The 54597-nt window shown below is 61.1% G+C and carries 57 protein-coding genes and 2 pseudogenes (1 of these 59 running past the window's edge); 30 read left to right on the top strand and 29 right to left on the bottom strand.

Features of this window, described 5'->3' with window-relative positions:
• Positions 1-17, top strand: partial view of a porphobilinogen synthase gene (gene hemB, locus WHX55_RS21645; protein ID WP_150759599.1) — the final stretch only. 958 nt of this gene lie to the left of the window's left edge; 17 of the gene's 975 nt are visible here — the last part of the coding sequence; the start codon falls outside the window, past its left edge; the stop codon is at positions 15-17.
• Positions 18-51: 34 nt separating this feature from the next.
• On the opposite strand, the gene WHX55_RS21640 is transcribed toward hemB, so the two are convergent.
• Positions 52-1587, bottom strand: a complete 1536-nt coding sequence (locus tag WHX55_RS21640) for an FAD-dependent oxidoreductase (RefSeq protein WP_353741277.1) — start codon at positions 1585-1587, stop codon at positions 52-54.
• 136 nt (positions 1588-1723) lie between these two features.
• Between WHX55_RS21640 and WHX55_RS21635 the strand changes: the two genes are divergently transcribed.
• Positions 1724-2815, top strand: coding sequence for a DUF1615 domain-containing protein (locus WHX55_RS21635; protein WP_353741276.1), 1092 nt, complete (start codon positions 1724-1726; stop codon positions 2813-2815).
• A 76-nt stretch (positions 2816-2891) separates the two neighbouring features.
• Here the strand turns inward: WHX55_RS21635 and WHX55_RS21630 are convergent, their stop codons facing one another.
• Positions 2892-3293, bottom strand: coding sequence for a hypothetical protein (locus tag WHX55_RS21630; protein WP_353741275.1), 402 nt, complete (start codon positions 3291-3293; stop codon positions 2892-2894).
• A 261-nt stretch (positions 3294-3554) separates the two neighbouring features.
• Between WHX55_RS21630 and WHX55_RS21625 the strand changes: the two genes are divergently transcribed.
• Entirely contained in the window at positions 3555-4178 is a 624-nt protein-coding gene (locus WHX55_RS21625) for a glutathione S-transferase (RefSeq protein WP_151215104.1), read from the top strand.
• Positions 4179-4250: 72 nt separating this feature from the next.
• Here WHX55_RS21625 and WHX55_RS21620 read toward each other — a convergent pair whose 3' ends face one another.
• The 4 genes and pseudogenes from WHX55_RS21620 to WHX55_RS21605 all read right to left on the bottom strand — a co-directional run.
• Positions 4251-5087 (bottom strand): IS3 family transposase, encoded by an 837-nt coding sequence (locus WHX55_RS21620; protein ID WP_353741274.1) that lies wholly within the window; start codon positions 5085-5087, stop codon positions 4251-4253.
• Positions 5084-5389, bottom strand: a complete 306-nt coding sequence (locus tag WHX55_RS21615) for a transposase (protein ID WP_150753137.1) — start codon at positions 5387-5389, stop codon at positions 5084-5086. Before WHX55_RS21615 ends, WHX55_RS21620 begins: the two co-directional genes overlap by 4 nt.
• Before the next feature lie 102 nt (positions 5390-5491).
• On the bottom strand, positions 5492-5932 hold the full coding sequence (locus WHX55_RS21610; RefSeq protein WP_007987990.1) for a CBS domain-containing protein: 441 nt from the start codon (positions 5930-5932) through the stop codon (positions 5492-5494).
• A gap of 142 nt (positions 5933-6074) precedes the next feature.
• Positions 6075-6200, bottom strand: a pseudogene (locus tag WHX55_RS21605) (DUF4381 domain-containing protein); the annotation flags it as partial.
• 63 nt (positions 6201-6263) lie between these two features.
• On the opposite strand from WHX55_RS21605, the gene WHX55_RS21600 reads away from it, so the two are divergent.
• Positions 6264-8624: a DNA polymerase II gene (locus WHX55_RS21600; protein ID WP_353741273.1), complete on the top strand. Its 2361-nt coding sequence runs from the start codon at positions 6264-6266 to the stop codon at positions 8622-8624.
• Here the strand turns inward: WHX55_RS21600 and WHX55_RS21595 are convergent.
• Both WHX55_RS21595 and WHX55_RS21590 read right to left on the bottom strand, forming a co-directional pair.
• The gene (locus WHX55_RS21595) at positions 8589-9059 is read right to left on the bottom strand and encodes a DUF1810 domain-containing protein (RefSeq protein ID WP_353741272.1); all 471 of its coding nucleotides are present in this window, start codon (positions 9057-9059) and stop codon (positions 8589-8591) included. The genes WHX55_RS21600 and WHX55_RS21595 overlap by 36 nt on opposite strands.
• 25 nt (positions 9060-9084) lie before the next feature.
• Positions 9085-9906, bottom strand: a complete 822-nt coding sequence (locus WHX55_RS21590; protein ID WP_151215161.1) for an aldo/keto reductase — start codon at positions 9904-9906, stop codon at positions 9085-9087.
• 281 nt (positions 9907-10187) lie between these two features.
• Between WHX55_RS21590 and WHX55_RS21585 the strand changes: the two genes are divergently transcribed.
• Entirely contained in the window at positions 10188-10937 is a 750-nt protein-coding gene (locus WHX55_RS21585; RefSeq protein WP_150725813.1) for a hypothetical protein, read from the top strand.
• 152 nt (positions 10938-11089) lie between these two features.
• The gene (locus WHX55_RS21580) at positions 11090-11875 is read left to right on the top strand and encodes a sulfite exporter TauE/SafE family protein (protein ID WP_150725814.1); all 786 of its coding nucleotides are present in this window, start codon (positions 11090-11092) and stop codon (positions 11873-11875) included.
• 20 nt (positions 11876-11895) lie between these two features.
• Here the strand turns inward: WHX55_RS21580 and WHX55_RS21575 are convergent, their stop codons facing one another.
• Positions 11896-12264, bottom strand: a complete 369-nt coding sequence (locus WHX55_RS21575; protein WP_353741271.1) for a VOC family protein — start codon at positions 12262-12264, stop codon at positions 11896-11898.
• 171 nt (positions 12265-12435) lie between these two features.
• Between WHX55_RS21575 and WHX55_RS21570 the strand changes: the two genes are divergently transcribed.
• Positions 12436-12987, top strand: coding sequence for a DUF4174 domain-containing protein (locus WHX55_RS21570; RefSeq protein WP_150725816.1), 552 nt, complete (start codon positions 12436-12438; stop codon positions 12985-12987).
• An 86-nt stretch (positions 12988-13073) separates the two neighbouring features.
• Here the strand turns inward: WHX55_RS21570 and WHX55_RS21565 are convergent, their stop codons facing one another.
• The 3 genes from WHX55_RS21565 to ampC all read right to left on the bottom strand — a co-directional run bounded on the left by WHX55_RS21565 (position 13074) and on the right by ampC (position 15584).
• Positions 13074-13910: an IS3 family transposase gene (locus WHX55_RS21565; RefSeq protein WP_224789174.1), complete on the bottom strand. Its 837-nt coding sequence runs from the start codon at positions 13908-13910 to the stop codon at positions 13074-13076.
• Positions 13907-14212 carry a transposase gene (locus WHX55_RS21560; protein ID WP_150753137.1) on the bottom strand — a complete coding sequence of 102 codons (306 nt, stop codon included), beginning with the start codon at positions 14210-14212 and terminating at the stop codon, positions 13907-13909. Before WHX55_RS21560 ends, WHX55_RS21565 begins: the two co-directional genes overlap by 4 nt.
• A 214-nt stretch (positions 14213-14426) precedes the next feature.
• Positions 14427-15584, bottom strand: a complete 1158-nt coding sequence (gene ampC / locus WHX55_RS21555; protein WP_353741270.1) for a class C beta-lactamase — start codon at positions 15582-15584, stop codon at positions 14427-14429.
• Between the two features lie 155 nt (positions 15585-15739).
• Between ampC and WHX55_RS21550 the strand changes: the two genes are divergently transcribed.
• Positions 15740-16633, top strand: a complete 894-nt coding sequence (locus tag WHX55_RS21550; protein ID WP_150725817.1) for a LysR family transcriptional regulator — start codon at positions 15740-15742, stop codon at positions 16631-16633.
• A gap of 2 nt (positions 16634-16635) precedes the next feature.
• On the opposite strand, the gene gudD is transcribed toward WHX55_RS21550, so the two are convergent.
• The gene (gene gudD / locus WHX55_RS21545) at positions 16636-17979 is read right to left on the bottom strand and encodes a glucarate dehydratase (RefSeq protein WP_353741269.1); all 1344 of its coding nucleotides are present in this window, start codon (positions 17977-17979) and stop codon (positions 16636-16638) included.
• Positions 17980-18003: 24 nt separating this feature from the next.
• On the bottom strand, positions 18004-19350 hold the full coding sequence (locus tag WHX55_RS21540) for an MFS transporter (protein WP_150725819.1): 1347 nt from the start codon (positions 19348-19350) through the stop codon (positions 18004-18006).
• Between the two features lie 279 nt (positions 19351-19629).
• Here WHX55_RS21540 and WHX55_RS21535 point away from each other — a divergent pair, with 279 nt between their 5' ends.
• Positions 19630-20340 carry a FadR/GntR family transcriptional regulator gene (locus tag WHX55_RS21535; protein WP_150725820.1) on the top strand — a complete coding sequence of 237 codons (711 nt, stop codon included), beginning with the start codon at positions 19630-19632 and terminating at the stop codon, positions 20338-20340.
• 141 nt (positions 20341-20481) lie between these two features.
• On the opposite strand, the gene WHX55_RS21530 is transcribed toward WHX55_RS21535, so the two are convergent.
• On the bottom strand, positions 20482-21393 hold the full coding sequence (locus WHX55_RS21530) for an EamA family transporter (RefSeq protein WP_353741268.1): 912 nt from the start codon (positions 21391-21393) through the stop codon (positions 20482-20484).
• 96 nt (positions 21394-21489) lie between these two features.
• Between WHX55_RS21530 and WHX55_RS21525 the strand changes: the two genes are divergently transcribed.
• Positions 21490-22353, top strand: coding sequence for a LysR substrate-binding domain-containing protein (locus tag WHX55_RS21525; protein ID WP_008053002.1), 864 nt, complete (start codon positions 21490-21492; stop codon positions 22351-22353).
• A gap of 133 nt (positions 22354-22486) precedes the next feature.
• Here the strand turns inward: WHX55_RS21525 and yegQ are convergent, their stop codons facing one another.
• Positions 22487-23812 carry a tRNA 5-hydroxyuridine modification protein YegQ gene (gene yegQ / locus WHX55_RS21520; RefSeq protein WP_150753087.1) on the bottom strand — a complete coding sequence of 442 codons (1326 nt, stop codon included), beginning with the start codon at positions 23810-23812 and terminating at the stop codon, positions 22487-22489.
• Positions 23813-23976: 164 nt separating this feature from the next.
• On the opposite strand from yegQ, the gene WHX55_RS21515 reads away from it, so the two are divergent.
• On the top strand, positions 23977-25038 hold the full coding sequence (locus WHX55_RS21515; RefSeq protein WP_150753086.1) for an AI-2E family transporter: 1062 nt from the start codon (positions 23977-23979) through the stop codon (positions 25036-25038).
• On the opposite strand, the gene WHX55_RS21510 is transcribed toward WHX55_RS21515, so the two are convergent.
• The 3 genes from WHX55_RS21510 to WHX55_RS21500 form a co-directional block, all read right to left on the bottom strand.
• Complete coding sequence (locus WHX55_RS21510) at positions 25035-25220, bottom strand: hypothetical protein (RefSeq protein WP_353741267.1); 186 nt, start codon at positions 25218-25220, stop codon at positions 25035-25037. The two genes, WHX55_RS21515 and WHX55_RS21510, sit on opposite strands and share 4 nt — an antisense overlap.
• Positions 25221-25335: 115 nt before the next feature.
• Positions 25336-25530: a hypothetical protein gene (locus WHX55_RS21505; protein ID WP_008052996.1), complete on the bottom strand. Its 195-nt coding sequence runs from the start codon at positions 25528-25530 to the stop codon at positions 25336-25338.
• A 235-nt stretch (positions 25531-25765) separates the two neighbouring features.
• On the bottom strand, positions 25766-26140 hold the full coding sequence (locus WHX55_RS21500; protein WP_150725825.1) for a hypothetical protein: 375 nt from the start codon (positions 26138-26140) through the stop codon (positions 25766-25768).
• A gap of 246 nt (positions 26141-26386) precedes the next feature.
• Here WHX55_RS21500 and WHX55_RS21495 point away from each other — a divergent pair, with 246 nt between their 5' ends.
• Together WHX55_RS21495 and WHX55_RS21490 are read left to right on the top strand one after the other, a co-directional pair.
• On the top strand, positions 26387-27205 hold the full coding sequence (locus WHX55_RS21495; RefSeq protein ID WP_150753084.1) for a shikimate 5-dehydrogenase: 819 nt from the start codon (positions 26387-26389) through the stop codon (positions 27203-27205).
• A gap of 9 nt (positions 27206-27214) precedes the next feature.
• A pseudogene (locus WHX55_RS21490) lies at positions 27215-27343 on the top strand (cupin); the annotation flags it as partial.
• Between the two features lie 391 nt (positions 27344-27734).
• On the opposite strand, the gene WHX55_RS21485 reads toward WHX55_RS21490, so the two are convergent.
• Entirely contained in the window at positions 27735-28379 is a 645-nt protein-coding gene (locus tag WHX55_RS21485; protein ID WP_353741266.1) for a DUF480 domain-containing protein, read from the bottom strand.
• 172 nt (positions 28380-28551) lie between these two features.
• Between WHX55_RS21485 and WHX55_RS21480 the strand changes: the two genes are divergently transcribed.
• The 7 genes from WHX55_RS21480 to WHX55_RS21450 are packed head-to-tail and all read left to right on the top strand — an operon-like array spanning position 28552 to position 34224.
• The gene (locus WHX55_RS21480) at positions 28552-29724 is read left to right on the top strand and encodes an acyl-CoA dehydrogenase family protein (protein WP_353741265.1); all 1173 of its coding nucleotides are present in this window, start codon (positions 28552-28554) and stop codon (positions 29722-29724) included.
• The gene (locus WHX55_RS21475) at positions 29721-30914 is read left to right on the top strand and encodes an acyl-CoA dehydrogenase family protein (protein WP_353741264.1); all 1194 of its coding nucleotides are present in this window, start codon (positions 29721-29723) and stop codon (positions 30912-30914) included. The genes WHX55_RS21480 and WHX55_RS21475 overlap by 4 nt, the downstream gene beginning before the upstream one ends.
• Before the next feature lie 13 nt (positions 30915-30927).
• A complete protein-coding gene (locus tag WHX55_RS21470; RefSeq protein ID WP_150715876.1) occupies positions 30928-31710 on the top strand; it encodes an SDR family oxidoreductase in 783 nt (260 codons plus the stop codon).
• A 2-nt stretch (positions 31711-31712) separates the two neighbouring features.
• Positions 31713-32171 (top strand): MaoC family dehydratase, encoded by a 459-nt coding sequence (locus WHX55_RS21465; RefSeq protein WP_353741263.1) that lies wholly within the window; start codon positions 31713-31715, stop codon positions 32169-32171.
• Between the two features lie 29 nt (positions 32172-32200).
• Positions 32201-33403: an acetyl-CoA C-acyltransferase gene (locus WHX55_RS21460; RefSeq protein WP_150753080.1), complete on the top strand. Its 1203-nt coding sequence runs from the start codon at positions 32201-32203 to the stop codon at positions 33401-33403.
• A complete protein-coding gene (locus WHX55_RS21455) occupies positions 33404-33793 on the top strand; it encodes a steroid Delta-isomerase (RefSeq protein ID WP_150759528.1) in 390 nt (129 codons plus the stop codon). It abuts the gene before it with no gap.
• On the top strand, positions 33790-34224 hold the full coding sequence (locus WHX55_RS21450; protein WP_150753078.1) for a nuclear transport factor 2 family protein: 435 nt from the start codon (positions 33790-33792) through the stop codon (positions 34222-34224). The genes WHX55_RS21455 and WHX55_RS21450 overlap by 4 nt, the downstream gene beginning before the upstream one ends.
• A 491-nt stretch (positions 34225-34715) precedes the next feature.
• Here WHX55_RS21450 and WHX55_RS21445 read toward each other — a convergent pair whose 3' ends face one another.
• Complete coding sequence (locus WHX55_RS21445) at positions 34716-35210, bottom strand: SRPBCC family protein (protein WP_353741262.1); 495 nt, start codon at positions 35208-35210, stop codon at positions 34716-34718.
• A 13-nt stretch (positions 35211-35223) separates the two neighbouring features.
• Positions 35224-36000 (bottom strand): SDR family oxidoreductase, encoded by a 777-nt coding sequence (locus tag WHX55_RS21440; RefSeq protein ID WP_353741261.1) that lies wholly within the window; start codon positions 35998-36000, stop codon positions 35224-35226.
• A 157-nt stretch (positions 36001-36157) separates the two neighbouring features.
• Here WHX55_RS21440 and WHX55_RS21435 point away from each other — a divergent pair, with 157 nt between their 5' ends.
• The 4 genes from WHX55_RS21435 to dmpG are packed head-to-tail and all read left to right on the top strand — an operon-like array spanning position 36158 to position 39748.
• On the top strand, positions 36158-36985 hold the full coding sequence (locus tag WHX55_RS21435) for an alpha/beta fold hydrolase (protein WP_150753075.1): 828 nt from the start codon (positions 36158-36160) through the stop codon (positions 36983-36985).
• A complete protein-coding gene (locus WHX55_RS21430; RefSeq protein ID WP_353741260.1) occupies positions 36982-37773 on the top strand; it encodes a fumarylacetoacetate hydrolase family protein in 792 nt (263 codons plus the stop codon). The genes WHX55_RS21435 and WHX55_RS21430 overlap by 4 nt, the downstream gene beginning before the upstream one ends.
• Before the next feature lie 18 nt (positions 37774-37791).
• A complete protein-coding gene (locus WHX55_RS21425) occupies positions 37792-38700 on the top strand; it encodes an acetaldehyde dehydrogenase (acetylating) (RefSeq protein ID WP_353741259.1) in 909 nt (302 codons plus the stop codon).
• A 13-nt stretch (positions 38701-38713) separates the two neighbouring features.
• Positions 38714-39748, top strand: coding sequence for a 4-hydroxy-2-oxovalerate aldolase (gene dmpG / locus WHX55_RS21420; protein WP_353741258.1), 1035 nt, complete (start codon positions 38714-38716; stop codon positions 39746-39748).
• Positions 39749-39813: 65 nt separating this feature from the next.
• Here dmpG and WHX55_RS21415 read toward each other — a convergent pair whose 3' ends face one another.
• The 4 genes from WHX55_RS21415 to WHX55_RS21400 form a co-directional block, all read right to left on the bottom strand.
• Positions 39814-39981: a hypothetical protein gene (locus WHX55_RS21415; protein WP_185754840.1), complete on the bottom strand. Its 168-nt coding sequence runs from the start codon at positions 39979-39981 to the stop codon at positions 39814-39816.
• 233 nt (positions 39982-40214) lie between these two features.
• Entirely contained in the window at positions 40215-40763 is a 549-nt protein-coding gene (gene nudE / locus WHX55_RS21410; protein WP_150759523.1) for an ADP compounds hydrolase NudE, read from the bottom strand.
• A gap of 87 nt (positions 40764-40850) precedes the next feature.
• Positions 40851-41981 (bottom strand): helix-turn-helix transcriptional regulator, encoded by a 1131-nt coding sequence (locus WHX55_RS21405; protein WP_353741257.1) that lies wholly within the window; start codon positions 41979-41981, stop codon positions 40851-40853.
• A 136-nt stretch (positions 41982-42117) separates the two neighbouring features.
• Positions 42118-43161, bottom strand: a complete 1044-nt coding sequence (locus tag WHX55_RS21400) for a Rieske 2Fe-2S domain-containing protein (RefSeq protein WP_150725842.1) — start codon at positions 43159-43161, stop codon at positions 42118-42120.
• 146 nt (positions 43162-43307) lie between these two features.
• Here WHX55_RS21400 and WHX55_RS21395 point away from each other — a divergent pair, with 146 nt between their 5' ends.
• From WHX55_RS21395 to WHX55_RS21380, 4 genes are all read left to right on the top strand, one after another.
• Positions 43308-44147: an SDR family NAD(P)-dependent oxidoreductase gene (locus WHX55_RS21395; protein ID WP_150725843.1), complete on the top strand. Its 840-nt coding sequence runs from the start codon at positions 43308-43310 to the stop codon at positions 44145-44147.
• Positions 44134-45060, top strand: a complete 927-nt coding sequence (locus WHX55_RS21390) for an alpha/beta hydrolase (RefSeq protein WP_150753071.1) — start codon at positions 44134-44136, stop codon at positions 45058-45060. The genes WHX55_RS21395 and WHX55_RS21390 overlap by 14 nt, the downstream gene beginning before the upstream one ends.
• Complete coding sequence (locus tag WHX55_RS21385) at positions 45057-46172, top strand: 3,4-dihydroxy-2-butanone-4-phosphate synthase (RefSeq protein ID WP_353741256.1); 1116 nt, start codon at positions 45057-45059, stop codon at positions 46170-46172. Before WHX55_RS21390 ends, WHX55_RS21385 begins: the two co-directional genes overlap by 4 nt.
• 271 nt (positions 46173-46443) lie before the next feature.
• Complete coding sequence (locus tag WHX55_RS21380; RefSeq protein WP_150753069.1) at positions 46444-46902, top strand: transposase; 459 nt, start codon at positions 46444-46446, stop codon at positions 46900-46902.
• Positions 46903-47266: 364 nt separating this feature from the next.
• Here the strand turns inward: WHX55_RS21380 and WHX55_RS21375 are convergent, their stop codons facing one another.
• The 3 genes from WHX55_RS21375 to WHX55_RS21365 form a co-directional block, all read right to left on the bottom strand.
• Positions 47267-48244 (bottom strand): 5'/3'-nucleotidase SurE, encoded by a 978-nt coding sequence (locus WHX55_RS21375; RefSeq protein ID WP_353741255.1) that lies wholly within the window; start codon positions 48242-48244, stop codon positions 47267-47269.
• A 79-nt stretch (positions 48245-48323) separates the two neighbouring features.
• Positions 48324-49703, bottom strand: coding sequence for a DUF1329 domain-containing protein (locus WHX55_RS21370; RefSeq protein ID WP_150753067.1), 1380 nt, complete (start codon positions 49701-49703; stop codon positions 48324-48326).
• A gap of 23 nt (positions 49704-49726) precedes the next feature.
• Positions 49727-51208, bottom strand: a complete 1482-nt coding sequence (locus WHX55_RS21365) for a DUF1302 family protein (protein ID WP_353741254.1) — start codon at positions 51206-51208, stop codon at positions 49727-49729.
• A gap of 361 nt (positions 51209-51569) precedes the next feature.
• Here WHX55_RS21365 and WHX55_RS21360 point away from each other — a divergent pair, with 361 nt between their 5' ends.
• Positions 51570-53312, top strand: a complete 1743-nt coding sequence (locus WHX55_RS21360; protein WP_353741253.1) for an FAD-binding protein — start codon at positions 51570-51572, stop codon at positions 53310-53312.
• Entirely contained in the window at positions 53309-54187 is an 879-nt protein-coding gene (locus tag WHX55_RS21355; RefSeq protein WP_353741252.1) for an SDR family NAD(P)-dependent oxidoreductase, read from the top strand. The genes WHX55_RS21360 and WHX55_RS21355 overlap by 4 nt, the downstream gene beginning before the upstream one ends.
• The last annotated feature ends 410 nt before the right edge of the window (positions 54188-54597 follow it).

Raw genomic sequence — 54597 nt, 5'->3', positions numbered from 1 at the left:
CCTTGGCCGGGATCTGAAAACCACCGCATATCCCTGTGGGATGTGGTGTTTTCAGGTCGCGCCAAAAAACGGCCGGATCCCGTGATCGCGGAAATACCGTTCGATCACTTTCGGGTCCGAGCAGGTTTCGGCAATCGCCACATAGGTATCGGGCCGCAACAGATAAAAGCCATTGCGCCCCAGGCCCGCCGCTTCGAACGCCGGTCGCCAGTCGAACACATGCAGTGGCAGGTGGTGCTCGTGGCACCAGGCGATCATCTCGTCGCTGGTGTCGCCATAGACATGCACCTGCCAGGTCAGGCACTTGAGCGACTCGAAATTATCCCCCTCACCGTCATGGGCCCAGGGCAGGCGATCACCGCCATGCACATGCCCGGCAACGCCCGTGCTCAGCGGCATTCCACGATAATTCAGGGTGATCTGCGACACCGTGCGAAACAGGAACTGGCGGGAGGTTTCGAACGAGGTCATTTTCGGTAACAAGAACGGGGCCAGGCGCGTACGCAGCAAATCGGCAATCGGTCCGTCGGCGGTGACGAAAGTGAAGACCCGGTCGGTGGTGGCCACCAGTTTGCGCGCAAACGCGATGCGCTCGGTTTCATAGGTGTCGAGCAGCCTGGCCTTGGCACCGCCGCTCAACACGGCCGCCAGTTTCCAGGCCAGGTTGATGGCATCGCCAATCCCGGTGTTCATGCCCTGACCGCCCGCCGGGCTGTGCACATGTGCGGCATCACCCAGCAAAAACGCCCGGTCCTTGCGGAAGTGATCCGCCACCCGATGATGCACGCGGTAGGTCGAGAACCAGTTCAGTTGCTCGATCTGCACCTTCATATGTTCGATGGCCCGACTGCTGACGTCCTCGAAGCGCAGGGTCTCGGCATGTTCGGCGCGCTCGTCGCGCACCGTGCCGATCAAGCGCGCGCGACCACTGGCGGCCAACGGGAATACGGCGAGGAAGTCCGCCTCGTCGAGATCCACATGCAGTTCGCCATTGAATGTCGGGCCGCTGGCCTGCACGTCGGCGACGTAGAAAATCTGCTGGTAGGTCCCGCCGGGAAATCCGGTATCCAGGATCTTGCGTACAATCGACCGGGCACCGTCGCATCCGGCCAGGTAACAGGCCTGGCAGATTTCCTGCTGGCCGTCGGGCAGGTGCAGCGTGGCCGTGATGCCGTCTGCGGTTTGCTCGAAGCCTGCCAGTTCAGTGTTGCGTTCCACCGTGATACCGAAGGCTTCCAGGCGCTCGATCAGCAGCTGTTCGTGTTCGTCCTGCGGGAAGATCTCGAGAAACGAGTAGGGCGTCAGGCCCTCACCGATCTGGGACAGGGGCAGGTGCGCCACGGGCTCACCCTTGACCCAGAAGTTGCCGGCCTTTACTTGATGGCCGTGTTGCACCACGGCGTCGTCCAGCCCGAGCTGGCGATACAACTCCAGCGTTCGTGCCTGGACGGCCAGTGCCCGGGATGTGGTGCCAGGGGCGGAGGTTTTGTCGACGATCCGCACGCGCACACCCAGTTTGCTCAGCCACAACGCCAGGACCAGCCCGGTCGGGCCGGCGCCGATGATCAACACGTCGCTGCGGTGCATGACCTGTCCTCCTCGCTGTGTGAATCAAGTATGGTCCAGTCGGGGAGGGCGGCAACCGTCGGACTGCCACGGTCGTAGCCGCTGACCTGCCATTGGTCGTATGGTTGGCCCGGACAAACGGATTAGATGGAACGACATGCAAATCAGATTGATCACAAGCGTCGCCGTGTTGCTGGTATTGGCCGGTTGCGGCAGCCAACGGACCCAGGAACCGGCGGCGCGCAGCCCGGCCGAAGTGAAGGCCGAGATTGTGCGTTTGCTGCCGGCCAAGGCTGCTGACCCCCAGGGTTGGGCCACGGATATCCAGGTGGCGTTTACCGCGCAAGACATCTCGCCGACCACGAAAAATCTGTGCTCGGTGTTGGCGGTGACTGAACAGGAGTCGACCTTTCAGGTCAATCCGGGCGTACCGGGCCTGGGCAAGATCGCCCGCGACGAGATCGACCGTCGCGCCGCCAAGGCACACATTCCCGGCCTGCTGGTGAGCAGTGCGTTAAAGCTCGATTCGCCCAACGGCAAAAGCTACAGCAACCGCCTGAATGCCGCGCGCAGTGAAAAGGAACTGAGCGCCATTTTCGACGACTTCATCGACATGGTACCGATGGGAAAAAAACTGTTCGGCGGCTTCAATCCGGTGCATACCGGCGGGCCGATGCAGGTCGGCATCGATTTTGCCGAACAGCAGGCCAAGGGTTATCCGTACCCGGTGAAGGGCTCGATTCGTCATGAAGTGTTCACCCGGCGCGGCGGCATGTATTTCGGCATCGCGCATCTGCTCGGGTATCCGGTGAGTTACCCACAGCCGTTGTACCGCTTTGCGGACTTCAACGCGGGTTGGTACGCCAGCCGTAACGCCGCGTTCCAGAACGCGGTGAGCCGGGCTTCCGGTATCCCGTTGGCGCTGGATGGCGACCTGGTGCGCTACGGTTCGATCATGCCCGGCACCACGGAACTGGCCGTGCGTACCCTCGGCAAGCAACTGGACATGCGCAATCCGACGATCCGCGAGCAACTGGAAGAGGGGAAAACCCTGGCGTTCGAAGACAGCAAACTCTATCGACGGGTTTTCGAACTGGCCGAACGGGCCGAGGGTCGGCCGTTGCCCCGTGAAGTGTTGCCGGGGATCGTGCTGCAAAGCCCGAAAATCACCCGCAAACTCACCACCGCGTGGTTCGCCAAACGGGTCGATGAACGTTACCAGCGCTGCATGGCGCGGGCAGTAAATTAATCGCGGCGAAAAAACGCATAAAAAACCCGGCGGGTGAGGCCGGGTTTTCCTTGAGTCCTGCGGTAAAGCACTGCATTCAGACAGCGCGGCTTTCGATCAGACGGTCCGAGCCACCTTCAGCGACGCGGTTTTGCAGGAGCTTGTCGGAGCCGCCTTCGGCAACGCGGTTTTGCAGGAGTTTGTCGGAACCGCCTTCGGCGACGCGGTTTTGCAGCAGTTTGTCGGAACCGCCTTCGGCGACGCGGTTTTGCAGCAGCTTGTCGGAACCGCCTTCGGCAACACGTTTTTCCAGCAGGCGATCCGAACCACCTTCGGCCACACGATTCTCGATCAGGCGATCGGAACCACCCTCGGCCACACGGCTTTCAATCAGACGATCCGAGCCGCCTTCAGCGACCATAGGCTGAGCAGAGTTTGCGGCGAAAGCGTTAACTGCGAAAACCGAGAAAGCGATGCTGAGGAGGGTTTGGCGTTTCATGATGGTGTGCTCCGGGGTGCTTATGGGTTGGTATGGAGCAGATGTTACGCCGGGGATTTTTTAAGAGAACTTCATTGACGTGATGGTGAACATCGACGGCAATGATAGGACCGACGACACACCCCTTGTGAGCGTGATGGGGCGATCGTCGGATGACCGTGGTGTGGCGGGTGGCGGCTTCTACACTGGATAGCTGGCGCGTTCCTCTGCCGGGACGATTGATGAGGCACTGCAGAGATCGCGGTGTGCAAGGAGACGTTTATGTACCAGCTCTACGGTTATCAGAACTCTGGGGCGGCGGCCATCGAAGCCGCCCTTGAACTCTGTGATATTCCTTATCGCTTCATCGATGTCGAGGCATCCGCGGAGGCGGCCCAGGCGCTGGAGAAACTCAATCCGCTCAAACAGATACCAACCTTGCAGCTACCCGATGGCGGCGTCCTGACCGAGAGCGCGGCGATCCTGATTCACCTCGGGCTGACCTTTCCCGCATCGGGGTTGTTGCCGCCAGACCCGGCCGAGCGGGCCCAGGCCATTCGCGGCATGGCGTACATCGTCAGCAATTGCTATGCGGCCATCGGCATCATCGATTACCCCGAGCGCTGGCTGGCCGAGGCGGATGAGTCGTCCAGGCAGAACCTCATGGAGGGCGCCCGTCGGCGCCTGCACTGGAGTTGGGAGGTGTTTGCCGATCAGTTCTCGGGCGAGTTGTACCTGGGCAGCGAGAAGCCAGGGGCCCTGGATGTGCTGGCGGCGGTGATCTCGCGATGGGCGGGCAGTCGGGAACATTTGCGCATTGCCCGGCCGGGGTTTTTCGCCTGGCTGGAACGCATCGACCGCCACCCGGCACTGGCACCGGTATTCGCCCGGCATTGGCCAGTCTGAAAACCCTGAAAACCAAATGTGGGAGCGAGCAGGCTGAACTGGTCAAGTAATCCCGGACACCGGTTACGGTGTTTATGCCGCTTTTTGCTCCATGGCTATTGGCGACAGGTAGTTGTTGTAGCTGTGGAGCCTGGTGCGGTTGTAGTACAGGAAGAAACGCACCATATCGGTTTTTGCTTCCTCGATCTTGCTGTAGCCACTACGAGGCACCCATTCTGATTTCAGCGTGCCGAAAAAACGCTCCGTTGGAGCATTGTCCCAGCACTGCCCGCGATGACTCATGCTTTGCAAAATGCCATGACGCTTCAGTTCTTCTTGAAACTTGCGACTGGTGTACTGACAGCCCTGATCTGAATGGAACATCAGTCCAGGAGGACACGCTCGCACCTCTGTCGCCATGCGTAGCACCTTGCTGACCAAGTTGGCGTCATTGACCAGCGAAAACGCCCAGCCAATGACGCGGCGAGCAAACAAATCGATCACGATGGCCAGATGAACCCAGCGCTCGCCCACCATCAAGCTGGTAACGTCGCCACACCAGACCTGATCAACTGCAGTCGGCTTAAAATTGCGCTTGAGTCGATTGGGCGCGACAAATGCTTCAACGCCTTTGGATCTGAATGGGTGAGGCTGGCGTTGTTTACTGACAATGTTGGCCTCCCTCATTAGCGCCCTGACAAGGCCTCTTCCGATCGCGATGTTTTGGGACTTCAGGTTCTTGCTGATCATTCTGGAACCCATGGCTTCCCGGCTTTCGCTGTGCAGTTCAACCACTTTCAACTTGAGGTCTTCGCGTCTGATCCGCGGTTTGGCTCGCCGCTGAAGCCACTCATAAAAGCTGCTGCGCTTCACATCGAAAACACGACACACAATGGCAGTCGGGAATGACTCTCTTAGTTCCGCAATCATCGAAAACGATCGGGATCCGACATCAAGAGAGCGGTAGCCTTTTTTAAGATCTCGGCTTCCATTTCCATGCGTTTGATCTTGGCCTTTAGTTCCTGGATCTGGCGCTGATCTTCGGTAATCGCCTTGGTGCCTTTGACTGGCTGTCCCTCGCGTTCCTTGCGAACCTGATCGACCCAACGCCGTAAAGCGGTAGGGCCGATATCCAGCGATGCACACACTTCTGGAACCGGGCAGTTATCATCAAGCACCATGCTGGCAGCATGCAGCTTGAACTCGCGGGTATAGACCTTTCTTTCGTTCATGGAACCTCCAAGTTGGCGAAATCATATCGCCCTTAAGAGGTGTCCGGAATTATTAGGCCAGTTCAGGCTCGCTCCCACAGGAGGAAAGCAAGGTGTCCGGATTTATTCCCCGCGAATGTACTGTTCCAGCTGCTTGATCAGTTCCGCCTGTTCGGCAATCGCTTCCTTGACCAGGTCGCCGATCGACAGCAGGCCGATCAATTTGCCGCCTTCGACCACCGGCAAGTGACGCAGGCGTCTATCGGACATGATGCCCAGGCAGGTCTCCACGGTTTGATGGGTGTCGACGGTAATCACCGGCGATACCATGATGTCGCGCACCGGCGTGCCCACCGAAGAGCGGCCGTGCAGCACCAGTTTGCGCGCATAGTCCCGTTCGCTGATGATGCCCAGCACTTCATCATTCTCCACCACCAGCAAGGCGCCGACGTTTTTCTCGGCCATCTTCATCAGTGCTTCGAGCACCATGTGATCGGGTTTGATCTGGTGCACTTCCTGGTTTTTCTGATCTTTGAGCTTGAGCAGTTGGGCGACGGTTTTCATGGTGGTTACTCGGGTGTTGTCGTTGTTCTTGAAGAATCGTAGACGCGAGCGTTCAGGGCAAGGGCGAATGCGGCAGATAACACGCAAAAAACGTCATTTGGCGGTTTTTCTTCGGCAAACCCCTCATTTCGGGCCAGCACCTTACCTGTGGGAGCGAGCCTGCTCGCGAAAGCGGTTCAACATTCAACGATGATGTTGGCTGTAAGTCTGCCTTCGCGAGCAGGCTCGCTCCCACAGGGGCGGTGTCTGCCTGATAGGCCTGCGGCAAGCGCGCTATCGCGACTGATGACGGGTAGAATCACCCTCTGAATCAGTTTCGAGGTTTGCAGTGGTGGATCTACAGCAGGGCTTCGTCCTGACCCGGCATTGGCGCGACACCCCGGCCGGTACGGAAGTCGAATTCTGGCTGGCGACCGACAGCGGTCCCCGGCGTATCCGCTTGCCTCATCAACCGTCGGTGGCGTTCATCCCTGCTGCGCAGCGTCAGCCCGCCGAACGTGTTTTGCATGACGAGAAGAACGTCGAGCTCAGGCCCCTGGCCCTGCAGGATTTCGAACATCGCCCGGTCCTCGGTCTTTACTGCCAGCAACATGGCCAGTTGATGCGTCTGGAAACCGCGCTGCGCCGGGCCAGTGTCGAGGTGTTCGAAGCCGACGTGCGCCCGCCGGAACGCTACATGATGGAACGCTTCATCACCGCACCGGTGCGTTTCAGTGGCACGCCGAATGCCGAGGGCCTGCTGCTCGACGCGCAGATGAAACCCGATCCGGACTACCGGCCGAGCTTGAAACTGGTGTCCCTGGACATCGAGACCACGGCCCAGGGCGAGTTGTATTCCATCGCCCTGGAAGGCTGCGGCGAGCGTCAGGTGTACATGCTCGGACCGCCCAATGGCGACGCCAGCCAGGTGGACTTCCAGCTCGAATACTGCGATTCGCGGACCCTGCTGCTGAAAAAACTCAACGACTGGTTTGCCCGGTTCGACCCCGACGCGATCATCGGCTGGAACGTCGTGCAGTTCGACTTGCGGGTGCTGCACGAACACGCCCGGCGCCTGGCGGTACCGTTGAAACTGGGGCGTGGCGGCGAGGAAATGCAGTGGCGTGAACACGGCAGCGGCAACCATTACTTCGCTTCAGCCGCTGGCCGTTTGATCATCGACGGTATCGAGGCCCTGCGTTCGGCAACCTGGAGTTTCCCCTCGTTCAGCCTGGAAAACGTCGCGCAAACCTTGCTCGGCGAGGGCAAGTCCATCGACAACCCGTACCAGCGCATGGACGAAATCAATCGTATGTTCGCCGAGGACAAACCGGCGCTGGCCAAATACAACCTCAAGGACTGCGAACTGGTCACGCGGATTTTCGCCAGGACCGAGCTGCTCACCTTCCTGCTGGAGCGAGCCAGCGTCACCGGTTTGCCAGCCGATCGCATGGGCGGTTCGGTGGCGGCGTTCACGCACCTGTACATGCCGCTGATGCACCGTCAGGGTTTCGTAGCGCCGAACCTCGGTGGCAAGCCACCCGAAGCCAGCCCTGGCGGTTTTGTCATGGATTCGCAACCGGGACTGTACGAATCGGTGCTGGTGCTCGACTACAAAAGCCTCTATCCGTCGATCATCCGCACCTTCCTGATCGATCCGGTGGGGCTGATTGAAGGACTCAAGCACCCGGACGACAGCGAGTCGGTGCCGGGGTTTCGTGGCGCGCGTTTTTCTCGCACCCGGCATTGCCTGCCATCCATCGTCGCCCGGGTGGCCGAAGGCCGGGAAACCGCCAAGCGCGAACACAACGCGCCGCTGTCCCAGGCGCTGAAAATCATCATGAACGCCTTCTACGGCGTACTCGGCTCCAGCGGTTGTCGCTTCTTCGACACGCGCCTGGCGTCATCCATCACCTTGCGCGGGCACGAGATCATGCTGCGCACCCGCCAATTGATCGAGGCCCAGGGGCATGCGGTGATTTACGGCGACACCGACTCGACCTTCGTCTGGCTGCGTCGCGCCCATGGCCAGCAGGAGGCGGCGCAGATCGGCCACGCGCTGGTGGCGCACGTCAATCAGTGGTGGCGCGAGCACGTGCAGCAGGAGTACGGCTTGCAGAGCGTTCTCGAATTGCAGTTCGAAACCCACTACAAGCGCTTTTTGATGCCAACCATTCGCGGCGCCGAAGAAGGCAGTAAAAAGCGCTATGCCGGGCTGGTCACCCGTGACGACGGCAGCGACGAAATGGTCTACAAAGGCCTGGAAACCGTACGCACCGACTGGTCGCTGCTGGCCCGGCAATTCCAGCAGGAGCTGTATTCGCGGATTTTCCTGCGCAAGCCCTACCAGGATTATGTGCGTGACTACGTGCGTAAGACCCTGGCCGGTGAATTCGATGACCGGCTGATCTACCGCAAACGCCTGCGCCGCACCCTCGATGACTATCAGCGCAACGTACCGCCCCATGTGCGCGCGGCGCGCCTGGCCGACGAGTACAACGACCGGCAGGGGCGCCCGCGCCAGTACCAGAACGGCGGCTGGATCAGCTACGTGATCACCGTTGCCGGCCCTGAACCGCTGGAAGTGCGCAGCGCGCCCATCGACTACGACCACTACATTACCCGGCAGCTGCAACCGGTGGCGGACGCGATACTGCCGTTTGTCGACGACGACTTCTCAACCCTGATTGGGGGGCAGCTGGGCCTGTTTTGAGTCCATCAGCGACAAGGTCCAGTCATCCAGGATGCCGTGGAAGTATTGGTTCAGGGCTTGCTGGAAAAGGCTGTCGGCGTCGGTGACCTGGGCAAACAGGGTCATCGAGGAATGAAACTTCAGGTCGTCGGGATGGCCGAAAATCCCGGCCACCGAGCGCTCCCGGATATTCAGCACTTCCTGGGTGCAGGTGCGTAGCCGGGCGCCCAGCAACGGGTGCTCAAGGTAGGCCAGGGCCTCCTCCCGCGAGCGGATGGCAAAGCGGCGCGACATCTCGCTGTCGCCGAGCCCGGCAAACTGCGGAAAAATGAACCACATCCAGTGACTGCGCTTGTGTCCGTTGCTCAGCTCGTTTTGAACCCGGTCGAACACCGGGTCCTGAGCCTCGAGAAAACGTTGCAGATTGAACGGGTCCAGGTGGTCGGTGCTTCTCATGGTGAAGCTCTCTGACTGCGGTGGTTCAGACCATGGCCAGCCGCTGTTTGCGTTGTGGCGCGCGAAACACTTGGTCCAGCGCCTCCAGATCCCCCGCTTCAAGCTGCAATCGGGCAGCTTGGGCATTGAGCCGCACATGCTCGGAGCGGACCGCTTTGGGGATGGCGATCACGTCGTCCTGACGCAGAATCCATGCCAGCGCGACTTGTGCCGGCGTCACGTCGTGTCGGACAGCCACCTGTTTGAGGGTGGTGTTGGCGAGCATTTTTCCACCCTGACCGATCGGGCAGTAAGCCATGACCGGCAGCCGTTGCTGTTGGCTCCAGGGTAACAAGTCAAATTCTATGCCGCGCTGTTCCAGATTGTAGAGTACCTGATTGGTGGCGCAGGCCGGGGCGTCCAGTTCCAGCAAGTCGTCGAGGTCGAAATTGGACACGCCCCAACGACCGATCTTGCCGTCTTCGCGCAGGCGTTCGAAGGCTTCGACGGTTTCGGCCAGTGGATACTGGCCGCGCCAATGCAGCAGATACAGATCGATGTAATCGGTGCCAAGCCTGCGCAGGCTTCGCTCGCACGCCTGGGGAATGCCCTGGCGGCTGGCATTGTGCGGGTACACCTTGCTGACCAGAAAGACGCTGTCACGCTGGCCGGCGATAGCATCGCGGACCACTTCCTCGGCGCCGCCTTCGGCGTACATTTCCGCGGTGTCGATCAGGCTCATGCCCAGTTCGATGCCCAGGCGCAGTGCCGCGACTTCTTCCGTATGCCGTGAACGGTCTTCGCCCATCTGCCAGGTCCCCTGGCCGATGACCGGAACCCTGGCGCCAGCCAGTTCAAGCGTGCGCATGCAAAACCTCCTGTGTGTATTCGGTGAATAGTGTAGGAGCTGCCGCAGGCTGCGATCTTTTGACTTTGATTGTTCAAGATCGAAAGATCGCAGCCTGCGGCAGCTCCTACAGGGAGTGTGTACCGACCTAATGATTTTCTGATCCGTTTTTTCTTTGAGCATTCCCCTGCCAGTGATCGATTGGTGCCGCTCGATACTGCACTTTTTCGAAATGTCCGGCTCTATCCATGGGCAGCCTGCGGCGATCCCCACCGCCGGCCCATGCCCAAGTCCAAGAACCCATGGCTCGAGTTTCACCCGCGATCACCACAAAAATCCGTCGTCATTGCCTGCTGCTGGCAGGTCTGTCGATGTTCTTCGTCACCGGTTGCAGCCAGCAGCAGGGTGGCGACATCATCAACCAGATGCGCGAAGGCAAACCCCAGGAGTTCCTGCAGACCAGCGTCGACCGCATGGCTACCCTGACCATGCGCGACAACCTCGACAGCCTTTACCTGCTGATGAGCAAGCTCTACCTGCGTAACCCCGATGAGCTGAAAAAATCCGGTTTCCTCGATGCCCGTACCGCCGGCAAGCAAGTGCGCATGGCCATTGAGATGCAGGAGCCATTACCGACCTTGGGCGGCAAAAAGGACCTCGCGGCCCTGCGTTTTGCCATGAGCCCGGAGTTTCTCGGCGACCGGGTCGGGGCGTTCATCTATGCCATCGGCAGCATGCTGGTGACCGCCCATGGCAATCGTCTCGAGTTCTACATGACCGATACGATCAATCCGGTTTTCGTCAGCAATGCCGCGCGCAACATCGAGATCGCCACCTGGATCCTCAGCCAGCGACAGAACAAAGAAGGCCAGCCCTTGCTGTTCTCCAACGAAATCTCGGAGGAGGGCAGCAACCTGAGCTTTGCTGTCGAGTTCGGCAAGATCGTCGCCCGGCTGGACCTGCTGACCCAGATGCTCGACGAACGCTACCGGCGCATTGGCCTGAACTATGCGCAGAGCCTGGTGTTCCTGAACTTCCTGCCGGTGCAGTGAATCCAGCACGAAACCCTGTGGGAGCAAGCCCGCTCCCACAGGGTGGCATGACACTTCAGGGCATAAAGATAGATCGCATCGATATAACTGGTTATAAGAAATATCGCTATGCTGCGGGCCAGATTTCCCTTGCGATCTTTGTGGACGTATTCATGGATTTAGTGAACATCGGGTTGGTCGTTGCCGGGCTGGTCGTCGGCTTCATCGTCGGCATGACTGGCGTGGGTGGCGGGTCGCTCATGACGCCGATCCTGCTAGGGTTCGGCATCAACCCGGCGACGGCGGTCGGTACCGATCTGCTGTACGCCGCCATCACCAAATCCAGCGGCGTACTGGTTCACCGCAAGAACAACAACATCGACTGGGCGATTACCGGCTGGCTGACCTTGGGCAGCGTGCCTGCGGTGGTGTTGACGCTGTGGTTCCTCAGCACCCTGCACAGCGCCCCCGAGGCGATGAACGCGATCATCAAGCAGGCCCTGGGTTTTGTGTTGTTTGCCACGGCACTGGCGATCCTGTTCAAGAAGCGCCTGCTCGACTTCGCCCACAAACGTGCGGGCGGCAACTACAACCCCAGCGGATTGCGCCTGAATGTGATGACGGTCATCACCGGGCTGGTCCTTGGCACCATGGTCGCGCTGACGTCCATCGGCGCCGGCGCACTGGGCACCGTGGCACTGTTCATTCTCTATCCGATGCTGCCGACCCGCCGCCTGGTGGGGACTGAAATCGCCCACGCCGTGCCGCTGACCCTGGTCGCGGGCCTTGGCCATGCCAGCATGGGCAACATGGATTGGCATGTCCTGGGTTACTTGCTGGTGGGCTCGTTGCCGGGGATTTACCTGGGCAGCCATCTGACCGGGCGCATCTCCGACGAACTGCTGCGTCCTTGCCTGGCGACCATGCTGTTGTTGATCGGCTACAAACTGGCGTTCTGATTCAAGCCGCCACGCCAGCTTCATTCGCGGGTGAATATTTCCAGCAGATGCCCGTCCGGGTCATCAAAATACACCCGCCGTCCTCCCGCGAAATCATTGACCTCCCTCAGTCGCTGCTTGCCCGGGTCGGCCCACCACGGCTGACCGTTGGCTTGCAGGCGTGCGAAGGCTGCATCGAAATCCTCGTCGCCCAGCAAGAATGCGTAGTGCTGAGACGCTATCGGCGGGTCGTTGTCGTAGAAATCCAGTGACACGCCGTTATCCAGTTTGACGATCAGCATGGGCCCGAAGGGCTGCGGGGCGGGCAGGCCAAGGAGGCTGGCCAGGAAATTCGCCGAAACCTGCTTGTCCCGGCACCAGACGATGGTGTGGTTCAACTGAGTGCTCATGGGCCAGTCCTCGCGACGGATCAGGCGGGTTGTCATGAGTCTTCAGATTAGCCCAGCCTGTTGCGCAATGACCGCCCTGACCTAAGCTTGGGGCAAGGCGAAAAATATTTGCGGTACGTCGATCGCCGCGATGCGCAATCATTAGAGCGTGGATATCAAAAGGAGATGCGCATGCTCATCAGGTCACTGACCCTGGCTACTTTGCTGGCGATTGCCGGCCCCTCGTTCGCCGCCGATGGCGACTCACCGCTGGACATGGACAAGGGCAGGGCCCGGCCACTGATCGTCATCGCTCCGAGCACGGTTGATCCGATCTGGGTCAGCCTGAAAAAGTCCCTGGATGAGCCGGCCAATCGCAAGGGTTTCACCGACCGCAACATGGTGCTCTACACCGTACTCAACCTGATGGGCCAGCGCGACGGCAAAGACCTCGGGCCACAAGACACGGCGGCGCTGATCCGCTCGCTCAAGCTGGGTGCCGGCGCCAAGACCAAGGTGATTCTGGTCGGCAAGGACGGCGAAAAGAAACTTGAACAATCGGACGCCATCAAGCTGGACGAGATTTTCAGCGCTGTCGATCAGTTGCCGGCGGCCGAGAAAGAATTTACCGCGACTGTGGCCGCTCCTGTCGCTGAAGCCGAGCCGGCTGCCAAAGGCGCCAAGCCCGGGAAAAACAGCAAACCGGCGAAACCCGCCAAACCGCCCGAAATGCCGGATGATTGAAACGACACTGAATTCTGGTGGTGAGCAATTAACCTGTGGGAGCGAGCTTGAACTGGTCAAGTAATCCCGGACACCGGTTACGGTGTTTATGCCGCTTTTTGCTCCATGGCTATTGGCGACAGGTAGTTGTTGTAGCTGTGGAGCCTGGTGCGGTTGTAGTACAGGAAGAAACGCACCATATCGGTTTTTGCTTCCTCGATCTTGCTGTAGCCACTACGAGGCACCCATTCTGATTTCAGCGTGCCGAAAAAACGCTCCGTTGGAGCATTGTCCCAGCACTGCCCGCGATGACTCATGCTTTGCAAAATGCCATGACGCTTCAGTTCTTCTTGAAACTTGCGACTGGTGTACTGACAGCCCTGATCTGAATGGAACATCAGTCCAGGAGGACACGCTCGCACCTCTGTCGCCATGCGTAGCGCCTTGCTGACCAAGTTGGCGTCATTGACCAGCGAAAACGCCCAGCCAATGACGCGGCGAGCAAACAAATCGATCACGATGGCCAGATGAACCCAGCGCTCGCCCACCATCAAGCTGGTAACGTCGCCACACCAGACCTGATCAACTGCAGTCGGCTTAAAATTGCGCTTGAGTCGATTGGGCGCGACAAATGCTTCAACGCCTTTGGATCTGAATGGGTGAGGCTGGCGTTGTTTACTGACAATGTTGGCCTCCCTCATTAGCGCCCTGACAAGGCCTCTTCCGATCGCGATGTTTTGGGACTTCAGGTTCTTGCTGATCATTCTGGAACCCATGGCTTCCCGGCTTTCGCTGTGCAGTTCAACCACTTTCAACTTGAGGTCTTCGCGTCTGATCCGCGGTTTGGCTCGCCGCTGAAGCCACTCATAAAAGCTGCTGCGCTTCACATCGAAAACACGACACACAATGGCAGTCGGGAATGACTCTCTTAGTTCCGCAATCATCGAAAACGATCGGGATCCGACATCAAGAGAGCGGTAGCCTTTTTTAAGATCTCGGCTTCCATTTCCATGCGTTTGATCTTGGCCTTTAGTTCCTGGATCTGGCGCTGATCTTCGGTAATCGCCTTGGTGCCTTTGACTGGCTGTCCCTCGCGTTCCTTGCGAACCTGATCGACCCAACGCCGTAAAGCGGTAGGGCCGATATCCAGCGATGCACACACTTCTGGAACCGGGCAGTTATCATCAAGCACCATGCTGGCAGCATGCAGCTTGAACTCGCGGGTATAGACCTTTCTTTCGTTCATGGAACCTCCAAGTTGGCGAAATCATATCGCCCTTAAGAGGTGTCCGGAATTATTAGGCCAGTTCAGCTTGCTCGCGATGGGGGCCTGATATTCAACATTTATATTGATTGTTACGACGCCATCGCGAGCAAGCTCGCTCCCACAGGTTTCGTGTGTTGACTGATCAGTACTAACCTCTAGAGGTCGCCTTTTTCTCTGGGAAAGCAAACAAGGCTTATCGGGTAAGGGCACTTAAAACCTGATGAGCGATCTTCACCCGCTGCGCATTCGGATAGTTCTTGTTGGCCAGTATCACAATGCCGATGTCCTTCGCTGGCACGTACGCCACGTAAGCACCAAAACCACCGGTTGAACCGGTCTTGTTGATCAGCACGTTCTGCGGCTGTGCTTGTGGCGGGTTCAGCCATTGGACCTTGTGCGCCTCCATGGCCATTGGCGTGGAGTTGCCCTCCAGCAAGCGATCCAGTGCGATCGGGTATCGATACATCTCCCAACCCAGGCCCTGAGTCATATCGCCAACGGTGTAGTAACCGCTATGAGTCAAGGCGATGGCTTGCTGCAATGGCTTCTCCAGAGACGCAGGTTTCATGTTGGCGTCGACATAGCCCAGCAAGTCTGCGGCGCTGGTTTTCACCCCGTACGCCTCGGAATCCAGCGCACCTGGCCCCACCCGCACCGGTTTGCCGTCCTTGTTGTAGCCCTGGGCGTACAGCGCCATCTGATCCTGCGGTACGTGCACATAGGTGTGCTTGAGGCCCAGTTTCGGCAGCAGGGTTTTCTCCATCAGCTCATCAAACGGCTGGCCCATGCTTTGGGCGGCAAGATAACCGAACAGGCCGAGGCTGGGGTTCGAATACAGTCGGTGGCTGCCGGGGGCGTAGAGCGGTTTCCATTGTTTGTAGTAGCCGAGCATCTTGTCGGCCGAATCAGATTCAGCAGGGAATTGCAGCGGCAAGCCACCGGCGCTGTAAGTGCCCAGTTGCAGCACGCTGATGTGGTCGAACGCACTGCCGCGCAAGGCCGGCAGGACATGACTGGCCTTGTCCGACAGCGACAGCTTGCCCGTGGCCTGGGCGTAGGCGGCGAGGGTGGCGGTGAAGGTTTTACTGACGGAGCCGATTTCGAACAGGGTGTCTTGCGTAACGGGGCTGTCGGTTTCTTTTGAAGCCACGCCATAGTTGAAGTATTGCTGCTTGCCGTTGACGCTGATCGCTACGACCATGCCAGGAATCCCTTGAGCTTGCATGACGGGGCGGACGGCGTCGTTGACCATCGCTTCGATGTGATCCTGCGCAACAGCCTGACCGGTCGCGAGCATCGCCACGCAGGCCGCTAGAATCTTCAATTTGCCGAGTCTGGTTGTATCCGTCATGGGGTTCGTTCCATTCGATTGTGGGGTGTCCAGCGTTACACTCGCAGCAGTTCACCGATGGCCCTGCTGTCGGGGGAGCCAAATCTAGACAGACTATTGAATATCGACAAACGACCATATTTCGGACGAGCCATTAGAAAAACTATGGAGTCAGCATGATTCGACCGCATCTGCCGTTGAACGCATTACGTGCATTTGAAGCATCGGCACGGCACCTGAGTTTCACCCGGGCGGCGGTGGAACTGTGCGTGACCCAGGCGGCGGTAAGTCATCAGGTGAAAAGCCTTGAGGCTCAGGTTGGCGTCACGTTGTTCAAGCGATTGCCACGTGGGCTGATGCTGACCAGCGAGGGCGAAAACCTGTTGCCGGTGTTACGCGAATGTTTCGACCGTATCGCCGACACCCTTGAACGCCTGCAGGGCGGGCATCAGCGTGAAGTGTTGACGGTGGGGGCCGTGGGTACGTTTGCAGTGGGTTGGCTGCTGCCGCGACTGGCGGATTTCCGGGCGCGTTATCCCTTTATTGATCTGCGTTTGTCGACCAACAACAACCGGGTGGACGTGGCTGCCGAAGGGCTGGATTACGCCATCCGTTTTGGCGCGGGGGCGTGGCACGGGATTGAGGCGCTGCGCTTGATCGACGCGCCACTGTCGGTGCTCTGTGCACCGGAAATTGCCCGACAACTCCATGCGCCGGGCGATCTGTTGCAGCAGACATTATTGCGCTCGTACCGCGCGGATGAGTGGTCGCAATGGTTCCGGGCGGCGGGGCTTGCGGCCCCGGTGACGCCGCCGCACAGCATCGTTTTCGATTCGTCGCTGGCAATGATGGAGGCGGCCCTTCAAGGCGTCGGCGTGGCGCTGGCGCCGCCGTTGATGTTTGCCCGGCAACTGGCCGAACAAAAGATCCGTCAGCCGTTTACTGTAGGCATCACCACCGGCAGCTATTGGTTGACCCGCTTGCAATCACGCCAGGAAACCGCGGCAATGAGTGCATTTCGCAGTTGGTTGGTCGACGCCGCGCAAAGTCAGACTTTGCGCGACATTTGATTTCAACGCACCAGGCACGGCCGCTTGTTATCGAACTTCCAGCCGGGAATCAAAAACTGCATCGCCACGCTGTCATCCCGGACCCCCAGGCCCATGCCTTTGTAGAGTTCATGAGCTTTGGCGACCTGATCCATGTCCAGCTCAACCCCCAGCCCCGGTTTCTGTGGCACCTGCACGCAGCCATCGACGATTTGCAGTGGGGCCTTGGTCAGGCGCTGGCCGTCCTGCCAGATCCAGTGGGTGTCGATGGCGGTGATCTCGCCCGGCGCGGCTGCCGCGACATGGGTGAACATTGCCAGGGAAATGTCGAAGTGGTTGTTGGAGTGCGAACCCCAGGTCAGACCCCACTCGTGGCACATCTGCGCCACGCGCACCGAGCCCTGCATGGTCCAGAAGTGCGGGTCGGCCAGGGGAATGTCGACCGACTGCAACTGGATCGCGTGGCCCATCTCCCGCCAGTCGGTGGCGATCATGTTGGTCGCGGTCTTCAGGCCCGTGGCCCGGCGGAACTCGGCCATGACTTCACGTCCCGAGTAACCGTTTTCCGCTCCGCACGGGTCTTCGGCATAGGCCAGCACGTGGTGCTGATCGCGGCACAGGCGGATGGCTTCTTTCAATGACCAGGCGCCATTCGGGTCGAGGGTGATGCGCGCATCGGGGAAGCGTTCGGCGAGGGCCGTGACCGCTTCGATTTCGGCGTCGCCGCTGAGCACGCCGCCCTTGAGCTTGAAGTCCTTGAAGCCATAACGCCCGTGGGCCGCCTCGGCCAGGCGCACCACCGCGTCGGCGCTCATGGCTTTCTCGTGTCGCACGCGGAACCAGTCGTTGTCGGCGTCCGGTTCGCTGCGGTAGGCGAGGTCGGTTTCGTTGCGATCCCCGACGTAAAACAGATAGCCAAGCATCTTCACTTCATCGCGCTGCTGGCCTTCGCCGAGCAGGGCGGCCACCGGCACATCCAGGTGCTGGCCGAGCAAGTCGAGCAATGCGGCTTCCAGGCCGGTGACGGCGTGAATGGTGATGCGCAGGTCGAAGGTCTGCAAACCGCGGCCACCGGCATCGCGGTCGGCGAAGGTCTGGCGCACCTGATTGAGGATTTTTTGATAAGTGCCAATCGGGCTGCCGACCACCAGGCTGCGTGCGTCTTCGAGGGTCTGGCGGATGCGCTCGCCCCCCGGCACTTCGCCGACGCCGGTGTGGCCGGCGTTGTCCTTCAGGATCACGATGTTGCGGGTGAAAAACGGGCCGTGGGCGCCGCTCAGGTTGAGCAGCATGCCATCGTGGCCGGCGACCGGAACCACTTGCATGCTGGTGATGACCGGGGCTTTTGTGGTGTCTTGTGCGTTCATTTTCCAATCCTTAAAAAGCAGATGTCAGGCGTGGTTGGGTGCAGGTTTGCCCGGCGCCACGGCAGGTGCGGATTTCGGTGTGTTGCGGGCGGCAAACACGATGATGGCGGCGATGATCGAGGTCGCGGCCAGGCCGTACAGTCCGCCCTGGATGGAGCCGGTGCGTTCTTCCAGCAGGCCGAAAGTGGTCGGCGCAACGAAACCGCCGAGGTTGCCCACCGAGTTGATCAGCGCGATGACGCCAGCCGCGATTCGCGCATCCAGGTAGGCCTGGGGAATCGGCCAGAACAGCGACGAGGCCGATTTGAAGCCCAGTGCGGCAAAGCAGATCGCGACGAAGGCGAAGATCGGTCCGCCAGTGGTGGACATGAACATCCCGGCCGCGGCGATCAGCAGGGCGGTGGCGACCCAGGCTTGCTGGTGTTTCCATTTGCCCGACAGGGACGCGAAGGCATACATGCCGACAATCGACAGCAACCACGGAATCGAGTTGAACAGCCCGACCTGGACATCGCTCAGGTCGCCCATCTTCTTGATGATGCTCGGCAGCCAGAAGGTCGCGGCGTAGATGGTCAACTGGATAAAGAAGTAGATCAGGCAGAACAGGATGATCTGGCGATCCTTGAGCAACTTGCCCAGCGACGGCTTGATCGGCGTGGCGGCCTCCCGGGCCAGTTGTTCGTCGTCGATGGCCTTGACCAGTGCATCCTGCTCTTCGCGGGTCAGCCATTTGGCGTCGTGGGGCCTGGAGTCCAGCCAGAACCAGACGAACACGCACAAACCCACCGAAAACATGCCCTCGATGAAGTACATCCACTGCCAGCCATGCATGCCCAGGCCGCTGATTTGCAGGAGTAGCCCGGACAGCGGGCCGGAGATCAGCGAGGCAATCGCCGAGCCGCTGAGGAAAATCGCAATCGCCTTGCCGCGCTCCACACCCGGCAACCAGCGGGTGAAGTAGTAGATCACCCCGGGAAAGAACCCGGCTTCGGCCACGCCCAGCAGGAATCGCAGGATGTAGAAGTGGGTTTCGTTCTGGATGAACGCCATGCCCGCGGCGACCAGGCCCCAGGTCAGCATGATCCGGGTCAGCCAGATGCGTGCGCCGACTTTCTGCAGAAGGATGTTGGAGGGCACCTCGAACAGTGCATAACCGATGAAGAACAGGCCGGCACCCAGGCCGTAGGCGGCCGCGCCAATACCCAGGTCGTGTTCCATGTGGGCGCGGACGAAACCGATGTTCACGCGATCAATGTAATTGACGATGAACATGATGACGAACAGCGGCAAGACGTGACGTTTGACTTTGGCGATGGCGGACTTCAGCGCTGAATTGGCGTCGTCGTGCATCCCGGAGATGGATGTATTCACTGCGTTTTCTCCCACTCGTTATTTTTATGCGGGGTGAAGCTGAGTGTTGCGTTGTTGATAGACATCATACAACTAGATTTTTTGATCTTGCAACCACGTTTATTCAATGAAGTGGCGTATTTGCAGCTGTTTTTATTCTATTTGTGGTAAGTGGTGGCCTTTGAAAAGAATCAATATGGGCTGAATGTTGAGTGTTGTCATACAAGCTAAGCGAGATATTTCAGGATTCCCGCCCGGCGCGGTGCTACGATTCGATAGCCCTGATTTCCGGACACCCCCATGCAAGAAGACCTCGAAGTACCCGCCCGCAAGCGCAGCCACAACCTGGCCCATGACCTGGTGGAGAAACTGACCCAGCGCATCCTGCTCGGCCAGATGTTGCCCGGTGACAAGCTGCCGTCGGAAAACACCATCGTTCAGGAACACGGGGTCAGTCGCACTGTGGTGCGTGAGGCGATCTCGAAGCTGCAGGCCTCGGGGCTGGTGGAGACCCGGCACGGCATTGGCACGTTCGTGATCGAGCGCGCACCGGAGCAGGGGCTGCGGCTGAATGTCGATACCGCGTTGGGGGTGCGCAGCATTCTGGAGTTGCGCATGGGCCTGGAAACCCAGGCGGCGGCGCTGGCGGCAACTCGCCGCACCGAACTGCAACTGGCACAGATGCGTGAAGCGCTGGACGACTATCAAAGCCTGCTGGCCAACAACGACAGCTGTGTCGAAGCGGACCGGCGTTTTCATCTGCTGATCGCCGAAGCCACCGGCAACGTATGCTTCACCGAAATCATGCAGCACCTGGGCAGTGCCATGATCCCGCGTACCCGGGTCAATGCCGCCGAACGTGGTGCGGTGGACTTGAGCAAGCTCGGTCAGTTGGCCAACCTGGAGCACGAGGCAATTCTCAACGCCATCAAGCGCCAGGACCCGGACGCGGCGCGGGCGGCCATGTGGTTGCACCTGACCAACAGTCGCGACCGGTTTTCGGCTAGCTGAGGTTGGCTGTTTTTCAGTGGCACCGCGTCATCGTTCTTCGCGAGCAGGCTCGCTCCCACATCGATTGTGTGAGCACAGCAACTCCCCTGTGGGAGCGAGCCTGCTCGCGATAGCGGCAGACCTGACAGCGAAAAACCTGAATCAGACCCTGACAGCTTGAACAGCTACAGCCCGCCGCTCCAGATTCAATGCCAGCACACTCACCAACACCACCAGCCCGCCGACCACGATCATCAACGTCGGCCGCTCGCCAAGCGCATAAGACGCAATGACCATCGCCGTCGGCGGCGTCAGATACAGCGTCATCGTCGCCCGGCTCAAATCGACATGCGCCAGCACATAGGCCCAGGCCAGGTACGCCAGGGCACTGGGGAATATCCCCAGGGCAATCACCGCAAACTGTACGCGCATCGGTGCCAGGGCGACTTGGTCCAGCAGGCCGGGCAAATAGATCAACAACAGTACCGTCCCGGACCACACCGTGTAACACACCAGCGTCAGCCCGTCGTAACGCCCGGTGTGATGCTTTTGCAGGGCAAAGTAGAGACTCCAGGACACCGCCGCCAGCAGGATCAGCAGGCCGTGGGCGTCAATGCTGCCCAGTCCATGATCGCCGGCCACCACAATCACCACGCCCAACAACCCGAGCAGCACACAACCCCAGCGCCACAGGCTCACCTGATCCTTGAACACGAAGCGTGCAATCAATGTGCTGAACAGCGGCGTGGTCTGAGCCAACACGCTCGAAGCACCTGCGCTGACACTCTGCTGTCCGAAGTTGATCGCCACGTGGTGCAGGCTTACCGCGAAGAAGCCCAGGCCGAACATCAGCGGTAAATCTCGCAGGTTCGGCAGGCGAATGCCCTTGAACATTGCGACCGCGGCCATGAACACAGAGGCCAGCAGGAAGCGCAGGAGCGCCAGATGCACGGGGTCGTAGGCCTGCAGGCCGATATGGATGCCAGTCGGGGAGTAGCCCCAGCACGCCACGACAAACGCCATGGCCAGAATGATTTTCCAGGGTGAAACGGGGGAGGGTGTGAGCGGCTTCATGGTCGTGCACCTGTGAGCGGATGCACCGAGTATCAGAAAGCGGATCGTTCGCCACAACTGACTTATACTGCGCTAATTGTTCACTGTGGGTGATGTATGGAGCTGGCACAGATTCGCATGTTCAAGACCGTGGCCGATGTCGGCAGCATCGCCCGCGCGGCCGAGCTGTTGCATTGCGTACCGTCGAACATCACGGCCCGGATCAAGGCTCTTGAGGCCGAACTGGGTGTCGCGCTGTTTCTGCGTGAGGGGCGAGGGCTGCGCATCAGCCCGTCGGGGCAAACCTTCCTGGCCTACGCTTCGAAAATTCTTGCCCTCACTGCCGAGGCCAAGCGTGCGGTCGACCCTTCGGCCGAGCCCTCGGGGCCGTTGCGCATCGGGGCCATCGAGTCGTCGGCCACCGGGCGATTGCCGCGCCTGCTGGCGAAATTCCACAAGCGTTTCCCGCAGGTGGCGCTGGAGCTGACCACCGGCTCCTGGGGACAGTTGCTCGACGACACACTCAACCACAAGCTCGACGGCGCCATCGTGGCGGTGGATGTCGAGCGTTCGCACCTCAAGCGCACGCCGATGTACCGCGAAGAGCTGCTGCTGATCGCCTCGACCTCCCTCGGGCCGCTGCGGGACGTCAGCGATTTGCAGGACCAGACCGTGTTCATGTGGCCCCAGGGCTGTCCATACCGGGCGGCGCTGGAGCATTGGCTGTTGCGACAGGGCCAGGCGCTGCCGATTGTCAGCCTGGCCAGTTATGGCGCGATTGTCGGTTGCGTCAGCGCCGGGGCCGGCGTGGCGCTGGTGCCCAAAGGTGTGTTCGATCAATACGCCAAAGGCGCGGGGTGCGCGGGGTTTGAATTCCCCGAACTGACCGCCGTCGACAATCTGTTTTACTGGCACGAAAACGCCGGGGTGCACCCGGCGCGTGAGGCGTTTGTGGCGATGCTTCGCGAAGAATTTGCCTGACGCAGTACTTGTGGGAGAACCTGTGGGAGCGAGCCTGCTCGCGATGACGGAGTGTCAGTCGCTAACCATATTGACTGATACGCCGCTATCGCGAGCAGGCTCGCTCCCACAGGGTTAGGTGTGTATTTGAAGTTCAGTTCACACCCACATCCCGCATCAACAACCCAAACTCCAAATCCACCGCATCCGGTATCGGCAAATACACCGTATGCCCATCCCCCGGCGCAACCTCGATCGCTTCACCCTTGGCGTTTTGCAACTGATGCAGATCGAAGTGGAAGTTGCCCTTGGGTGTCATCAGCTCCATGTGATCGCCCAGGCCGAAGCGGTTCTTCACCTTGACCTCGGCCAGGCGATCCCTGCGCTGCCCGGTCAACTCACCGACAAACTGCTGGCGCTCCGACACCGAGCTGCCGTTCTGGTAGTTCTGGTATTCGTCATGCACATGGCGGCGCAGGAAACCTTCGGTGTAGCCGCGCTGGGCGAGGGATTCCAGGTCGGTCATCAGGCCGCGGTCGAAGGCCCGGCCCGCCACCGCGTCGTCGATGGCCCGGCGATAAACCTGGGTGGTGCGCGCGCAATAAAAGTGCGATTTGGTCCGGCCTTCGATTTTCAGCGAGTGCACGCCCATGTGCGTCAGGCGTTCGACGTGCTGCACGGCGCGCAGGTCCTTGGCGTTCATGATGTAAGTGCCGTGTTCGTCTTCGAAGGCCGGCATCTGTTCGCCGGGACGATTGGCTTCCTGCAACAGGAACACCTGTCCGGTGGGCGCGCCGATACCCAGGGTGGGTTCCGGTTGATACTGTTGCACGATCTCGCCGAGCTGGTTTTCCGTGGCCGGTTGCGCTGAATACTTCCAGCGACAGGCATTGGTGCAACTGCCCTGATTGGCGTCACGCTTGTTCATGTAGCCCGACAGCAGGCAGCGCCCGGAATAGGCCATGCACAACGCGCCGTGCACGAACACTTCCAGTTCCATGGCGGGTACTTGCTCGCGGATCTCGGCGATTTCCTCCAGGGACAGCTCCCGGGACAGGATGATCCGGCTCAAGCCTTGCTGCTGCCAGAACTCGACGCTCGCCCAGTTCACCGTATTGGCCTGCACCGAAAGGTGGACCGGCATCTGCGGGTAATGCCGGCGCACCAGCATGATCAGGCCGGGGTCGGACATGATCAGCGCATCCGGGGCCATGGCGATCACCGGTTCAAGGTCCTTGAGGAAGGTCTTGAGCTTGGCGTTGTGCGGCGCGATGTTCACCACCACATAGAAGCGCTTGCCCTGAGCCTGGGCCTCGCGAATGCCGAGGGCCAGGTTGGCGTGGTCGAATTCGTTGTTGCGCACCCGCAGGCTGTAGCGCGGCTGGCCGGCGTACACGGCATCGGCGCCGTAGGCGAAGGCGTAACGCATGTTTTTCAGGGTGCCGGCGGGGGCGAGCAGTTCTGGCGCGGTGAGGTTCATGGCGGTGTCGGTCGCAAAAGCCGCACAGGGTAAATGCCCTGTGCCAAGGGTTTATTGACCTGGATCTATGCCTTATCAACAAACCGATGGCACTCGCGCGACCCGTGGCTGACTAAACATCAAGGCGAAAGTTTTTCGTCCTCACTGGCTGGCACGGATCGGACATGAACGAAACGACCCTGCAAGACAAAACGCTGACGGTTTTGCTGGTGCTGGTGAGCGCTGCCTTCATCTGGATCCTGCTGCCGTTTTACGGCGCGGTGTTCTGGGCGGTAATCCTCGGCATCGTCTTTGCGCCACTGCAGAGCCGACTGCAACTGAAGTTCGGCTGGCAACGCAACCTCACGTCGCTGTGCACATTGAGCATTTGCCTGGTGATCGCGATTCTGCCGGTGATCATCATCAGCGCCTTGCTGGTTCAGGAGGGGGCGGCACTCTACAAAAGTGTCGAGAGCGGCGAACTCGACATTGCCGGGTATGTGTCGCAGTTCAAGCACAGCCTGCCGCCGTATTTCCAGTATCTGCTGGATCGCTTCGGCATGGGCGAGTTGAGCGGGCTGCGAGACAAAATCGTCAAGAGCGCAATGACCGGCGGGCAGGTGCTGGCCTCTCATGCGTTCAGTTTCGGCCAGGGCACGTTCGAGTTCATCGTCAGTATCTTCATCATGCTGTACCTGCTGTTCTTCTTCCTGCGCGACGGTGCGGAACTGGCGCGCAAGGTACGCCAGGCGGTGCCGTTGCAGGAACAGCAGAAACGCCGTTTGCAGCTCAAGTTCAATCTTGTGGTGCGGGCCACGGTGAAAGGCAACCTGCTGGTGGCGATCACCCAAGGCGCGCTGGGCGGTCTGATTTTCTGGTTTCTGGACATCCACAACGTGTTGCTCTGGGCGGTGTTGATGGCGTTTCTGTCGCTGCTGCCGGTGGTGGGGACGGGAATAGTCTGGGTGCCGGTGGCGGTGTTTTTCCTGTTCACCGGGGCGATCTGGAAGGGCGTGGTGCTGGTATTGTTCGGGGTCTTGGTGATCGGGCTGGTGGACAATCTGCTCCGGCCATTGCTGGTGGGCAAGGACACCAGGATGCCGGACTACATGATCCTGATCTCGACCCTCGGCGGACTGGCGATTTTCGGGCTGAACGGCTTTGTCATCGGCCCGTTGATCGCGGCCCTGTTCATGTCGAGCTGGGCCATTTTCATTGAAACCAAACCGCGGGTGCAGCTGCCTTAGGCGTTGAGCCTGCCGGACTGGCCGATGCGTTGCGACAGCTCCTTTGCTGCGGGCAGCGAAGTGAGCGGGCCGCTGATCTGCACCCCGTCCTGCACCAGATACCAGCAGGCGAGCATGCCCAGCTCTCTGAGCGGTGCGGGGACGGCGCTGCCGATAACGGACATGATCTGAACCTTGGACATGACAAGTACCTCCATCAATCTGTGGAGTTACTTTAAGGTCCGGGTGCCTTGAGGGGTAATCAACGCTTTCGATAGTGGTCATTGATGCCAGAGGGGGCAAACGACCGTTGGTCGGTCAGCTGACCACCTGGTCGAGCATATGAACCACTTCCTGCTCGTTGAGCAGGCCCTTGCGCACCAGGCTTTGTGTCAGCAGCGAGAGAAACTTGGCGCTGCGATGACCTTCCAGGTGCTTGAGTTCGGTCAGTGCGTTGTACACCTTGCTGGAGGTGCACAGACCGACGATGCGGTGCGGGTTTTGCGTTGGCATGTGGTCGTCCTTGTTGTTATCAACTGTTATCGACGGACAGCACTTAGCTTGCGGAACTGTCATGACAAAAATATGACCGTTTTTTTTCCGCAGGGCAGAAATCGGGTCGAGTCCATCTTGCCCATTTCTGCCGCGGGCACTGTCCCGATAGCGACCTTGGCGAGATTTATCCAGACCTGCATCGACAAACGGGCATAAAAAAGCCCCTCTGTTTCAGCGGGGCTGGATGAGTTCGTTACCAGCGGCCGTGGCGAGGGCCGTAGTAGCCGCGTGGCGGGCCGTAGTAACCACGGGGTGGACCGTAGTAACCACGGGGTGGGCCGTAGTAAACCGGGGCCGGGCGGTAGTAGATCGGTTGTTGCACGTAGACCGGGGCCGGCTGGTAGTAAACCGGAGGCGGTGGTGCGTAATAAACCGGCGCGGGCTGGTAGTAGACCGGTTGCGGCGCAACATAAACCGGGCGGTTGGCGTTGATCAGAGCCGAGCCGACGATGGCAGTACCGACGATCGCTCCAAATACCGCCGCGTCATTACCACCACCGGCTTGCGCCTGTCCTGCGATAGCGAGGGCGCCGATCAGCAAGGCTACTGTGGGGACTTTACGGATCATGATAGTTCCTCGGTTCTTCAGCCCGGCGCTTGTGTCTGCAATAGACCCAAGGATTGTCGCGGGGATACTTCTAAGACAGCGTTTTTCTGAAAAACAGCACGGCCGCGAGGTAAATTTTGTGTAAGGTCTGTACCGACTTTCTTACCGACCCGTGTAAGCCCGCGTTAACACACTTATATGATCGATCAGAACCCGATGGAGGGCTAATCCCGTCCATCCGAAAAGTGCATTTGAAGGAGCTTTCCCATGCAGATGAACCCCAACAAAGACACCCAGTTGTGCATGTCCCTTTCAGGACGCCCCGGGAACTTTGGTCTGCGTTTTCACAATCATCTGTATGAACAGCTGGGCCTGAACTTTTACTACAAGGCCTTTGCCAGCCAGGACCTGACGGGTGCCGTTGCCGGTATTCGCGCCCTGCGGATTCGTGGTTGTGGCGTGTCGATGCCGTTCAAGGAAGCCTGCATTGCCCTGGTGGATGAGCTCGACGCGTCTGCCGCCGCCATTCAATCGATCAACACCATCGTCAACACCGACGGACATCTCAAGGCCTACAACACCGATTACATCGCCGTTGCCCAGCTGCTGGAAAAACACCAGGTGCCCAAGGACTCGACCTTTGCCTTGCGCGGCAGCGGCGGCATGGCCAAGGCCGTGGCGAGTGCCTTGCGCGATGGCGGCTATGAAAACGGCCTGATCGTAGCCCGCAATGAGCGCGCCGGGCAGGCGCTGGCGCAGTCGTTGGGGTACGAGTGGCAGGCAGAGTTGGGGAGTCGTCGCCCGCAAATGCTGGTCAACGTCACCCCGATCGGCATGACGGGAGGACCGGAGGCCGATCAACTGGCCTTTGAACCGGACGTGATCGAAAAAGCGGACACTGTCTTCGATGTTGTGGCGATTCCCTCGGAAACACCGCTGATCGTGCGTGCTCGTGCCGAAGGCAAGCGGGTCATCACCGGGCTGGAAGTGATTGCGATCCAGGCACTGGAGCAATTTGTGCTCTATACCGGTGTACGGCCGACAGACGAGCAATTCCAGAAGGCAGTGGCGTTTGCCCGCAGCTAGGAGGTGTCCATGCATCCCCCCATTCTCAATCTGAATTCAGTCGAACTTGAACCGCTGCCCGAAGCGTTTGCGCCGAGCGGTGAAACCGCCGGGCGCTATCAACAGCGCCTGGCCCGTGTGGGTCAGCAACTGGGGGCGGTAACCAATGCCAGGTCAGTCCACGACCCATTTTGGGAAATGATGTGACTGAGAGTCCGCCATCGCGAGCAAGCTCGCTCCCACAGGTTTTGTGTCGGGCACCAATGCCATGCCAGCCCACAACCCACTGTGGTCGGCCCATCCGGCAATGATGTGACTGACCGTCCGCCATCGCGAGCTCGCTCCCACAGGTTTTGTGTCGGGCGCCAATGCCAAGCCAGTCCACGACCCACTGTGGGAGCGAGCTTGCTCGCGATAGCGTCGGCCCATCCGGCAATGATGTGACTGAGAGTCCGCCATCGCGAGCAGGCTCGCTCCCACAGGTTTTGTGTCTATCGCACATGCCAGTCAGTCTAGGACCCACAGGTTTTGTGTCGGGCAATCATCCAGGTTATTCGAGTCGAGCCAGCCGCTCTTCCAGCGCCGCAATCCGCGTTTCCAGTTCTTCGATCCGTTCAACCGAAACCCCGCCGCTGCTCCGTTCGGCTGGGTTTTGCCGTGCCGCCATGATCGCTTCGATATCCGCCGGATCGCCCAAGGCGTGGGTATAGCGGTCTTCGCGCTGGCCGGCCTGACGCGGAATCAACACCGCCAGACCCCGGGCAATCAGGCGTTCGAGTTGATGTACCACCTGTTCGGCATCTTCGAACTCATGCATGCGGCCGCTGCGGGTCAGCAGTTCATTGACGGTTTGCGGGCCGCGCAGAAACATCAGCCCGGTGAGGATCACCTGCGCCGGCACCAGTTCCAGGGCCTTGTCGACCTTGTGTTCCCAGCGGTCGGCGCGGCTGCCCATCACCAGTCTGGCGAAGCCGTGTCCTTCGAGGGCGCGCAGGCTCTGGCCGACCTGGCCCGGTGTCAGGTTCATCACCGGCTCGCGGCTGGTTTTCTGGTTGCAGGCAATCACCAGGGCATTGAGGGTCAGGGGATAGGTTTCCGGGCTGGTGGCCTGTTTCTCGATCAGCGAACCCAGAATGCGGATTTCCGTACTGTTGAGCCGCGGCTCGTCGAAAGTCGTCTCTTGCTCAGTGCTCATGGTTCTGCATCCTTAGCCGATTCATGTTTTTCACTTGCGTAAGCGCACTTTGACATCGCCCGTTCGGACTAGGCAAGGCTAACGATTCTGCCGCGTCCTGCTGGCGCCAAACTTCATGCTCAAAGGGGTGTTGCGCCACGCGCGCCCCGCCAAACGAGCAGAAGGCGCCGCGATGGAGTTTGCATTCAGCGACGAACAGGAAATGATCCGCGCATCGGCCGAGGGTTTCCTCGCCGATGTCTCGGATTCTGCCGCCGTGCGCGCGGCAATGGTCAGCGAACGGGGTTTCGACGAAGCCCTCTGGCAGCGTCTGTGCCAGGAAATGTACTGGCCGGCGATTCACATCCCCGAAACCTATGGCGGCCTGGGCCTCGGCTTTGTCGAGCTGACGATCCTGCTGGAACAGATGGGCCGGCGCTTGCTGTGCTCGCCGTTTTTCGCCACCGCCTGCATGGCCACCCCTGCGCTGTTGCTGGCGGCCAATGATGAGCAGAAGCAACGTTGGTTGCCGTCGATTGCCGATGGCAGCGTGACCGCGACCCTGGCGTTCAGCAGTGCCAATGGCTGGTCCGCCGACGATGTCCAGGCAACGGTGGTGGCCGAAGGCGACGGGTTCGCCCTCGACGGCACCCTCAAGCATGTGCTCGATGGTCACGGCGCCGACTTGTTGATCATTGCCGCACGCCAACCCGGAACCACTGGCGAAAAGGGCATCAGCCTGTTTGCCGTAAACGCCGTACGCGCAGGCATCGAACGGCAAATGCTGCCGACCATGGACCAGACCCGGCGCCAGGCGCGGATCCAGCTCAAGGGCCTGTACTTTGAAGCCGACTGCCTGCTGGGTGAGTTCGGGAACGGCTGGTCGCACCTTGAGCGCGTCCTGCAACTGGCCTGCATCGGCCTGGCCGCCGAGCAGACCGGCGGCGCGCAGCAGGTGCTCGACCTCAGCGTGGCCTACATGCAGGAGCGCCAGCAGTTCGGTCGCCCGATCGCCAGTTTCCAGGCTCTCAAACACCGCGCCGCCGACATGATGCTGCAAGTCGAATGCGCCCGCTCGGCCAGTTACTACGCCGCGTGCGTGGCCCAGGAAGTCCTCGATCCCCAGGGTGATCCCCAGGTCGCTGCCGAACTGCCGCTGGCGGCGGCACTGGCCAAGGCACAGTGCTCCGAGACCTATTTCCATTGCGCGTCCGAATCGATCCAGTTGCATGGCGGTGTCGGTTTCACCTGGGAATATGACCCGCACCTCTACTTCAAGCGCGCCCGCGCCAGCGAGAGTTTCCTCGGGCTACCCGCCTGGCATCGCGAGCGCATTGCTTCGGTGATTCTGGGAGAGCAGCCATGAAAATCAGTTTCAGCGAGCAGGACGAGCGCTTCCGCCGGGAAGTGGCCGACTGGATGAGCGCCAACCTCTGCGGAGAGTTCGAGGCCCTGCGTTTTCGCGGCGGTCCGGGCGACGAACACATGTTTCCCGAAGAGCGCAAAGCCTGGGAACGCAAGCTCGCAGGAGGCGGCTGGACCTGCGTCGGCTGGGCGCCGGAGCATGGCGGGCGCGGCCTTTCGATCACCCAGCAGGTGATCTTCAACGAAGAGTACGCCCGCGCCGGCGGCCCCGGCCGCATGGGCCATATCGGCGAAGGCCTGGCCGGGCCGACCATCGCCGCATTCGGCACGGTCGAACAGCAACAGCGCTTTTTGCCGGGGATCGTCAGCGGTACGTCGTTCTGGTGCCAGGGCTATTCAGAGCCGGGCGCCGGCTCTGACCTGGCCAACGTCAAGACCCGCGCAACGCTGGATGAAACCACCGGCAGTTGGATTATCAATGGCCAGAAAGTCTGGACGTCCCTGGCCCATGAATCGGACTGGTGCTTTGTCATCGCCCGAACCGAACCGGGCAGCGTCGGCCATCGCGGTCTGTCGTTCCTGCTGGTGCCGATGGCCCAGACGGAAATCACCGTACGACCGATCGAGCAGCTCACCGGCACCTCGGAATTCAACGAAGTGTTCTTCGACGATGCCCGCACCGACGCCACCAACATCATCGGCGCGCCGGGCGAAGGCTGGAAGATCGCCATGGCGCTGCTGGGTTTCGAGCGGGGTGTGTCGACCCTCGGCCAGCAGATGCAGTTCCAGAACGAGCTCAACGAAATCATCGCCATCGCCAAGTCCAATGGCGCCGACCGCGATCCGATCCTGCGTCAGCGCCTGGCCGAAGCCTGGAGCGGGTTGCGGATCATGCGCTACAACTCGCTGCGCATGCTCTCGGGTAGCCAGGACGGATCGCTGCGCAAGGAGGCGACCATCTACAAGCTGTTCTGGTCGACCTGGCACGCCAGCCTCGGCAAGTTGGCGATGGACGTTCTCGGCGCCGAGGCGGAATTGCTCGAAGCCGCGCCTTACCAGTTGACCCGTTTGCAGTCGCTGTACCTGTTCAGCCGCGCCGACACCCTCTACGGCGGCAGCAACGAAATCCAGCGCAACATCATCGCCGAGCGTGCCTTGGGCATGCCCAAAGAGCCGCGTCCGCGCACCTGAAAGGAGAGAGTTCATGTCTGTACCTCAATATGTTGAAGGTCGCGGCCTGCTGCGCGGCAAGTCGGTACTGATCACCGCCGCCGCAGGCGCCGGGATCGGTTTTTCCGCCGCCGTGCGCGCCGCCGAGGAAGGTTGCCGCGCGCTGATGATCAGCGATATCCATGAAGGCCGGCTGGCCGAGGCGGTGCTGAAAGTTCGTGAAACCACCGGGCTGCAACAGGTGTTCGGCCAGGTCTGCAACGTCGCCGACGAAGCCCAGGTGCAAAACCTGATTGCCTGCGCCGAGCGTGACCTGCAAGGCGTCGATGTGCTGATCAACAACGCGGGCCTCGGCGGCTCGCGGTTGCTGGTGGACATGGCCGATGAAGAGTGGAATCGGGTCATCGACGTGACGCTCACCGGCACCATGCGCATGACCCGCGCCATGCTGCCGAAAATGATGGAGCGACGTGCCGGAGTGATCGTCAACAACGCCTCGGTGCTGGGTTGGCGCGCGCAGAAAGAACAGGCGCACTACGCCGCCGCCAAGGCTGGCGTGATGGCGCTGACCCGCTGCGCAGCAGTCGAGGCCGCCGACTACGGCATCCGCATCAACGCGGTCAGCCCGAGCATTGCCCTGCACGATTTCCTGCGCAAATCCGCACCCCAGGCGGTGCTCGATCAACTGGCCGCCAACGAAGCGTTCGGCCGCGCCGCCGAAGTCTGGGAAGTGGCCAACGTGATGATGTTCCTGGCCAGCGACTACAGCTCCTACATGACCGGCGAAGTGTTGTCGGTGTCGAGCCAGAGGGCGTGACCATGCCACGTATTTTCGACACGCCGATGGCCTTGTTCGACGCCGTGGGCCAGGAGCTCGGCGTCAGCGAATGGCTGCTGCTGGATCAGGCCCGAATCAATCTGTTTGCCGACGCCACCGGCGATCACCAGTGGATTCACGTCGATCCGGTCAAGGCCGCCAGCGGCCCGTTTGGCACCTGCATTGCCCATGGTTACCTGAGCCTGTCGCTGGTCAATCTGTTCCTGCCGCAGATCGTCGAAGTCCGTGGCTTGGCCATGGGCGTCAATTACGGCTGTGAGTGGGTGCGCTTCCCCTCGGTGGTGCGCGTCGGCTCGCGGGTGCGCGGCACTGCGCAACTGATCGCGGTCGAGGAAGTGAAGGGCGGCGTGCAGGCGACCATCCGCGTCAGCGTCGAAATCGACGGCGAGGAACGCCCCGGCTGCGTGGTCGACACCATCAGTCGCTATTACCCGGCCTGACCTTCAACAGCATTTTCGAGGAATCCAGCATGAAAGAAGCCGTCATCGTTTCGACCGCCCGCACTCCGATCGGCAAAGCCTTTCGCGGTGCGTTCAATGACACCGAAGCGCCGCATCTGGGCGGCCACGTGGTGCGCGAAGCCGTGCGTCGTGCCGGCATCGAGCCGGGTGAAGTGGACGACGTGATCATCGGCGCCGCGGCGCAGCAGGGCACGCAGTCCTATAACCTGGGCCGCCTGTGCGCGATTGCCGGCGGCTTGCCGGCATCGGTGGCCGGGATGGCCGTCGAGCGCCAGTGCTCGTCGGGCCTGATGAGTATCGCCATGGCCGCCAAGGGCATCATGTGCGACGAAATCGACATCGCCGTGGCCGGTGGCCTGGAGTCGATTTCCCTGGTGCAGAACAAACACAAGAACCTGTATCGCAATCAATCGGGTTCGGTGATCGAGCTGGACCCGCACGCCTATATCCCGATGATCGAAACCGCCGAGATCGTCTCCGCGCGCTACGGCATCTCCCGCGACGAGCAGGACGAATACAGCTACCAGAGCCAGTTGCGTACCGCACAGGCCCAGAGCGCCGGGCGCTTCGACCGTGAACTGGCGCCGCTGGCCAGCCGCAAGGCACTGTTCGACAAGGCCACTGGCGAAACCCGTTATGAAACCGTCACCTTGCTGCGCGACGAGTGCAACCGCATCGACACCACCCTCCAGAGCCTGAAGGCGCTGGAGCCGGTATGGCCGGGCGGTCAGTGGAGCGACAAGGGTCGTTTCATCACCGCGGGTAATGCCTCGCAGTTGTCCGACGGTGCGTCGGCCTCGGTGTTGATGAGCGCGAAAATGGCCGAGAAACGTGGCCTGGAACCGCTGGGGATCTATCGCGGCATGGCTGTCGCCGGCTGCAATTCCGACGAGATGGGCATCGGCCCGGTGTACGCCATCCCCAAACTGCTCAAGCGCCACGGCCTGACCATGGACCACATCGGCCTCTGGGAGTTGAACGAAGCGTTCGCCTGTCAGGTGCTGTACTGCCGCGACACCCTGGGCATTCCGGCAGAGCGCCTGAACGTCAACGGCGGGGCGATCTCCATTGGCCATCCGTTCGGCATGTCCGGGGCGCGGATGGTCGGCCACGCGTTGGTCGAAGGCCAGCGTCGCGGTTTGCGTTATGTGGTGGTGAGCATGTGCATCGGTGGCGGCATGGGCGCTGCTGCTCTGTTCGAGGTGGTCTGAATGATCAGCGCTCAACAGATTCAGGCGACCATGGCTCGCTACGTGGAACTGGTGGATGCCAGCGACATCGAGGGCATCCTCGCGCTCTACGCCAAAGACGCCACCGTTGAAGACCCGGTCGGCCAGGCGCCGTTGCAGGGCATCGACGCCATCGCGCGCTTTTACCGTGAAGGGCTGGGGGCGATGAAGGTCTCGGCAACCCAGACCGGCCCGGTGCGCGCGACGCTCAACGGTTGCGGCGCGATGCCGTTCCGGGTCGACATGGAGTGGGGCGGGCAACCGTGCTCGCTGCATGTGATCGACGTGATGGAGTTCGATGCCGACGGCAAGATCCGCTCGATGAAAGCCTACTGGAGTGAAGTTAACGTAACTGCGCGAGGTGCAGCATGAACCTGGAACAGCGGATCGCCCGCCTGGAAGCGCTGGAGGATATCCGCCAGCTCAAGCATCGCTACCTCAACGCCTGCGACCTCAAGCAGGTCGAGGTGATTGCCGACTGCTTTGCCGAAGGTGAAGTGTTGATCGATTACGGGCCGCTGGGGATCTTTCGTGAGCGCGACAGTTTTGTCGCGCTGTACCGCGAACTGGCCTGCCATGAGCGGGTGATCGACCTGCATCACGGCGCCAACCCGGAAATCGAGGTGCTGAACGAGGATCAGGCCCAGGGCCGTTGGGCCCTGTGGTATTTCAACCTGGATGGCGAGAGCGGGGCGACGCGGCAGTTGGGTGGCTTCTATCAGGACCGTTACCAGCGTATCGCCGGGCAATGGAAGATTGTCGCCACCCGTTTTACCGCTCACTCGGAAGTGGCGCGTTCCTGAGGGCCGCTCACTCCAGAGGTGGCCCAACCCCATCCACACTGTGGGAGCGAGCCTGCTCGCGATGGCGGCATGACAGGCAACATCAATGTTGAATGTGCCGGCCTCATCGCGAGCAGGCTCGCTCCCACAGTTTCTTTGTGGTGAACCTGGCATTAGCGTACAACCCGATCCCCCTGTGGGAGCGAGCCTGCTCGCGATGGCGGCATGACAGGCAACATCAATGTTGAATGTGCCGGCCTCATCGCGAGCAGGCTCGCTCCTACAGTTTTTTTGTGGTGAACCTGGCATTAGCGTACAACCCGATCCCCCCTTGTGGGAGCGAACCTGCTCGCGATGGCGGCATGACAGGCAACATCAATGTTGAATGTGCCGGCCTCATCGCGAGCGGGCTCGCTCCTACAGTTTTTTGTGGTGACGCCGACATTGCGAGTATCCCCAATCCCCTGTGGGAGCGGGCTTGCCCCGGGCGGCGTTCCGACGAAGGCGGCGTGTCAGGCAACATCGATGTTGGATATGCTGACAGCCAAATCCGGATTCTGCGTTCGGCCGGTTTCATAGTAAACCTTGAGGTTCTTGGCAATCTGCCGCACGACTTTGTTGAAGGCTTTTCCCAAAAATAATTCCATCAGCCTGCCGCCGCGCAGGCTGTATCGCATTTGCAGGGTGACGCGGGTCGCGTTGCCTTCGGCTTGCAAGGCATAACTGAAACTCGCCTCGCGAAACGGAAAGGGCGAGTCATTACCGCCCTTGTGCAACCGCAGCACGAACCCCGTGCCTTCGTGCCACTGCACCACGCTTTCATCCAGATACTGACCGCCCTTGCGCAACACCCGGCGACTGGCACCGACACCCTCCGTTGCGCCGGGATGAAACTGGCAACCGGTCAACCCCGGCACATAGTGCGGGGCGAGAGTCAGGTCGCGTAGTTTGGCCCAGGCGGCTTGTGGCGTGAGGTTCAGCACAACGCTGTGGCTGGCTACGGGCATGTCGAAAGTCCTCTTATGAATGGGATTGGGCCGCATCGAGAAACGCCGGGCGTTCACCCGCGCCATGCACTGCGATATCCGCGCCGCTGACGTAACGGGCCAGCTTCGAAGCCAGGTACAGGCAGGTGTCGCCAATGTCCTCCGGGGTCGCCAGGCGTTGCAACGGGATGGTCGCCGCCACCCGGGCAATGCCCGCGTCGTCACCATAATGCATGGCCGCCTGCTCGGTGAGAATCAGCCCGGCAGTCACGGCGTTGACCCGCACCTTCGGCGCCCATTCCACCGCCAGCGAAGTGGTCAGGTTCAGCAGGCCGGCCTTGGCCGCGCCATAAGCGGCGGTGCCGGGGGAAGGGCGGGTGGCACTGACGCTGCAGATGTTGATGATCGCACCGCCCTCGGCCTGGGCTTGCATCACCTGGTTGGCCTGCTGGCAGAGGTTCAGTGGTGCGATCAGGTTCAGGCGGATGATCGCTTCACTGAAACGCGGCGAAGCCGTGGCCGCGTCTGCATTCGGTGAGCCGCCAGCGTTGTTGACCAGCACATCGAGACGACCGAAGCGCTCGACGATTTGCGCGATCAAGCGCCCGGATTGCTCGACGTCCCGCAGGTCGCAGGGTAGGAACAGCGCCTCGCGTCCGCCGCTGGCGGGCAAGGTTTGCGGGGCTTCGCGACCGCAGATCACCACCTCGGCGCCGCAGTCTAGGAAGCGCTGGCTGATGCCGCGCCCCACGCCTTTGCCACCGCCGGTAACCAGTACCACTTTGCCGCGAAAGTCCATCGGATCAAGCATGGGGATTCTCTTTTTGTCGCTCGGGAATGCCGTCGATGCTAGGTCTGCAACCCCGACAGGCCAACGTCCAAAGGGACTAGGTAGTCCTGTCGGACGATGTTGGCGACCCGGCCCCTCGGAATAATCCCGCTACAACAACAGGCCGGGAGGACACCTTATGGGCGCTTCAGCGCAAGGGCACTTCGTTACGCTGCCGGATGGTTTGCAGCTGCACTACAAAGACACCGGCAACGGCGAGCCGGTGATTTTCATCCATGGCAGCGGGCCGGGTGCCAGCGGTCACAGCAATTTCAAGCAGAACTACCCGGTGTTCGCCGAGGCCGGTTACCGGGTGATCGTCCCGGACCTGCCGGGCTACGGCGCTTCGGACAAACCCGACACCCTCTACACCCTGGACTTCTTTGTCGCAGCCCTGAGCGGTCTGCTCGACGCCCTGGACATCCAGCGTTGCGTGCTGGTCGGCAACTCCCTGGGCGGCGCGATCGCGATCAAACTGGCCCTCGACCAACCGCAGCGTGTCAGCCGTCTGGTGCTGATGGCGCCCGGTGGCCTGATGGAAAAGGAACAGTATTACCTGCAGATGGAAGGCATCCAGAAAATGGGTGCGGCTTTCGCCAAGGGTGAGCTGAACGATGCGGCGGGTATGCGTCGCCTGCTGGCCCTGCAACTGTTCGACGAAAGCCTGATCAGCGACGAAACGGTCAACGAGCGCGTGGCCGTGGTGCAACAGCAACCGGTGTGCGTGCTGTCGACCATGCAGGTGCCGAACATGACGTCGCGCCTGGGCGAGTTGCAGTGCCCGATCCTCGGTTTCTGGGGCATGAACGACAAGTTCTGCCCGTCTTCCGGTGCCCAGACCATGCTTGAACACTGCAGCAAAATCCGATTCGTGATGCTCAGCGAGTGCGGGCATTGGGTCCAGGTCGAGCACCGTGACTTTTTCAATAGCCAGTGCCTGGCGTTTCTTCAGGAGGCCCGCGGATGAGCGTGCAATTGCGCCGTGAGTTCGGCGAAGAGCTTTATCAGGCACTGCTCAGCGGCTCCACCCTGGCGCCGCTGACCGAGCGTTGGCCGTCGATCAGCATCGAAGACGCCTATCACATTTCCCTGTACGCCATTGAGCGTCGGGTGGCGGCCGGTGACCAGATCGTCGGCAAAAAAATCGGCGTGACCTCGGCGGCGGTCCAGCAGATGCTCAACGTGCATCAGCCGGATTTCGGCTTCATCACGCGGCAGATGTCGTTCGATGACGATGCCCGGATTTCCCTGTCCGCCAACAAACTGATCCAGCCCCGTGCCGAGGGCGAGATCGCCTTCAAGCTCAAGCATGACCTGGTCGGCCCCGGCATTACCGAGGCCGACGTGCTGGCCGCCACCGAATACGTGATGCCGTGCTTCGAGATCGTCGACTCGCGGATTCACGACTGGCGCATCCGCATCCAGGACACGGTCGCTGACAACGCCTCCTGCGGCGTATTCGTGCTGGGCGACAGCAAGGTCGACCCCCGTGAATTGGACCTGCCGAACTTGCGCATGCGTGTGTTCAAGAATGGTGAGCCCCTGAGCGAAGGCCTGGGTTCGGCGGTGCAGGGCAATCCGCTGACCGCCGTGGCCTGGCTGGCCAACACCCTCGGTGCCTTCGGCATTCCGTTCAAGGCCGGGGAAATCATTCTGTCCGGCTCTCTGGTGCCGCTGGAACCGGCCCGTGCCGGCGACCGTTTTGAACTGACCATTGATGTCCTGGGCAGTGCCCGGGTGTCTTTCTGCGCCTGACTTTTGGAGTTTGACCCAATGAGCAAAAAACTCAGAGCGGCCATTATCGGCCCGGGCAACATCGGCACCGATCTGCTGATGAAAATGTGCCGATCGCAATGGATCGAGCCGGTGTGGATGGTCGGCGTCGACCCTGAATCCGAAGGCCTGAAACGTGCTCGGGAAATGGGCATCAAAACCACCGCCGGTGGTGTCGACGGCTTGCTGCGCCACGTACTCGACGATGACATTCGCATCGCCTTCGACGCCACCTCGGCTTACGTGCACGCGGAAAACAGCCGCAAGCTCAACGAGCTCGGCGTGATCATGATCGACCTCACGCCGGCGGCCATCGGCCCGTTCTGCGTGCCGCCGGTCAACCTCAAGGAGCACGCGTCGAGCCTGGCGATGAACGTCAACATGGTCACCTGCGGCGGCCAGGCGACCATCCCGATGGTGGCGGCGGTGTCGCGGGTGCAACCGGTGAGCTACGGCGAAATCGTCGCCACGGTGTCCTCAGGTTCGGTAGGCCCGGGCACGCGGCAGAACATCGACGAATTCACCCGCACCACCGCCGGCGCAGTGGAGAAGATCGGCGGCGCCCGTCGCGGCAAGGCGATCATCGTGATCAACCCGGCCGAGCCGCCGTTGATGATGCGCGACACCATTCATTGCCTGACAGATGACGAGCCGAACCAGGACGCGATCCGCACCTCGGTGCTGGAGATGGTCCGCGAAGTTCAGCGTTATGTGCCGGGCTACAAGCTGATCAACGGGCCGGTGTTCGACGGACGCAAAGTGTCGATTTTCATCGAGGTCGAAGGCCTCGGCGATTTCCTGCCCAAGTCCGCCGGCAACCTCGACATCATGACCGCCGCCGGATTGCGCACCGCCGAGATGTTCGCCGAAGAAGCCCACAAGGGCACCCTGCAACTGCCCGTCCGTTGAGTGGAGAAACGCCATGAATTTGCAAGGTAAGAGCGTGCGTCTGCACGACATGAGTCTGCGCGACGGCATGCACGCCAAGCAGCACCAGATCAGCATTGAACAAATGGTCTCAGTGGCCACCGGCCTCGATGCCGCGGGCGTGCCGCTGATCGAAATCACCCACGGCGACGGCCTGGGCGGTGCGTCGTTGAACTACGGTTTCCCGGCCCACAGTGACGAGGAGTACTTCGCCGCGGTGATCCCGCAGATGAAACAGGCCAAGGTTTCGGCCCTGTTGTTGCCGGGGATCGGTACCCTCGACCATCTGAAGATGGCTCATGAACACGGCGTGTCGACCATTCGGGTGGCAACACACTGCACCGAGGCGGACGTCTCCGGCCAGCACATTGGCATGTCGGCGAAGATGGGCCTGGACACCGTCGGTTTCCTGATGATGGCGCACATGGTCAGCCCGGAGAAACTGCTGGAGCAGGCGCGCCTGATGGAAAGCTACGGCGCCAACTGCATCTACTGCACTGATTCGGCCGGCTACATGCTGCCCGATGAAGTGACGCAAAAGATCGGGGCCCTGCGTGCCGGCCTGAACGCCAGGACCGAAGTCGGTTTCCACGGCCACCACAACATGGGCATGGCCATCGCCAACTCCCTGGCCGCCATCGAGGCCGGTGCTGCGCGCATCGACGGATCCGTTGCAGGCCTTGGCGCGGGGGCGGGCAATACACCGCTGGAAGTGTTCGTCGCGGTGCTGGAGCGCATGGGCGTCAACAGTGGCGTCGATCTGTACAAGATCATGGACGTGGCCGAAGACCTGGTGGTGCCGATGATGGACCAGCCGATCCGTCTCGACCGTGATGCGCTGACGTTGGGTTATGCCGGGGTTTACAGTTCGTTCCTGCTGTTTGCCAAGCGGGCTGAGCAGAAGTACGGGATTGCTGCTCGTGAGCTGCTGGTGGAGCTGGGGCGGCGAGGCACAGTGGGGGGGCAGGAAGATATGATCGAAGATCTGGCGCTGACCCTGTCGCGGGCCAGGGGTGTACTGCCGACCTGATTATTGCGGCAACGAAAAAACCACCGATGATTCGGTGGTTTTTTTATGGCCGGTGGAAACCGCGCTCAAGGCAGAAGATTGCGCACCACGGGCGGATAGCAATTGATCGCCGTGCTCGAACAGCTGAAGTAGGCCGTGGTCGGTCGGTAGGCTTCGTTCTTGAACAGCTGGCACAGACTGGTGGAAGCACCCGCACAGAGGATGATGAATAGAGCACAAGTAGTTTTGCGCATGATGAGTCTCGACACGGTTTTATTGTTGTAGAGACAGGTTATGGCGGCGATTCGCGAATGGCTTCGTCCGAATGGACTACTCGGTGAATTAGAACCTGCGCAAAACCTGTGGGAGCGAGCTTGCTCGCGATGACGGAGTGTCAGGCGATACAGATGTTGGATGTCCCGGCCTCATCGCGAGCAAGCTCGCTCCCACAGTGATTTGGGTGGTCCACAGGTTTTTTGGGGGGATGTCAGCCGCGTCGGGCAAGGGCGCCCATGGCCATGAACAGCGCCGCAATCGCCCGGGCTTCGTGCAGTTCGCCACGGGCCACCAGTTCGGGGATCTGCGCCAGAGGTACGCGCAGACATTCCAGGGGTTCGGGTTCGTCGCCTTGCAGTTGGCAGGGGCTCAGTTGTTCGGCCAGTACCACCCGGTAGCGATGGCACAAATGCCCCGGTGCCAGCGTCAGCTCGCCCAGTTCGGTGAGGCGGGCGGCGCGCATTCCGACTTCTTCGCTCAGCTCGCGCTGCGCCGCCTGCAAATAGTCTTCATCGGGCTCGGCGCCACCCTTGGGCAGGCCAAGAATGGTTTTCTCCACTCCGACCGCGTATTCGCGCACCAGCAGCACATGCTCTGGATCGGGCATCGCCACCAGCATCACCGAGCGATAACCGGTGCCGCGCAGGCGTTCGTAGACCCGCTGCTGGCCGTTGCTGAATTGCAGGTGCAGGGCTTCGATCTGAAAGTGGCCGCTTTGCGCCAGCAGTTCAGTCTTGAGGATGGTTGGGCAGTTGCGCATGGGGCAGTCCCCTGTTTGGGATAAAGACACTGTGCGCTGTACAACGGGAGCCGCCATCGTCCGAGCGGACGAGGGCGGCAATGAGGGTTAGCCGAGTGTCGCCACGCTGCGCAGGATCAGGCGCACCAGCATGGTCTGGCGGGTCACGCCGGTCTTGGAGAAGGTCGAGCGCAGGTGTGCCCGGGAGGTGTTGCGGCTGATGCCCAGCTCTTCCGACGCTTCGTCGAGGGTCAAGCCGTTGGCCAGCAACATCGCCAGCTGGGTTTCCGCCGGGGTGAAGTCGAACAGTGCGCGGACGATATCCTGGGGTGCGGTGGACTGCTGCTCGGGGTCGCTGATGAAAATCACCACCGTGGGGCACTGTTTGCCTTCGCTCCAATCGCTCAGCGGCACTGAGCGCACGATGATCCCCAGATCCGCTTTGCCGGACGGCCGCTGTACGCGCAGAGCCTCGACCACTGACGGGTTGCCGCTCTTTTGCGACAGCAGCGACTGCTTGACCAGTCGGCGGAACTCCTGGGTGTCCCGGGCCGTACCGACCTGCAGGCCATCGTTGACCAGTTTGATGCCGTCCTTTTCCTGGATCAGCCGGTCGGCGACCTGGTTGGTCTGCAGGACCTTGCCGGACTCGTCGAGGATGATCGTGCCGACCGCCATCTGGTTCACCGCGCCGGCGTACAGATTGCGCTCGGCTTCGATGCGGTTGAGTTGCATGTGGATCTTGATCGAACGTTCCAGGTGCGCAATGAAATGCGTGAGCATGGCCTTTTCTTCATTGCCGAAAGGCTTGTCGTCACGTCCGCGACTGATACGAATGCGGCACTGGGCGCCGTCGACGGTGTTGATGTCGGCACCGAGGATGTGGAACACGTCCACCGGTTCAAGGAAGTTCTTGTAGAACTCGGAATTCTGCCAGTCGTCATTGGAGACGAACTCGGCGAGGGTCACGACCTGGCGGTTGGGCAGGTCGACGAACGGGTCGAGGCTGAAAAAATGTGTGTTGTACGACGCGGTCGCCTCGGTCGAGGTGCCGGTGGTGTTGACCATCAGGCCGTCCACGTGGGCGCTGGGCGGACGCAGGATGAAGGTCACGTACTTGCTGTTCAGATGCACATTGAGCTGATTGAGAAAAGTCGCCCAGGGAATGGTTTCCAGCGGCCCCTGATAGAGGTTGCCGATCAAATCACTGAACGTATCGAGGCTGAGGCTCTGCTGCATGGGGAAAAACCGTTTTTATTATTAGCGTTGGCGGTGGCCGAGAATAAGCGCCGGTATCGACTCCTTGCAACGCTCGGGCTCAGGGCCTGACAGGCGGCTGCCGATCAGGCCCGGGGCGGGCGAAAAGCCGCTGGCGTCAGACCCGTTCGCTGGCGCGCACGACAAACTTCTTGTGTTCGGCAACGTCCGCCGACAGCGCCTGGACGTCGGTGTAGAACTGCTCGTACCAACGGCGCAACTGATAGACCGGACCGTCGCCGTCACACAGCAGCGGGTTGTCGACGCGGGTCTTGCTGTGCCAGATGGCCACGTCTTCGTAGAAGGCTGCCTGCGCCTGCGCTACGTAGGCCTTGGCCATCGCCTGGTTCTGCTCTTCGCTGAGCCCCGGGATCTTCTTCACCAGTACGCCGTAGCGCAGGGTGAAGCTATCGAGGTCGATCGGTACGTGACAGTTGAGCAGGATCGAATGGATCGGCTGGCCGTTCATGGCGCCGTTCATTTCGGTGATCTGATAGGCCGGGCCGAAATAGGTGGCTTCGGTGGTCAGCACGCTGTCGCCGGACAGGCGCTCACTGCGGGCGCGCATGATCTGGGTGGCCAGGTGGCCCTGGAAAATGTTGATGAACTCTTCGACCGGCGCGCCGTGCACGGTACCGAAGTGCGCCATGTCGGCGATGTTGTCGATCAGTTCGCGGCAGTTGGTGCCAATCTGCAGCTCGGCGACTTCCCACGCCGCCCATTCGTCGTTATAGCAGGCGTCGATGCGCGGAATGCGTTGTTCCGGCAGCGGCGGGTTGCCTTCGGGGTCGTTCCAGACGAACAGCAGCTGGTTTTCTTCCATGATCGGCCAGCTTTTGATTTTGGCCCGTGGCGGGATGCGCTTGGCATAGGGGATGTCATCGCACACGCCGTCGGCGCCCCAGCGCCAGGCGTGGAACGGGCAGCGGATCGAGTTGCCTTCGACGCAACCGGTGCTCAGGTCGGCGCCCATGTGCGGGCAGTAGCCATCAAGAATATGCAGATCGCCGTCTTCACCCTGGAACGCCACCAGACGGGTGCCGAACACCTCCAGGCGGTGGGCCTTGCCGTCGCGGTATTGCGCGGCCAGGCCCAGGCAATGCCAGCCACGGGCGTAGCGGTCTTCCAGCAGTTTGGCTTCGATGCGGTGCAGGGTACTCATCTTATTATTCTCCCAAGGGATCACGGGTTTGGCGCATGTAACGGATTCTGCCGCCCCTGTAAAAGCGGGCATCGTCTGAATGGACGATGGCTGCTTTTGGCTGGCCCGCTCTACTGGCGACATTGGACCCATGGCAGGAGTTGGCGATGAGTAATGAACAAGGGCCGGTAGCGGTGATTACCGGGGCCGCCAGTGGTATTGGCCGCGGTCTGGCCGAACACGCGGCGACGCTGGGCATGCGCCTGGTGCTGGCGGATCGGGATGCAGCGGGCCTGCAAGCCCTGTGCGACGAATTGCAGGCCCGTGGTGCGCAGGCGATTGCCTGCGTCACCGATGTCGGTGATGTAACGCAGGTCGAGCGCTTGCGTGACCGGGCTGTCGAGCACTTTGGCGGGGTCGACCTGCTGTTCAACAACGCCGGAGTGATGCAAACCGGCTTCAGCTGGGAAATCACCGAGGCACAATGGCAGCGCATGCTCGACGTCAACCTCAACGGCGTGATCAACGGCATTCGCAGTTTTGTGCCGCTGTTGCTCAGCCAGGGCCGGGCGGCCCATGTGATCAACACCGCGTCCCTTGCCGGGCTGGTCAGCAGTCCGCTGATGGCACCGTACAACGTGACCAAGCAGGCCGTGGTCGCGCTCTCGGAAACCCTGCATTACGAACTCGCCATGCTCGGTGCGCCGGTGTCGGTTTCGGTGCTGTGCCCGGGGCCGGTGGCCAGTGAAATCATGGCGTCGAACCAGGTGGTGGACACCGCCGGATCCGACTTCAGTCAACTGCTCGACAGCACCATTCGCCAAGGCATGACCCCGGCGGAGCTGGCCGCGCAAGTGTTCGCCGCCGTTGCGCAAAAACGCTTCTGGATCCTGCCCCACAAGGGTTTCAAGCCGGCCCTTGAGCGTCGGGTTCAAAGCATTCTGGGCGAGACCAATCCGCAGTTTCAAATGGCCGACGTAGAGGACGATGCCCATGCCGCTCGATAAGCAGATCGCTGGGGTTCTCCAGCAGTTTCGCGACATTCCGGAGCCCGATTTCAGCCAGGTCGATGCCGCTCAATACCGGCAGTTCTCCGACAACCTGCTGCCGGCCATCCCCGGCGAACCGATGAGCGAGGTGCGCGACTTGCGGGTGGCCGGCGCGGACGGTGAACTGGACGCACGGCTGTACCGGCCATCGGAACAACCTGATCTGCCATTGCTGGTGTTTTTCCATGGCGGCGGATTCGTCATGGGCAATCTCGATACCCACGACAATCTCTGCCGCTCGCTGGCCCGCCAGACTGAGGCGGTGGTGGTGTCGGTCGCTTACCGACTGGCCCCGGAACACCCGTTCCCGGCGGCACCTCTCGATTGTTATGCGGCCACCTGCTGGCTGGTCGAGCACGCGGTTGAACTGCGCGTCGATGGCAGCCGGCTGGCCGTGGCCGGGGACAGCGCCGGGGGCAATCTGGCGCTGGCGGTTAGTCAGTTGGCGGTACAGCGCCGGGGGCCGAAGATCAGTTATCAGTGCCTGTTCTATCCCGTTACCGACGCAGGTTGCGACAGTCAGTCCTTCGAAGACTTCGCCGAGAGCTATCTGCTTTCCGCCGGGATGATGCGCTGGTTCTGGCAACAATATTTGCAAGACGTCGGGCAGGCGGATGATCCATTGGCCTCGCCACTGCGCGCCGAGAGCCTGACGGGGTTGCCGCCAACGACCCTGATTACCGCCGAATTCGACCCATTGCGCGATGAAGGCGAGGCAATGGCCGAGTGCTTGCGCGAGGCCGGAGTGCCTGTGCGCGTCCAGCGTTGTGACGGCATGATCCACGGCTTTATCAGCATGGCGCCGTTTGTTGAAGGCGCGGCACAGTCCTTGTCCGATGCGGCGGCCGACCTGCGCGGGGCGCTCAAATGAGCGGCCTGGCTTTCAACACGGTGCCGCAACTGATCGAGGCCATCGGCGCCGGTCGGATGGTGGTGATCACCGACGACGAACACAACGGCGAAGGCTCGTTGCTGATGGCTGCCGAACAGGCCGGGGCCGAGGCCGTCACCTTCATGGCGGTGCAGGCGCGCGGGCTGATTTGCCTGGCCCTGACCGAGCAGCGCTGCCGCGCGCTGGGCCTGGACCTGATGGTGCCCAACTCCCGAGCGCAACATGGCGTGGGTTTTACCCGCTCGATCGAAGCCGCTACCGGGGTGTCCACGGGTATCTCGGCGGCAGACCGGGCGCGGTCGATCCAGGTGGCGGTCGACCCGGCCAGCGTACCGGCGGACCTGGTGCAACCGGGGCATATCTTCCCGGTGCAAGCCTTGCCCGGTGGCGTGATGCAGCGGGCCGGTCATGTCGAGGCCGCTTGCGATCTGACGCGACTGGCGGGGCTGCAACCGGCGGCAACCCTGGTGGGCATTCTCAACGAGGACGGCGAGCTGGCCCGTGGCGCCGAGTTGCATGACTTCGCCCAGCGGCATGGCTTGCGGATCGGCACCATTGCCGACCTGATCCACTATCGCATCCTGCATGAAGGCACGATCGAACGCGGCGGCGAATATCCGTTGCATACTCGCCACGGCGAGTTCCAGGTGACCACCTATCAGGACACCTACCAGGGCTCGTTGCACCTGGCGCTGGTCAAGGGCCGGATCGACAGCACGCAACCGGTGCTGGTGCGGGTGCAAAGCATCGAGACGTTGCGTGATGTGCTGGGCTGTGAAAGCGAAGGCGGGCCGCAACAGTGGACCCTGGACCGTTCGCTGGCCTGTATCGCGGCGGCCGGTAGCGGTGTGCTGGTGCTGCTGGCGCAAAAGGAATCCGCCGAGGGCGTGCTCGAACAACTGCGTCAGCGCAGTGGAGGCAAGCATCGGGCGCCACATTTTCCGCAACGGACCCTGGGCATCGGCGCGCAGATCCTGCGGGACCAGAATGTGCGCAAAATGCGCCTGATGAGTTCACCGGTACCGTACACCGCCGTTTCCGGGTTTGATCTGGAAGTGACGGAGTTCGTGCCGTTTCAACCGGCTATCTAAAGCCAACACAAAACCCTGTGGGAGCGAGCTTGCTCGCGATGGCGGTCTGTCAGGCGACATTGATGTTGAATGGGCCGGCCTCATCGCGAGCAAGCTCGCTCCCACAGGGTTAATGGGTGTATGCAATATCTGCGAGCAGCCGAAATCATTGTGGGAGCGAGCTTGCTCGCGATGGCTATCGATTGGTCACATCCAGTCAAAAGCTGACCCAACGCTTAAGCATCCACCGGTCTAGCTTTCCTCCTGAATTCACCATGGAGAGGGCAAAGGAATGCCGGATTTACCCGCCTCACACCGCCTGCGCACAGGCCGCTATCCTGAACCCAACAGGATTTACCTGCTGACGAGCAATACGCTGGATCGAGAACCGGTTTTCAAGGATTTCGGTTTGGGCAGGCTGGTCGTCAAGCAATTTCAATATGCACAGGAACAATACTGGGCGAACTCTTTAGCCTGGGTCGTCATGCCCGATCATTTTCATTGGTTGATCGAACTGCAGCAGTGCTCACTCAGTCAGCTGATGCAAAAAACCAAATCATTGAGTACGCGGGCCGTGAACATGTCCGTCGGACGTAAAGGCAGTCTTTGGCAGCAGGGCTATCATGATCGGGCGTTGAGGCGTGATGAGGACCTGGTAAAGCTTGCTCGATATGTCGTCGCCAACCCGTTACGTGCTGGATTGGTGGAGAAGCTGGGCGATTACCCGCTGTGGGACGCGATATGGGTTTGATCCGTAACCGCGTTGCCACCATCGCGAGCAAGCTCGCTCCCACAATGATTTTTGGATAGCCGCAGATATTGCGTACACCCGCTAACCCTGTGGGAGCGAGCTTGCTCGCGATGGCGGTCTGTCAGGCGACATTGATATTGAATGTGCCGGCCTCATCGCGAGCAAGCTCGCTCCCACAATGATTTTTGGATAGCCGCAGATGTTGCGCACACCAGATAACCCTGTGGGAGCGAGCTTGCTCGCGATGGCGGTCTGTCAGGCGACATCGATGTCGAATGTGCCGGCCTCTTCGCGGGCGAGCCCGCTCCCACAATGATTTCGGTTGTTCACAGATGTTGCGTACACCCTCAGGTTCTGCTTTGGCTTAAGGCTTGATCCCGCGCAACATCTCCTTCGCCTGATCCTGCATCGCCTGCGGCGCGGCCATGTTGCCGTCGATCACGGTGATCACGGCGTAGCCTTGCCACAGTTGATAGGCATCGGCCTTTTGCTGGACTTCTGTCGGTGTCGACGGCGGGGCCAGGTTGACGTGGACCACGCCGTCGGCGCCGCGTTGTGAGGTGAAGTTCACGCGATCCCAGTTGCCGATCGGCGCAAAGCTCACGCCTTTGACTTCAGCGGGTTTCAGGGGCGGGTAGTTGAGGTTCAAGCCGCTGACACCCGGCAGGCCGAGCACGTTCAAATCACACTGATGTTTGTTCTTGGCGCAGGCCTGTTTAGCTTCTGTACCGGCCAGACTCGCCTGTTCGATGACTTTCACGGCAAAGCGCGCCGTGTCGTCCATGGCGCCGAGGGTCTTGCGGTAGCCCGCCTGCTGATCGCGAATGATCAGGTCCATGTCGATACCGGTGGACACCGCTACCGCCGGAATCCCTTTGAACATCGCGCGCACTGCAGCGTTGAGGGTGCCGGACATCTGCGTCAGCGGGCCGACGTTTTCACCAAAGTTGCTGCCGGACACCACCAGGTCTGGCGGCGAATCCTTGAGGATCACGTCGAGGCCGACGTTGACTGCATCCACCGGCGTGCCGATAGCGGAGGTCTTGCCGGCGGGCGGGGTGTAGCCCTCTGGCGGCCCGACACAAAACCGGCCTGGCGCCAGTTCGGTCACCGCCAGGGCCTGGCCGGGTACGACCACGCTGGCAGCACTGATGCCGCTACTGTCGTTCAACGGGCCGACCAGCGTGACCTTGTGCCCGGCGGCGGTCAGGGCGCGGTACATCGCATCGATGCCGGGTGCGCGGCAGCCATCGTCGTTGGTCAGCAGGATGTTCAGGGCGTTGGCTTGCAGCGACAGGCCAACGCTGGCCATGGCGATGATGCCGGTGAGGAGTTTGTTCATGGCGGAGTCTTCCGTGGAAGGAGCGGATTTTACAAAGCACAACGCCCCGACCGAATGATTCGGTCGGGGCGCGGTGAGTTTAGCGGGTGCCGAGTTTGCGCAGGTTGCCAGGGGTGAATTCGTCTTCGGTGAAGGCGGTGGCGTTGAGCTTGGCCGGTTTCTGATCGACCAGCATGCGGTCAACCAGGTAGGAGCCTGCGATCAGGTCGTGGTAGATGCCCAGACGGGAGTGGAAACGCTCGATGTGATAGGCGTAGATCGAGGTTTGCATGTTGGTGCGCCACAGTTGCCCACGGCTGTCGTAGTTGTCTGCCAGGGCGGCCTGCCAGCTGTCCTCGTCCAGGTAGAGCACACGCTTGGCATAGAGGTGCCGTGCGTTTGGCTTGAGCGTGGCCTGCACGATCCACACGCGGTGTTTCTCGTAGCGCATGATATCCGGGTTGATGTGACCGGTGGTGGACAGGATCTGTTCGATGTTCACGTCAGGCTGGTCGATCTTGTAGTTGTTGTACGGAATGTAGATCTCTTTTTTACCGACGATGGACCAGTTGTAGCGATCCGGGGCGCCGTTGAACAAGCGATCTTCATCATAGACCCGGAAGCCGCCCGCACCGCTAGGCGAGTCGTAGCCGACGGTCGGCGCGCGGCGCACGCGGCGTTGACCCGGGGAGTATTGCCAGGCTTGCCGAGGTTCGGCGGTGGCATTGATGAACTCGTGACCGACGACGATCTCACCCTTCTTGCGCACGGGTTCCAGGGTGGTGAGCAAAAAGTGCGTGAGGATGCCACCGGATGTGTCCAGGGTCTTTTTGGGGTCGGCCCACACCGAAAAGATCTTGTAGTCGACCTTCTCCGTCACCCGATTTTTGTCGGGATAGATCACTGCCTGTTGGTAGACGGCCTCTTCGGTGAAGGACCGCCCTGACATGGTGTGGTTGAGGATCAGTTCGTTGCCGTTCTTCGGAATCGGGAAAGGCGAGGCACCGAAGGCATTGCTGGTGTCGTTGCCGTCGTTTGAGAGCTCCGCGTTCAGGGCGTTTTTCTTGATGCCGTCTTCGGTGAGCTGATCGACACGGAAGTCGCGATGGCTCGGGTACACCGGCATCTTGAAAGAGTCCGGGTAGCGCTTGAACAACGCTTTCTGGCCGTCGGTGAGGTTGGCGGAGTACTGGCCCATGTTCTGCGCGGTGATGGTGAACAAGGGTTTTTCAGACGCATAGGGGTCCGGGTACGGCGTACCTGCACCACCGAACGTGAGACCCGGTGGCAGACCGCGCCATTTGCCGGTCCAGGCCGGGATGCTGCCGTCGGCGTTGCCGGCCTTTTCGGCGCCCATCGGGGTCAGGTCCTGGCCCAGGCGGGCGGCTTCTTCGGGGCTGACCTTGGCGTAGGCCAGGCCGCTGCCGAGCAGACCGACGGTCAATGCCGTGCTCAGTAAGGTTTGGGTGAATCTGGACATGCTGTGCTCCTCCGACAGGGGAATCAGAACCGGTACTTGAAGTTGAGCGCGACGTTGTCGCGGTCGGCCAACGGGCTGTTGTTGGCACTGGCGAGGTAGGCGTTGTAGCGGGCCTCGACGGTGAAGTTGCCCAGGTAGCGCCACGAACTGCCGATGCTGGCGCGGTTATCGTTCTGGCCGGCGTTGATCGAGCCGACCATCGAGCTGTCGCCGTGGGCGGCGGCGCTGAAGGTGACAGGCACCGACATGTCCCATCCGTTGAACACGTTGTTGTAGTCAAAGTTCGCCTGCACCGTGTAGCCCCAGGCATCGCGGTCATAGACCAGGCTGTCGGTTCCCGGCAGCGCGAAGCCCGGCGCCAGGGTCACCGGCTGCGACTCGTCGTTGCTGACCACGGTGTTGTAGACCAGCTCGCCGGTCAGGCTGGTGTTGTCGGCGAAGGCGGTCGGGCCGAGCACGTAGATCATCGACGTTTGCGCTTGTATGGTCTTGCCGCGCACCGGGCTGGAGAAACCGTTGTCGACCATCACCGGCGTACCGTCGCGGTAGCTGACTTCACCGGCCCAGCTGACGTCGCCCTGCACCGTGGCGAAACTCGCGCCGAACAGGTCGATGTTGTCGAAGTAGCGCACCTGATAGCGGCCCAGGGTCGATGCGAAGTCCAGCGACGGGGTCTTGTCGTGATAACGCGAGTAGTAGATGCCGAACTCGGTGTTTTTCAGCGACTCGGCGGCGTAGGTGAAGGCCAGACCGTACTGGCCGCTGTCGCTCGGTTTGTCGTCCTTCAGACGGGTTATGAAACCGGAGGCGTCGTTGAAGCCGCCCTCATCGATGAAGTCGGTGGTGGAGAAGTAGCTACCCACGCCGAACAACTCGGTTTTCTCCCACTTGTATTGGTAGTAGGCCTGGATACCCAGGCTTTCGGTCAGGGCGAACTGGGTGAACAGTTGGCCGACCGGCAGCAGGATTTCCTTGACCTCGACGCCCGGAGTGGTCGCCTTGGTCGCGTCCACCGGGCTCTGGGCCGCGGAAATACCTGGGTAGAACAGGCTCTCACCCCAGCTCACCACCTGGTTACCCAAGCGCGCGTTGAAGGCATGGCCGCCCACGTCCCAGGTGCCATAGGCGTAGTAATCGAGCATGCGCAGTTCATTGCGGTGCTGGTCGATGGTGTCCTGGGAGAAACGGTCGGGTTTGCTGCAATGACCGCCGGCGAAGCAGTTGGAAGTGCCGGTGGTGTTGTCGTTGTCCTGATCGTAGACGTTGTCGTAGAAGCCCGTCGCCCGCACGAACACGCCGTAGTCGTCTTGCCACTTGATGTTGGCTTCGGTGAGAAAGCCGCTGCGGTTGTTGATCAGGCTGCCTTTGTCGAAGGCGTTGTCGCCGTCGTTGCCGTTGGCATTGGCGGTCAGTTTGTGATCGCGAGACTCGGTCCGCCAGGCGAGGCTGTACGTCAGTGTGGTGTCCCAGTCGATGCTCAAGTCTTCGCTTGGCTGAAAGCTCATGGCGTTAACTTGTGCGCTCAATCCGCCAACCAGCATCAATAGAACAAGCTGTGTGCGAGGGTGTTGTGTTGGTGGGGCGATTATTGTTTTTATCATGTCGTCCTCATGGCCCAGGTCAGACCTGCCCGACCTGCATTTCAGGGGGTGATTGGTGCTGTGGGCGACTATGGAGTCACGACTTGCGCGCAACATCGTCCAAGCGGACTAAGCGATTTGTACGGGGCGGCCGCAGGCCTGGCCTTAGTCTTATCGGACGATGAACACCCGGCGCGCGCGGCGAACAATCCCGAGACCGACTGCACCGGGCGAAGATCCGGCGGTGGCGGTTTCTGCCTGATGGGCGCTGAACAAGGGTGATCGCATGAACGCTGCCGGGATCAAATGGGACGAGTGCTGTGATGTGTTGGTGATTGGCTCGGGAGCCGGGGGCATGACCGCTGCGCTGCGCGCCCACGACTTGGGCCTGAATGCGTTGCTGATCGAAAAGAGCGGCGAATACGGCGGCACCTCGGCGGTGTCCGGCGGCGGCATCTGGATCCCCAACAACCACCGGATCAACGCGATCGGCGGCAGTGATTCGGCGGCCGAAGCGATTGCCTACATCCGCGCGGTGACCCACGGCGAGATCGACGACGGGCGCATCGAGGCCTATGTCGAGCACGGCCGGGAGATGGTCGAGTACCTGGAACAACACACCCGCGTGCGCTTCGAGGCGCAACCGCGCTACGCCGATTACTACCCGGAAGTCGAGGGCGGCAAACCGGGCTATCGCTCGATGGATCCGCAACCGTTCGATGCCGCCGTACTCGGTGAAGAATTTTTGCGCATGCGCGCACCGTCCCCCGGCACCCTGATGATGGGGCGCATGGCGATGACCATGAAAGAGGCGCAAGTGTTGCTGTGCCGCGGCCCCGGCTGGTTGCGCCTGACCCTGCGGGTGATGTGGCGCTACTGGCGTGATCGCGAGGGGCGGCGCTTGTCCCGTCGCGACCGTTTCCTGACCCTGGGCAATGCCTTGATCGGTGCCTTGCGCTGTTCGTTGCAGGATCGCGGCAAGTCGCTGTGGCTCAACTGTGCGCTCGAAGAGCTGCTGCTGGTCGGCGACCGGGTCGGCGGGGCGCGGGTCAATCGCAACGGTCAGTTGCTCAACGTCAAGGCGCGCTACGGGGTGATCATCGCCGCCGGTGGTTTCGAGCGTAATCAGGCGATGCGCGAGCAGTACCTGCCGCAGCCGTCCCAGGCCAACTGGAGTGCCACGCCGCCGAACAATACCGGCGACGGCATTCGCGCCGGCCAGGCCCTTGGCGCGCGGACCGCGTTGATGGAACACAGCTGGTGGGCGCCGACCACTTACGTCAAGGGCGAAGAAAAACAGCGCGCGCTGTTCGTTGAACGCACTTTGCCGGGGTGCGTGATGGTCAACGCAGCGGGGGAGCGTTTCGTCAACGAGGCCGCGCCCTATACCGATATCGTTTACGCGATGTACGCCAACAACCGCGAAGGTGCCGCGAGTGTGCCGTGCTGGATGGTGTTCGACGCCGAGTTCCGCCGCAAATACCCGTGCGGCGCCTTGCTGCCGGGCTATGCCCAGCGCGACTGGCAATTGCCCGAGCATTTGCGTGATTACTTTCAAAAGGCTTCGAGCCTGGAAGAACTGGCGACGAAAATCGGCGTCGACGCCGGCGGGCTGGTGCGCACCGTGCAGCGCTTCAACGGCATGGCCGTGCAGGGCGTCGACGAGGATTTCCACAAGGGTGAATCGCTGTTCGACCGCTACTACGGCGACCCCAACGTGCAACCCAATCCGTGCCTGGCGCCGTTGCTCAAAGGGCCGTTCTACGCCGTGCGCATCGACGCCGGCGACATCGGCACCAAGGGTGGCCTGCTGACCGACGTGCACGCTCGCGTGTTGCACGAAGATGGAGAACCGATCAACGGCCTGTACGCCATCGGCAACAGCGCCGCCTCGATGATGGGCCGCACCTATCCGGGCGCCGGTTCGACCATCGGCCCGGCCATGACCTTCGGTTACCTGGCCGCCAATCACATCAAGCGCCAGAGCGAAACCGCTTCGGCGAATACCTTGTTCGGGAGTGTCGAATGAATCACCCACGTCAACAGATCGCTGTCGTTACCGGCGCCAGTCGCGGAGTGGGCCAGGGCATCGCCTTGGCCCTTGGGGCGGCCGGCATGACCGTGTACGTCACTGGCCGCGCCCCGACGCAGGGCGGATCGAATTTGTACGGGCATGCCTTGCATGGCTCGCTGGAGGACACCGCCGCCGCAATCACAGCAGCCGGCGGGCGCGGTATCGCGGTGGTCTGTGATCACGCCGATGATGCGCAGGTTCAGGCGCTGTTTACCCGTGTGGAAGATGAGTGCGGGCATCTGGATTTGCTGGTCAACAACGCCGCGTTCATCCATGACCGGTTGATCGAGCCAGGACCGTTCTGGGCCAAGCCGCTGGAGTTGGTGCGCATTCTCGACGTCGGTCTGCGCTCGGCCTACATCGCCAGCTTCTACGCCGCGCCGCTGTTGCTGAAAAGTGCCCAGGGGTTGATTTGCTTTACCTCGTCGTTCGGTGCCGGCTGCTACATGCATGGCCCAGCGTACGGCGCGCAAAAGGCTGGAGTCGACAAACTGGCGGCCGACATGGCGATCGATTTCGAAGGGCAGGGCGTGGCGGCGTTGTCGCTGTGGCTCGGCCCGCAACTGACTGAGCGCACGAAAATTGCCGGCGAGCAGCATGGCGAGCAGTACCAGGCGTTTCTGGCCCACGCCGAAACCCCGCAATTCAATGGGCGGGTGATTCATGCCTTGCTCAATGATCCGCAGTTGATGGCGTTGTCCGGGCAGACCCTGATCACCGCCGAAATCGCCCCTGGTTACGGCATCAGCGAAGCCGAAGGCCGCCAGCCGCCATCCCATCGCGCCATGCTCGGTGATCCACGCCAGCAACATCCGGCGCGGGTGGTCTGACTCCGTCATCTCGGCACACACAAAACCTGTGGGAGCGAGCTTGCTCGCGATGAGGCCGGCACATCCAGCATTGATGTTGGCTGACACTCCGCCATCGCGGGCAAGCCCGCTCCCACAGTTGAACTGTGTCGGACGCGAAGTCTGAGGACACCCTCGAGCACTGTGGGAGCGAGCTTGCTCGCGATGAGGCCGGCACATCCAGCATTGATGTTGGCTGACACTCCGCCATCGCGGGCAAGCCCGCTCCCACAGTTGAACTGTGTCGGACGCGAAATCTGTGAACACCTTCGAACATTGTGGGAGCGAGCTTGCTCGCGATGAGGCCGGCACATCCAGCATTGATGTTGGCTGACACTCCGCCATCGCGGGCAAGCCCGCTCCCACAGTTGAACTGTGTCGGACGCGAAGTC

Origin of the sequence: Pseudomonas fluorescens (assembly GCF_040448305.1) — a bacterium.
Taxonomy (GTDB): domain Bacteria; phylum Pseudomonadota; class Gammaproteobacteria; order Pseudomonadales; family Pseudomonadaceae; genus Aquipseudomonas; species Aquipseudomonas fluorescens_BH.
This window is presented reverse-complemented; position numbering and strand designations above follow the sequence as displayed.

Excerpts from the sequence above, each read along its gene's own strand:
- WHX55_RS21450 (WP_150753078.1), top strand. The coding sequence starts at position 33,790 with ATGAACCTGGAACAGCGGATCGCCCGCCTGGAAGCGCTGGAGGATATC.
- WHX55_RS21400 (WP_150725842.1), bottom strand. The coding sequence starts at position 43,161 with ATGAGTACCCTGCACCGCATCGAAGCCAAACTGCTGGAAGACCGCTAC.
- WHX55_RS21495 (WP_150753084.1), top strand. The coding sequence starts at position 26,387 with ATGCAGATGAACCCCAACAAAGACACCCAGTTGTGCATGTCCCTTTCA.
- WHX55_RS21535 (WP_150725820.1), top strand. The coding sequence starts at position 19,630 with ATGCAAGAAGACCTCGAAGTACCCGCCCGCAAGCGCAGCCACAACCTG.
- yegQ (WP_150753087.1), bottom strand. The coding sequence starts at position 23,812 with ATGAACCTCACCGCGCCAGAACTGCTCGCCCCCGCCGGCACCCTGAAA.
- WHX55_RS21380 (WP_150753069.1), top strand. The coding sequence starts at position 46,444 with ATGCCGGATTTACCCGCCTCACACCGCCTGCGCACAGGCCGCTATCCT.
- WHX55_RS21430 (WP_353741260.1), top strand. The coding sequence starts at position 36,982 with ATGAGCGTGCAATTGCGCCGTGAGTTCGGCGAAGAGCTTTATCAGGCA.
- WHX55_RS21610 (WP_007987990.1), bottom strand. The coding sequence starts at position 5,932 with ATGAAAACCGTCGCCCAACTGCTCAAGCTCAAAGATCAGAAAAACCAG.
- WHX55_RS21510 (WP_353741267.1), bottom strand. The coding sequence starts at position 25,220 with ATGTCCAAGGTTCAGATCATGTCCGTTATCGGCAGCGCCGTCCCCGCA.
- WHX55_RS21625 (WP_151215104.1), top strand. The coding sequence starts at position 3,555 with ATGTACCAGCTCTACGGTTATCAGAACTCTGGGGCGGCGGCCATCGAA.
- WHX55_RS21505 (WP_008052996.1), bottom strand. The coding sequence starts at position 25,530 with ATGCCAACGCAAAACCCGCACCGCATCGTCGGTCTGTGCACCTCCAGC.
- WHX55_RS21435 (WP_150753075.1), top strand. The coding sequence starts at position 36,158 with ATGGGCGCTTCAGCGCAAGGGCACTTCGTTACGCTGCCGGATGGTTTG.
- WHX55_RS21415 (WP_185754840.1), bottom strand. The coding sequence starts at position 39,981 with ATGCGCAAAACTACTTGTGCTCTATTCATCATCCTCTGTGCGGGTGCT.
- WHX55_RS21370 (WP_150753067.1), bottom strand. The coding sequence starts at position 49,703 with ATGTCCAGATTCACCCAAACCTTACTGAGCACGGCATTGACCGTCGGT.
- WHX55_RS21590 (WP_151215161.1), bottom strand. The coding sequence starts at position 9,906 with ATGCGCACGCTTGAACTGGCTGGCGCCAGGGTTCCGGTCATCGGCCAG.
- WHX55_RS21425 (WP_353741259.1), top strand. The coding sequence starts at position 37,792 with ATGAGCAAAAAACTCAGAGCGGCCATTATCGGCCCGGGCAACATCGGC.
- WHX55_RS21445 (WP_353741262.1), bottom strand. The coding sequence starts at position 35,210 with ATGCCCGTAGCCAGCCACAGCGTTGTGCTGAACCTCACGCCACAAGCC.
- WHX55_RS21630 (WP_353741275.1), bottom strand. The coding sequence starts at position 3,293 with ATGAAACGCCAAACCCTCCTCAGCATCGCTTTCTCGGTTTTCGCAGTT.
- WHX55_RS21500 (WP_150725825.1), bottom strand. The coding sequence starts at position 26,140 with ATGATCCGTAAAGTCCCCACAGTAGCCTTGCTGATCGGCGCCCTCGCT.
- WHX55_RS21595 (WP_353741272.1), bottom strand. The coding sequence starts at position 9,059 with ATGAGAAGCACCGACCACCTGGACCCGTTCAATCTGCAACGTTTTCTC.
- WHX55_RS21375 (WP_353741255.1), bottom strand. The coding sequence starts at position 48,244 with ATGAACAAACTCCTCACCGGCATCATCGCCATGGCCAGCGTTGGCCTG.
- WHX55_RS21615 (WP_150753137.1), bottom strand. The coding sequence starts at position 5,389 with ATGAACGAAAGAAAGGTCTATACCCGCGAGTTCAAGCTGCATGCTGCC.
- WHX55_RS21475 (WP_353741264.1), top strand. The coding sequence starts at position 29,721 with ATGAAAATCAGTTTCAGCGAGCAGGACGAGCGCTTCCGCCGGGAAGTG.
- WHX55_RS21560 (WP_150753137.1), bottom strand. The coding sequence starts at position 14,212 with ATGAACGAAAGAAAGGTCTATACCCGCGAGTTCAAGCTGCATGCTGCC.
- WHX55_RS21470 (WP_150715876.1), top strand. The coding sequence starts at position 30,928 with ATGTCTGTACCTCAATATGTTGAAGGTCGCGGCCTGCTGCGCGGCAAG.
- WHX55_RS21575 (WP_353741271.1), bottom strand. The coding sequence starts at position 12,264 with ATGAGCACTCAGTTGAACCACACCATCGTCTGGTGCCGGGACAAGCAG.
- WHX55_RS21385 (WP_353741256.1), top strand. The coding sequence starts at position 45,057 with ATGAGCGGCCTGGCTTTCAACACGGTGCCGCAACTGATCGAGGCCATC.
- nudE (WP_150759523.1), bottom strand. The coding sequence starts at position 40,763 with ATGCGCAACTGCCCAACCATCCTCAAGACTGAACTGCTGGCGCAAAGC.
- WHX55_RS21365 (WP_353741254.1), bottom strand. The coding sequence starts at position 51,208 with ATGAGCTTTCAGCCAAGCGAAGACTTGAGCATCGACTGGGACACCACA.
- WHX55_RS21480 (WP_353741265.1), top strand. The coding sequence starts at position 28,552 with ATGGAGTTTGCATTCAGCGACGAACAGGAAATGATCCGCGCATCGGCC.
- gudD (WP_353741269.1), bottom strand. The coding sequence starts at position 17,979 with ATGAACGCACAAGACACCACAAAAGCCCCGGTCATCACCAGCATGCAA.
- WHX55_RS21455 (WP_150759528.1), top strand. The coding sequence starts at position 33,404 with ATGATCAGCGCTCAACAGATTCAGGCGACCATGGCTCGCTACGTGGAA.
- WHX55_RS21515 (WP_150753086.1), top strand. The coding sequence starts at position 23,977 with ATGAACGAAACGACCCTGCAAGACAAAACGCTGACGGTTTTGCTGGTG.
- WHX55_RS21390 (WP_150753071.1), top strand. The coding sequence starts at position 44,134 with ATGCCGCTCGATAAGCAGATCGCTGGGGTTCTCCAGCAGTTTCGCGAC.
- WHX55_RS21525 (WP_008053002.1), top strand. The coding sequence starts at position 21,490 with ATGGAGCTGGCACAGATTCGCATGTTCAAGACCGTGGCCGATGTCGGC.
- WHX55_RS21620 (WP_353741274.1), bottom strand. The coding sequence starts at position 5,087 with ATGATTGCGGAACTAAGAGAGTCATTCCCGACTGCCATTGTGTGTCGT.
- WHX55_RS21565 (WP_224789174.1), bottom strand. The coding sequence starts at position 13,910 with ATGATTGCGGAACTAAGAGAGTCATTCCCGACTGCCATTGTGTGTCGT.
- ampC (WP_353741270.1), bottom strand. The coding sequence starts at position 15,584 with ATGACGGATACAACCAGACTCGGCAAATTGAAGATTCTAGCGGCCTGC.
- WHX55_RS21580 (WP_150725814.1), top strand. The coding sequence starts at position 11,090 with ATGGATTTAGTGAACATCGGGTTGGTCGTTGCCGGGCTGGTCGTCGGC.
- WHX55_RS21460 (WP_150753080.1), top strand. The coding sequence starts at position 32,201 with ATGAAAGAAGCCGTCATCGTTTCGACCGCCCGCACTCCGATCGGCAAA.
- WHX55_RS21530 (WP_353741268.1), bottom strand. The coding sequence starts at position 21,393 with ATGAAGCCGCTCACACCCTCCCCCGTTTCACCCTGGAAAATCATTCTG.
- WHX55_RS21570 (WP_150725816.1), top strand. The coding sequence starts at position 12,436 with ATGCTCATCAGGTCACTGACCCTGGCTACTTTGCTGGCGATTGCCGGC.
- WHX55_RS21485 (WP_353741266.1), bottom strand. The coding sequence starts at position 28,379 with ATGAGCACTGAGCAAGAGACGACTTTCGACGAGCCGCGGCTCAACAGT.
- WHX55_RS21440 (WP_353741261.1), bottom strand. The coding sequence starts at position 36,000 with ATGCTTGATCCGATGGACTTTCGCGGCAAAGTGGTACTGGTTACCGGC.
- WHX55_RS21640 (WP_353741277.1), bottom strand. The coding sequence starts at position 1,587 with ATGCACCGCAGCGACGTGTTGATCATCGGCGCCGGCCCGACCGGGCTG.
- WHX55_RS21360 (WP_353741253.1), top strand. The coding sequence starts at position 51,570 with ATGAACGCTGCCGGGATCAAATGGGACGAGTGCTGTGATGTGTTGGTG.
- WHX55_RS21635 (WP_353741276.1), top strand. The coding sequence starts at position 1,724 with ATGCAAATCAGATTGATCACAAGCGTCGCCGTGTTGCTGGTATTGGCC.
- WHX55_RS21395 (WP_150725843.1), top strand. The coding sequence starts at position 43,308 with ATGAGTAATGAACAAGGGCCGGTAGCGGTGATTACCGGGGCCGCCAGT.
- WHX55_RS21550 (WP_150725817.1), top strand. The coding sequence starts at position 15,740 with ATGATTCGACCGCATCTGCCGTTGAACGCATTACGTGCATTTGAAGCA.
- dmpG (WP_353741258.1), top strand. The coding sequence starts at position 38,714 with ATGAATTTGCAAGGTAAGAGCGTGCGTCTGCACGACATGAGTCTGCGC.
- WHX55_RS21355 (WP_353741252.1), top strand. The coding sequence starts at position 53,309 with ATGAATCACCCACGTCAACAGATCGCTGTCGTTACCGGCGCCAGTCGC.
- WHX55_RS21585 (WP_150725813.1), top strand. The coding sequence starts at position 10,188 with ATGGCTCGAGTTTCACCCGCGATCACCACAAAAATCCGTCGTCATTGC.
- WHX55_RS21405 (WP_353741257.1), bottom strand. The coding sequence starts at position 41,981 with ATGCAGCAGAGCCTCAGCCTCGATACGTTCAGTGATTTGATCGGCAAC.
- WHX55_RS21465 (WP_353741263.1), top strand. The coding sequence starts at position 31,713 with ATGCCACGTATTTTCGACACGCCGATGGCCTTGTTCGACGCCGTGGGC.